This is a genomic window from Paraburkholderia ginsengiterrae (assembly GCF_001645125.1).
Classification (GTDB): Bacteria; Pseudomonadota; Gammaproteobacteria; order Burkholderiales; family Burkholderiaceae; genus Paraburkholderia; species Paraburkholderia ginsengiterrae.
The window spans coordinates 57,181-101,136 of record NZ_LXKA01000232.1; the positions used below are offsets into that span (position 1 = coordinate 57,181).

36 protein-coding genes (1 of these 36 only partly in view) are annotated in these 43,956 nt (G+C 64.2%); 24 read left to right on the forward strand and 12 right to left on the reverse strand.

The features are described from left to right. The 12 genes from A6V37_RS18595 to A6V37_RS18650 form a co-directional block, all read left to right on the forward strand. Window positions 1–224: the end of a sulfotransferase family protein gene (locus tag A6V37_RS18595; protein ID WP_064267847.1), read on the forward strand. 1,006 nt of this gene lie to the left of the window's left edge; the window shows 224 of its 1,230 coding nt (coding positions 1,007–1,230); its start codon lies off the left edge, out of view; its stop codon occupies window positions 222–224. A 64-nt stretch (window positions 225–288) separates the two neighbouring features. Further along, window positions 289–729 carry a nuclear transport factor 2 family protein gene (locus tag A6V37_RS18600; protein ID WP_064267848.1) on the forward strand — a complete coding sequence of 147 codons (441 nt, stop codon included), beginning with the start codon at window positions 289–291 and terminating at the stop codon, window positions 727–729. A gap of 1 nt (window position 730) precedes the next feature. After that, the gene (locus A6V37_RS18605) at window positions 731–1,522 is read left to right on the forward strand and encodes an SDR family oxidoreductase (RefSeq protein ID WP_064267849.1); all 792 of its coding nucleotides are present in this window, start codon (window positions 731–733) and stop codon (window positions 1,520–1,522) included. A 40-nt stretch (window positions 1,523–1,562) separates the two neighbouring features. Next, window positions 1,563–2,651 carry a DHH family phosphoesterase gene (locus A6V37_RS18610; RefSeq protein WP_242665796.1) on the forward strand — a complete coding sequence of 363 codons (1,089 nt, stop codon included), beginning with the start codon at window positions 1,563–1,565 and terminating at the stop codon, window positions 2,649–2,651. A gap of 205 nt (window positions 2,652–2,856) precedes the next feature. Continuing rightward, entirely contained in the window at window positions 2,857–3,606 is a 750-nt protein-coding gene (locus A6V37_RS18615; RefSeq protein ID WP_064267850.1) for a sulfite exporter TauE/SafE family protein, read from the forward strand. 301 nt (window positions 3,607–3,907) lie between these two features. Next, complete coding sequence (locus tag A6V37_RS18620) at window positions 3,908–4,117, forward strand: DUF3311 domain-containing protein (RefSeq protein ID WP_064267851.1); 210 nt, start codon at window positions 3,908–3,910, stop codon at window positions 4,115–4,117. An 18-nt stretch (window positions 4,118–4,135) separates the two neighbouring features. After that, on the forward strand, window positions 4,136–5,521 hold the full coding sequence (locus A6V37_RS18625) for a sodium:solute symporter family protein (RefSeq protein ID WP_064267852.1): 1,386 nt from the start codon (window positions 4,136–4,138) through the stop codon (window positions 5,519–5,521). Between the two features lie 51 nt (window positions 5,522–5,572). After that, window positions 5,573–7,228, forward strand: coding sequence for an amidohydrolase (locus A6V37_RS18630; RefSeq protein ID WP_064267853.1), 1,656 nt, complete (start codon window positions 5,573–5,575; stop codon window positions 7,226–7,228). Continuing rightward, window positions 7,225–8,184, forward strand: a complete 960-nt coding sequence (locus A6V37_RS18635; RefSeq protein ID WP_064286195.1) for a CobW family GTP-binding protein — start codon at window positions 7,225–7,227, stop codon at window positions 8,182–8,184. The genes A6V37_RS18630 and A6V37_RS18635 overlap by 4 nt, the downstream gene beginning before the upstream one ends. A gap of 213 nt (window positions 8,185–8,397) precedes the next feature. After that, window positions 8,398–8,802 (forward strand): nuclear transport factor 2 family protein, encoded by a 405-nt coding sequence (locus A6V37_RS18640; RefSeq protein ID WP_064267855.1) that lies wholly within the window; start codon window positions 8,398–8,400, stop codon window positions 8,800–8,802. 19 nt (window positions 8,803–8,821) lie between these two features. After that, complete coding sequence (locus A6V37_RS18645; protein WP_064267856.1) at window positions 8,822–10,237, forward strand: NAD(P)/FAD-dependent oxidoreductase; 1,416 nt, start codon at window positions 8,822–8,824, stop codon at window positions 10,235–10,237. 275 nt (window positions 10,238–10,512) lie between these two features. Further along, a complete protein-coding gene (locus A6V37_RS18650) occupies window positions 10,513–11,943 on the forward strand; it encodes an amino acid permease (protein ID WP_064267857.1) in 1,431 nt (476 codons plus the stop codon). A gap of 72 nt (window positions 11,944–12,015) precedes the next feature. On the opposite strand, the gene A6V37_RS18655 is transcribed toward A6V37_RS18650, so the two are convergent. After that, window positions 12,016–12,846 (reverse strand): IclR family transcriptional regulator, encoded by an 831-nt coding sequence (locus tag A6V37_RS18655; protein ID WP_064267858.1) that lies wholly within the window; start codon window positions 12,844–12,846, stop codon window positions 12,016–12,018. Window positions 12,847–13,086: 240 nt separating this feature from the next. On the opposite strand from A6V37_RS18655, the gene A6V37_RS18660 reads away from it, so the two are divergent. The 4 genes from A6V37_RS18660 to A6V37_RS18675 all read left to right on the forward strand — a co-directional run bounded on the left by A6V37_RS18660 (window position 13,087) and on the right by A6V37_RS18675 (window position 18,958). Next, on the forward strand, window positions 13,087–14,748 hold the full coding sequence (locus tag A6V37_RS18660; protein WP_064267859.1) for a GMC family oxidoreductase: 1,662 nt from the start codon (window positions 13,087–13,089) through the stop codon (window positions 14,746–14,748). Between the two features lie 133 nt (window positions 14,749–14,881). Continuing rightward, entirely contained in the window at window positions 14,882–16,186 is a 1,305-nt protein-coding gene (locus A6V37_RS18665; protein WP_064267860.1) for an MFS transporter, read from the forward strand. 37 nt (window positions 16,187–16,223) lie between these two features. Continuing rightward, on the forward strand, window positions 16,224–17,243 hold the full coding sequence (locus tag A6V37_RS18670) for an AAA family ATPase (protein WP_207547623.1): 1,020 nt from the start codon (window positions 16,224–16,226) through the stop codon (window positions 17,241–17,243). Further along, a complete protein-coding gene (locus A6V37_RS18675) occupies window positions 17,240–18,958 on the forward strand; it encodes a cobaltochelatase CobT-related protein (protein WP_064286196.1) in 1,719 nt (572 codons plus the stop codon). The genes A6V37_RS18670 and A6V37_RS18675 overlap by 4 nt, the downstream gene beginning before the upstream one ends. A 931-nt stretch (window positions 18,959–19,889) precedes the next feature. Here A6V37_RS18675 and A6V37_RS40810 read toward each other — a convergent pair. Further along, window positions 19,890–20,486, reverse strand: coding sequence for a hypothetical protein (locus A6V37_RS40810; protein ID WP_157447887.1), 597 nt, complete (start codon window positions 20,484–20,486; stop codon window positions 19,890–19,892). An 89-nt stretch (window positions 20,487–20,575) separates the two neighbouring features. On the opposite strand from A6V37_RS40810, the gene A6V37_RS18685 reads away from it, so the two are divergent. Beyond that, on the forward strand, window positions 20,576–21,118 hold the full coding sequence (locus tag A6V37_RS18685; protein WP_064267864.1) for a DUF1003 domain-containing protein: 543 nt from the start codon (window positions 20,576–20,578) through the stop codon (window positions 21,116–21,118). A gap of 192 nt (window positions 21,119–21,310) precedes the next feature. On the opposite strand, the gene pta is transcribed toward A6V37_RS18685, so the two are convergent. The 6 genes from pta to tauA all read right to left on the reverse strand — a co-directional run bounded on the left by pta (window position 21,311) and on the right by tauA (window position 29,074). Beyond that, entirely contained in the window at window positions 21,311–22,360 is a 1,050-nt protein-coding gene (gene pta / locus A6V37_RS18690; RefSeq protein ID WP_064267865.1) for a phosphate acetyltransferase, read from the reverse strand. A 147-nt stretch (window positions 22,361–22,507) separates the two neighbouring features. Then, entirely contained in the window at window positions 22,508–24,310 is a 1,803-nt protein-coding gene (gene xsc / locus A6V37_RS18695; protein WP_064286198.1) for a sulfoacetaldehyde acetyltransferase, read from the reverse strand. A gap of 181 nt (window positions 24,311–24,491) precedes the next feature. After that, window positions 24,492–25,961, reverse strand: coding sequence for a phosphonoacetaldehyde dehydrogenase (gene phnY, locus A6V37_RS18700; protein ID WP_064267867.1), 1,470 nt, complete (start codon window positions 25,959–25,961; stop codon window positions 24,492–24,494). A 293-nt stretch (window positions 25,962–26,254) separates the two neighbouring features. After that, on the reverse strand, window positions 26,255–27,175 hold the full coding sequence (locus A6V37_RS18705; RefSeq protein ID WP_064286199.1) for an ABC transporter permease subunit: 921 nt from the start codon (window positions 27,173–27,175) through the stop codon (window positions 26,255–26,257). Beyond that, entirely contained in the window at window positions 27,168–27,983 is an 816-nt protein-coding gene (locus A6V37_RS18710; protein WP_064267869.1) for a taurine ABC transporter ATP-binding protein, read from the reverse strand. Before A6V37_RS18710 ends, A6V37_RS18705 begins: the two co-directional genes overlap by 8 nt. Window positions 27,984–28,015: 32 nt before the next feature. Next, complete coding sequence (gene tauA, locus A6V37_RS18715) at window positions 28,016–29,074, reverse strand: taurine ABC transporter substrate-binding protein (RefSeq protein WP_064286200.1); 1,059 nt, start codon at window positions 29,072–29,074, stop codon at window positions 28,016–28,018. A 346-nt stretch (window positions 29,075–29,420) separates the two neighbouring features. On the opposite strand from tauA, the gene pdxR reads away from it, so the two are divergent. Further along, window positions 29,421–30,947 carry a MocR-like pyridoxine biosynthesis transcription factor PdxR gene (pdxR, locus tag A6V37_RS18720; protein WP_064286201.1) on the forward strand — a complete coding sequence of 509 codons (1,527 nt, stop codon included), beginning with the start codon at window positions 29,421–29,423 and terminating at the stop codon, window positions 30,945–30,947. Window positions 30,948–30,974: 27 nt separating this feature from the next. On the opposite strand, the gene A6V37_RS18725 is transcribed toward pdxR, so the two are convergent. Further along, complete coding sequence (locus A6V37_RS18725) at window positions 30,975–31,727, reverse strand: IclR family transcriptional regulator (RefSeq protein WP_064267872.1); 753 nt, start codon at window positions 31,725–31,727, stop codon at window positions 30,975–30,977. 150 nt (window positions 31,728–31,877) lie between these two features. Next, complete coding sequence (locus A6V37_RS18730; RefSeq protein WP_064267873.1) at window positions 31,878–32,684, reverse strand: IclR family transcriptional regulator; 807 nt, start codon at window positions 32,682–32,684, stop codon at window positions 31,878–31,880. A gap of 161 nt (window positions 32,685–32,845) precedes the next feature. Here A6V37_RS18730 and sauS point away from each other — a divergent pair, with 161 nt between their 5' ends. The 3 genes from sauS to A6V37_RS18745 all read left to right on the forward strand — a co-directional run bounded on the left by sauS (window position 32,846) and on the right by A6V37_RS18745 (window position 37,478). Continuing rightward, the gene (gene sauS, locus A6V37_RS18735) at window positions 32,846–34,300 is read left to right on the forward strand and encodes an acylating sulfoacetaldehyde dehydrogenase (RefSeq protein WP_064286202.1); all 1,455 of its coding nucleotides are present in this window, start codon (window positions 32,846–32,848) and stop codon (window positions 34,298–34,300) included. Further along, window positions 34,297–35,964: an AMP-binding protein gene (locus tag A6V37_RS18740; RefSeq protein WP_064286203.1), complete on the forward strand. Its 1,668-nt coding sequence runs from the start codon at window positions 34,297–34,299 to the stop codon at window positions 35,962–35,964. Before sauS ends, A6V37_RS18740 begins: the two co-directional genes overlap by 4 nt. A 131-nt stretch (window positions 35,965–36,095) precedes the next feature. Continuing rightward, window positions 36,096–37,478: an MFS transporter gene (locus A6V37_RS18745; RefSeq protein WP_064267876.1), complete on the forward strand. Its 1,383-nt coding sequence runs from the start codon at window positions 36,096–36,098 to the stop codon at window positions 37,476–37,478. Window positions 37,479–37,596: 118 nt separating this feature from the next. Here the strand turns inward: A6V37_RS18745 and A6V37_RS18750 are convergent, their stop codons facing one another. Continuing rightward, window positions 37,597–38,526 (reverse strand): NAD(P)-dependent oxidoreductase, encoded by a 930-nt coding sequence (locus A6V37_RS18750; RefSeq protein WP_064267890.1) that lies wholly within the window; start codon window positions 38,524–38,526, stop codon window positions 37,597–37,599. Window positions 38,527–38,772: 246 nt separating this feature from the next. Here A6V37_RS18750 and A6V37_RS18755 point away from each other — a divergent pair, with 246 nt between their 5' ends. From A6V37_RS18755 to A6V37_RS18765, 3 genes are read left to right on the forward strand one after another with little or no spacing between them, the layout of a single operon-like run. Next, window positions 38,773–41,697, forward strand: a complete 2,925-nt coding sequence (locus tag A6V37_RS18755; RefSeq protein ID WP_064267877.1) for a molybdopterin oxidoreductase family protein — start codon at window positions 38,773–38,775, stop codon at window positions 41,695–41,697. A 10-nt stretch (window positions 41,698–41,707) separates the two neighbouring features. Then, on the forward strand, window positions 41,708–42,520 hold the full coding sequence (locus A6V37_RS18760; protein WP_064267878.1) for a 4Fe-4S dicluster domain-containing protein: 813 nt from the start codon (window positions 41,708–41,710) through the stop codon (window positions 42,518–42,520). Beyond that, window positions 42,517–43,485 carry a dimethyl sulfoxide reductase anchor subunit family protein gene (locus tag A6V37_RS18765; protein ID WP_064267879.1) on the forward strand — a complete coding sequence of 323 codons (969 nt, stop codon included), beginning with the start codon at window positions 42,517–42,519 and terminating at the stop codon, window positions 43,483–43,485. Before A6V37_RS18760 ends, A6V37_RS18765 begins: the two co-directional genes overlap by 4 nt. A gap of 102 nt (window positions 43,486–43,587) precedes the next feature. On the opposite strand, the gene A6V37_RS41450 is transcribed toward A6V37_RS18765, so the two are convergent. Then, window positions 43,588–43,956 (reverse strand): alpha/beta hydrolase (locus tag A6V37_RS41450; protein WP_167361442.1); only part of this gene is annotated, 369 nt, incomplete at its 5' end.

Sequence of the window (43,956 nt, forward strand, 5' to 3'; positions counted from 1 at the left end):
ACCGCTTTGCCGGCCTGCCGTTGACCAACGAGGTACGCGAAGCGATGGCCGCATGGCTCGCCGGGAACAGCCGGGACAAACGTGCCGCACACGGCTACACGCTGGCCGAGTTCGGACTCAGCGTGGAGCAACTCAGGCAGGACTTCGCGCCATACCGTCAGCGCCACATTCTGCCCGCGGCGGACGCAGCGGACCCGGCTGACGTGGCACACGTGGCGCATTAGCCCATCGCTCGGCGCGACGCGCCTGCGTAGAACCCTCCATTCAACGTCAGTACAGAGGAAAGCCATGCCGCGCGATCTGCAGTACCTGCTCGATAAAACCGACATCTCCGATCTGCTGATCGACTACGGCACCGCGATTGATTCGCGCGATTTCGCCGCGCTGGATCGCATCTTCACCGCGGATGCCGTGATCGACTACCGCGCCACCGGCGGCCCGCGCTGCACGCTGGAAGAGGCCCGGCGGTTTCTGGCCGAGGCCTTGCCCCAGTTCCCGCGCAGCCAGCACATGATGGGCAACATCAGCATCAGGCTGCAAGGCGCGACGGCGACCGCCCGCACGCTGTGCCACAACCCGATGGTGATGCGCAAACCGGACGGCGGGGAGGAGGTGGTGTACTTCGGCATCTGGTATGCGGACGAACTGCTGCGGACTGGCGACGGCTGGCGCATCCGCAGCCGGTCGCTCGAATTCTGCTATTCGGACAACTATCAAAGGAGTCTTTGACATGCTCATGCGAAACAAGGTGGTCGTGGTGTCGGGTATCGGTCCGGGCCTCGGTGTCAAGCTGGCGATCGAAGCGGCGCGCGAGGGCGCGCACGCCGTGGTGATCGCCGCACGCACCGCGGCGAAACTCGACGAGGCGGAACAGCGGATCCGCGAACTGGAGGTGGACTGCCAGGTGCTGAAGGTGACGGCCGACATTACCGACAAGCAGCAGTGCAAGCATCTGGCCGAGCGCGCAATCGGCCAATTCGGCCGGATCGATGCGCTGGTGAACAGCGCTTTCGTGCACGGCAAATTTCCCGAACCGATCGAAGACGCCGATCTGGACGGCTGGCGCGAGGTGTTCGACACGAATGTGTTCGGCACCATGAACCTGACGCAGGAAATCGTGCCGCACATGAAAAAACGCGGCAGCGGCGCGATCGTTATGATCAACACGCAGGCCGCGCGCAAACCGTTTCCGGGCGAAGCCGGCTACGCGGCGTCCAAAGGCGCGCTGGCCGTAGCGGTCAAATATCTGGCGAGAGAACTCGGGCCGCACGGGATCCGGGCCAACAGCATCCACATGGGGTGGATGTGGGGCGCGCCGGTGCAGGGCTATGTCCGGCAGGCCGCGGCTCAGTACAATATCCCCGAGGAGCAGATCATCGAGCCCATTGCAGCGAACATCGCGCTCGGCCACATTCCGACCGATGACGACTGCGCGAGGGCTGCGTTATTTCTGGTGTCCGATTACGCGAAAGTCATTACCGGTGCGACACTCGACGCCAACGGCGGCGATTTCATGGCATGACCGGACCGATCGGAAGACACACACCGTGACCGAGAACAGTATGGCAGGCAAGCATCAACACACCGGCGAGCACACCGGCGAGTACACCGGCGAGTACACCCGCGCCGCCGGCGTGGACAACCCGGGCGGCACGCGCAACGCCGGCAATGCCGGCATTGCAACGGGGGCGGCCCACGTCTTCGCCTTCAACGGTGACGCGGACGGACTCTGCGCGCTACAACAATTGCGCCTCGCGGAGGCGCCGCAGGCGGCGCTCGTCACCGGCGTCAAGCGCGACATTCAGTTGTTGCGGCGAATCGAGGCCGGTTCCGGCGACCGGGTCACCGTGCTCGACGTCTCGCACGAACAGAATTGCGTGGATGTGCAGCGTCTGTTGGAGGCCGGTGTGCAGGTCCGCTATTTCGACCATCATTTCGCCGGCGATCTGTGCGCGCATCCTTGCTTCGACGCGCATATCAACACCGCGCCCGACGTGTGCACGAGTTCGCTCGTCAACGGCTACCTCGGCGGACGCTATGTGCGCTGGGCCATCGTGGCGGCGTTCGGCGACGAGCTGCCGCAGCTCGGCGAGGCGCTGGCGCGCGCGCACGGACTCGCGCCGCGGACCATCGCATCGTTCGCCGAGCTTGGGCGCCATCTGAACTACAACGCGTACGGCGAATGCGTCGACGACCTGCACTTCGACCCGGCCGCGCTGGCCGAGGCGATGCTGCCGTTCGCCGACCCGGTCGATTTCATGCAGGACACGAACGTGCTGGCGGCGCTGTGCGAAGGCTATCGCGAGGATATGGGCAAGGCGCGGGCGCTGTGTCCCGAGCGGGCGTGCAACGGCGCCACGCTGGTCACGCTGCCGCACGAGGCATGGGCGCGCCGCGCCACGGGCGTGCTTGCCAACGAACTGATGCAGAGCCGGCCGGACCACGCATTGGCGGTGCTGACGCCAAAATCCGGCGGCGGTTTTGTCGTGAGCGTGCGGGTGCCAACGGGCAGGCCGCTCGGCGCCGACGATTTTTGCCGCACCTTCGAGACCGGCGGCGGCAGAAAGCGGGCAGGGGGCATCAATCATCTGCCGGAGACGGAGGTCGAGCGGTTCGTCGCGCGTTTCGAAACGGCATTTGGCGTGGCGTGACAGGCGTGACGGGCGTATGCGGCCATTGCGCGACCTGACCCCGTAACGACGCGGGCGGCTGGCACCATCGAATGGTCGTGACTGGCACTACGCGCAGGCGCCCAAAGCTGCGACGATTCGGCCCCTCTCCTGAAGATGTCGTCGTGCGCATACGGTAGCAATCGATTTGACCTTCGATTCACCGTTTTCTGCGTACCCGCGACTCATGAACTTCGCCGACTTTGCCGATCTGACCGGCAATCCCGCCATCCTGGGATGTCTTGCCCTGATTACGATCGTCGCCGGCATGGCAAAGGGTCTTACCGGATTTGGTGGCGCGCTCGTCATGGCGCCGTTGTTCGGGCTGCTGATTCCCGCGCCTGAGGCCGGTGTGCTGATCGTGCTGATTCACTTTACGACCTCGCTGCAAGGCGTGCGAAGCTGGGCGGGCGCGGCGCGCTGGCGCAAGGTGATACCGCTGGCGCTCGTCGCCATGGGCTGCACCGCCGTGACGACGCACTGGATGGCCAGCGAGAGCGCCGCCGATATTCGCCGGCTTGTGGCGGTCGCGGTCCTCGCTTCCACCGTGATGCATATAAGAGGGTGGCGCTGGCTGCACGATAGCGGCTGGCGTCCCACCTTCACCGCCGGCGCGATGAGCGGCGCACTGACCGCGCTGGGCGGCATCGGCGGGCCGCCCGCCGTCTACTATCTCAACCGCATTGGCCAGGGCGCCGCGCTGCGGGCCAATCTGCTCGCGTATTTCGCGGTGCTCTATGTGGGCGTGGTGGCGCTGCTGGTCGGTGAGCATCAGGTTCATGCACCGCAGCTCTCGTCCACGGCGTTGCTCGTGCCGGTCTTCGCACTCGGCGTCGCCGCCGGCGAGCGGCTGGGCAAGCGCCTGCCGCTGCGCGGGCTGGAGCGCCTCGTGAGCGGCTTGCTGCTGTGTTCCGGGCTGGTCGCGCTGTTGACGTGACTTGTGCCGTGAAATCAGGCCGCCTGGCCATGTGGACCAGGCGATTCCTCCTGGCTGGTACTACACATGCTTAATTTCGGCCACCGATACTGAAAGCGTCTGCTGTGGCCCCCGTTCCTCGCCGCTATGGCCATGTGCATGGCTCACGCCACGGAAGACGCAGGCAGATACGCACATATCCATCACGCAGCGCGCTTTGCGTGGGACCAGAGTAAGGTGCTTTGCACCAACTCTGGTCGACCGCTTTGCATGGGACCAGAGTAAGGCGCTAAAGCGCCAACTCTGGTCGACAGGAGACATCATGCTCAAGCTCTTCATCGGAATTGGCATTCCCTACATCGGCGTGATTGGCCTGCTGCCCTGGGTCGCTTCAGTCGACCGGTACGTGTTCGGTGTGCCATTCATCTATGCGTGGATCTTCACGTGGTTCGTGCTGACCTCGGGTTGCCTGCTGCTCTGCTGGCGCCTGTTCGACCGCCATTTCGACGACGCTCACCCGCAAAACAACTGAAGCCGCAGGAGAACCCGGATGTCCACTGCCGTATTTCTCGGTTTGATTCTGTTCTCCCTGTATCTGGCGATACGCTCGAAGAAAGGACATGGCGCGCAGAGCGTGCACGATTTCTTCGTCGCGTCCCGGCAGTTCGGCGCTTATCTGGTCTTTTTTCTCGCCGCCGGCGAAATCTACAGCATCGGCACGATGGTCGGCTTTCCGGGCGGCATCTATGCCAAGGGGCCGACCTATGGCGTCTGGTTTCTCGGCTATATCCTGCTCGCGTATCCCGTCGGCTATTTCATCGGGCCCAAAATCTGGCAGGCGGGCAAGCGCTATAACGCCATTACGCTGCCGGACCTGTTCAAAGGTCACTTTGGCAGCCGCACGCTGGAACTCGTCGTGGCCGCCTCGGCAATCCTGTTTCTGCTGCCGTGGGGCGAGCTGCAGTTCACCGGTCTCGTCGCCGCGTTCAAAGGGCTCGGCTGGAATTTTCAGCCGCTGTATCTGATCCTCATCTCCGCGGTGATGGCGTTCACGTATATCGCCATCTCGGGGGTGCGTGCCTCGGCCTATATATCCATCCTCAAAGACGTGCTGATGGTCGTGGCGATCGTGATTACGGGGATCGCCGTCGCGTGGGAATCCGGTGTCACGGAGGTCTTTCACGCAGCCAGCCTGCACGTCAGCAACAGCATGAACTCCAGTCAGCTGACGTTCTCGATGAGCACCATGCTGTTCCAGTCGATGGGCTTCTACGTGATGCCGTTCGCGGTGCAGGTCTTTTTCACGGCCACGAGCCCGAATACGATCCGGCGCACCCAGATTGCCATGCCGCTGTACATGCTGATGTATCCGTTCCTCGTGATTGCGTCGTACTACGCGATCAGTCAGAACCTGCATCTGGCGTCGCCGAACGAAGCCTTCTTCGCGGCGGCGATCCGTCTGCTGCCGGGCTGGCTGCTGGGGTTGGTGGCGGCCGGCGCGTCGCTCTCGGGTTTGCTGGTCCTGACCGGCATCTGCCTTGCCATCGGCCCGATCGTCACGCGCAATCTGCTGCCGAGCATGCCTGAGAACCGGCAGAAAGCCAGCGCGAAAGTGGTGATCGTGGTCTATCTGCTGGCATCGATCGTAATGACATTGCTGACGCCGAATCTGATGCTCACGCTGATCAACACCGCGTACTATGGCGTGACTCAGTTCTTCCCGGGCGTGATGGTCATTCTGTTCTCGCTGCGCGTCAAGCCGTCTGCCGTTGCGGCGGGGATTCTGACCGGCCAGATACTGGCGATCATTCTCTACCTGCTGCATATCGATCTTGGTGGTTTCAATCTGGGGCTGTTTTGCCTCGCCATCAATATCGCGGTCACGGTGGTGCTGAACCTCGGCTCGAAGCGCAAGCCGGTGCATGCGTTGTCCTAAGTGTTTGGTGTCAAGCTTCAGGATCTGATCTCACTCTAACCGCGCCCATTCATGACTGTGCCTGAACGTAGTCCCGTGACCGTATTCGTCGCCAGAAAAATCCTGACGATGAATCCCGCCCAGCCGCACGCCACGCATGTCGCGGTTCGCGACGGACGGATTCTGTCCGTCGGCAGCCTCGACGACGTGAGCCAGTGGGGAAGCGTTGAAATCGTCGATACGTTCCGCGACAAGGTGCTGATGCCCGGCCTCGTGGAAGGGCATTGCCACCTGATGGAAGGCGCGATGTGGGACGCCGTGTATCTGGGCTACTACGACCGGCGCGGTCCTGACGGCAAGCTGTGGCCGGGCCTGAAAACGCTCGATGAAGTGATCGCCCGCCTGAGCGAAGCGCAACGCACCATGACGGATGCGGCCGCGCCGCTTCTCGCCTGGGGCTTCGATCCAATTTTCTTCGGCACGAGCCGTTTGTCGGTCAAGGAACTCGATACCGTGTCGTCGAGCCGGCCGATCGTGGTGCTGCATGCGAGCGTGCACCTGATGAACGTCAACAGCGCGATGCTTGCGCTCGCCGGTATCGACGAAGACACCGACATCGACGGTATCGACCGCGATCGGCACGGCCAGCCGAGCGGCGAGCTACAGGAATTCGCCGCCATGTTCCCGGTGTATCAGGTGATCGGCAGCCAACTTTCCATCGCGGCGAGCGAGAAGCCGGAGGCCATCTGGAACTTCGGCAGAGTGGCGCAGTTGGCCGGCGTCACGACTGCGACGGATCTGGTCAACGATCTGTCGGCGCTGGGCAATCGCAACCTGCGCGAAGTCACGGCCGACCCGCAGTATCCCGTGAGGATCGTGCCCGCGTTCGCGCCGCAGCGAAGCCCGGAAAACGGGGTCGAAAAAGTGCTGGCCGCGCTTCGCGACAGTACCGACAAACTCAGATTCGGCCCGGTCAAGTTTATCGTCGACGGCTCGATTCAGGGCTTTACGGCGCGCCTGAAATGGCCGGGCTATTTCAACGGGCAGCCTAACGGCTTGTGGCTCATTCCACCTGGCCAACTCGAAGAGGTGTTCACGCCGTTTCATCGCGCGGGGCTGCAACTGCACATCCACACCAATGGCGACGAAGCCACCGAGGTGGTGCTCGACGCGCTCGAGCGCATGCTCGACGCGTTTCCGCGCGGCGATCACCGGCATACCTTGCAGCATTGCCAGATGGCCGACGCGAGCCAGTTGGCGCGAGCCGCGAAACTGGGCCTGTGCATCAACTTTTTCTCCAACCATATCTACTACTGGGGCGACGCCCACTACACCCAGACCATGGGTCCCGACCGGGCGAACCGGATGGACGCGGCGGGCTCGGCGCGGCGGCTGGGGATTCCTTTTGCGTTTCATTCGGATGCGCCGATCACGCAGTTAAGCCCGCTCTTCACCGCATGGTGCGCGGTTCAGCGCAAGACGGCATCGGGCCGCGTGCTGGGCGCGAGCGAGTGCATTCCCGTGGCGGACGCGTTGCGCGCCATTACGCTCGGCGCCGCCTATACGCTGAAGATGGACCATCTGATCGGCAGCATCGAAGTGGGCAAATTCGCGGACTTCGCCGTGCTGGCGGACGACCCCAGCGAGATCGCGGCGGAGCGATTGAAAGACGTCGAAGTGTGGGGAACGGTGCTGGGCGGCCGTGTTTTTCAGTCGCCGGCAAAATGAACGACGCCGCGCCACCCATCGCGCTGGTGGTGCTCGGCGGCTATCTCGGCGCGGGCAAGACGACGCTGCTCAATCATGTGCTGCTCAACGCGGGGCAGCGCCGGGTGGCGGTGCTCGTCAATGATTTCGGCGATATCAATATCGACGCGTCGCTGATCCGCGAACGAACCGACGACGTCATCAATCTGGAAAACGGCTGCATCTGCTGCTCGGTCGGCGGGCGGCTCGTCGACGCATTAGTAAAAATCGGCGCCCGGCCCGAGCGTCCCGAGTTGTTGATTATCGAAGCGAGCGGGGTGTCCGATCCGGTGAAGATCGCGCAAATCGGTCTGCTCGACCGGGCGTTCAGATTGTGCGGGATCATCGTTGCCGTCGACGCCGAACGTATCGGGCAGACGTTGCAAGACCCGTACGTCGGCGATATCGTGCGTCGCCAGATCGCGGGCGCTACCGCGCTGGTGTTGAACAAAACGGACCTCGTCAGCGAGAACGAAAAGACGGCCGCGAAAGAAGCGGTGGCCGCGCAGGCGAGCACCGCCATCCTGCTCGAATCGAACAACGGCGCTATACCGCTGGAACTCATCTTCGACGCCAGCGTGGTGCCGCGTCAGCGCACTGGCGGCGCCGGCCTCACGAACGCTGCCGGTCAGTTGAGCAATCATTCTGGTATCACCAGCTTTTCCTATCGCTCGGACTTTCGCCTCGACAAAAAGAAGCTTAAAGACGCGTTCCGCAACATGTCCGTTGCGCTATTGAGAGCTAAGGGCATTGTCTGGCTGGATCAAACGGCCTCGCCTCAGGAACTCCACGTGGTGGGCGGCCGCATTCTGATTACACCGTTTACAGGCCATGCATCCGCTGAATCGACAATCGTCCTGATCGGACGTTTCACCGATGAAGACGAGCGTGCTGTGAAGCGCTGCCTCGACAACGCGCGTGCAGTGAACCAGCACTAACGCATCGCGCTATCCGCCCCGCACAGGCGGTGCGCTTCAATCCGCATTCCAATCCACATCCCTCCGTTGCCCTGCATTGGAGCAACGCTGCACCAGGCGAAAGCGCCGCACTGGCCCTACCGTCGATCGCACGTAAAACCTACACTTTTCTCGAAAGGTCGCCGCTTGGGCGGCGACACGGATCGAACCAAAATCACTGAGCAGGAGACATGCATGACCACAACAGAAACGTCCGCCCCCACGGTCACCGCGGACACGCTCGCGGCATTCTCAGACGCGTTCAACCGTCATGACGCAACCGCGCTGATGACCTTCATGACCGAGGACTGCGTGTTCGACGCAGCAGGCGGACCCGAGGTCCACGGTACGCGCTTCGTGGGGCGCGACGCGGTGCGCGCGGCGTTCGAAGCGGTCTTCAAGACCTTTCCGGATGCGCATTGGGGCAAGGGCCGTCACTACGTGATCGGTGAGCGTGGGGTGTCCGAATGGGTGTTCTCCGGCACGCACGCGGAAGGCTGGCGCATCGAGGCGGAAGGTTGCGATCTTTTCGAGTTTCGCGACGGCCTGATCGCCGTGAAGCGCGCGTTCCGCAAGGAACGTCCGAAGCAGAACGTTTGATGCCGACGAGGAGCGTCTCATGGTGCAAAGCGTAATCACACGGGTCGGCGAAGGGCTGTCGGGGGCACGGGACAGCGCCACGCAATACGACCCGACCTACGACCCGCTGGTGTCGCCAGGACCGGGGCAGGGCAAACAGTACGCACCGACCTACTGGGTCGCGACGGCCGGCACGCCGCCGCCCGACGACGGACCGATCACGAAAGACATCGACGTGGACGTCGCAATCATCGGCGCGGGATATACGGGACTCGCCACCGCGCTGTGTCTGGCGCGCGAGCACGGCATCAAGGCCGTGGTGCTCGAAGCCAACCGCACGAGCTGGGGTTGCAGCAGCCGCAATGGCGGGCAAGGCCAGAACGCGTCGGGACGTCTGTCGCGCTCGCAATGGGTCGAACGATGGGGCAAGGACGTCGCGCTGAAAATGCACGACGAGATTCAGGAAGGCTTCGACAATTTCAAGAAGCTGGTGGCCGAGATCGATTGCGATCCGCAGCCCGGCGGGCACTTTCTGATTGCGCATCGGCCGCGCCTGATGGCGAAACTCGCCGCCGAGTCAAAAGTCTGGAAAGACGTGTTCGGCTATCCGTCCGAACTCATCGACCAGGCCACGTTCCGCCGCGAATATGTGAACGATAGCGAGGCGGCCGGCGCGCTGCATGAGCCCGAGGGCATCGGCATCCACGCGCTGAAGCTCGCCTTCGGCTATCTGCGGCTCGCGCGCGAAGCAGGCGCGAAAGTGCATCCGGCGAGCCCGGTGATTGGCTGGGAGACCATCAACGGCATTCATCATCTGCGCACGCCGGGCGGCATCGTGCGGGCGCGGTCGGTGGGCATCGCGACGGGCGCTTACACGGCGCAAAATCTTCATCCGTCACTGACGAGCCGCGTGATGCCGATCCTGTCGAATTCGATGGTGACGCGCCCGCTGACATCGCAGGAAATTGCCGCGTGCAATTTCCGCACGACGCAGGTGCTCACCGACACGCGCACCTTGCGCTTCTACTATCGCTTCCTGCCGGACAACCGTCTGCAGATTGGCAGCCGCAGCGCGATCACCGGTGCCGATGCGCCGAACTCGAAGCATTTCGAACTGCTCGTCGAAGGCATGGGCCGCAAGTTTCCGGCGCTGCGCGGCGTCGCGATCGACTACTCGTGGTGGGGCTGGGTGGACGTGAGCCACGACATGATGCCGCGCGTCTGTCAGCCGGACCCGAAGCAACAGGTTTTTTACGCGCTCGGCTACGGCGGCAATGGCGTGTCGTATTCGCAGCAGGCGGGGCGGCGCCTCGCCGAACGGATCGCCGGCAAAGCTGAGAAGCAGACGCTGCCGATCTTTACGTCGCCGTTGCCGGGCCACCCGTTCGCACCGTTCCGCCGGATCGGGCAGCGGATGCTCTACCAGATGTACTTCCGACGCGACGAGAAGCCTTGAGCGCGGCCGCCGAGCCCATCCGGCTCGGGGCCTCGCGCGCCAATCGCGGTGCCGCATGCAACCCGCAGCGCACCGCGCCAAACCGCCTGCATAGAGTGGGCAAAATCAAGCGGACAAATCAGTGCGGTTAAGCTGCACGCCTGGTCCGCAACTTGAGTCGAAAGAACACAATATTCCGCGGCGAGGCGCGCAAGCGCCTTCGCTCGATCCGTCATAGACGGCGCCTGCGCGCAGCAGCGGAGCCGGCGCCGGAATAAACAGGATGTGGAGGTGACATGCAACCATCGATGAACAAGAGTGAATTGAAGACGGGTCTCAAGCAGCGCCACATGACCATGATCGCGCTGGGAGGCGTGATCGGCGCGGGCCTTTTTGTCGGCAGCGGCGTCGTGGTCCGGCAGGCCGGTCCCGCCGCGGTGCTGTCGTTTCTGATTACCGGGGGCCTGATCGTGCTGGTCATGCGCATGCTTGGCGAAATGGCGTGCGCGATGCCGGCGGTCGGCTCGTTTTATGAGTACGCGCGTCTGGCCTTTTCCGGCAAACGCGGCCCCGGCAAGCTGGCCGGCTTTCTGACCGGCTGGATGTACTGGTATTTCTGGGTGATCGTGGTGGCCGTGGAGGCAGTGGCCGGTGCGAAGCTCGTGCAGTTCTGGTTGCCGGATACCCCTGCATGGGCGATCAGTCTCGTGTTGCTGGTCGTGCTGACCGCGACCAATCTGATCTCGGTCGGCAGCTACGGGGAATTCGAGTTCTGGTTTGCATCCATCAAGGTCGCGGCGATCATCGTGTTTCTGTTCCTCGGCGGTTTGTATGTGCTGGGTTTGTGGCCCGCTTCGATGCACACCGCGTCCGTCATACCGACGCTGCTTTCGCACGGTGGCTTGATGCCGAAGGGGATCGGACCGGTTCTGAGCGGGGCGGTGGCGGCAACCGGTTTTTACTTCGGTGCGGAAATCGTCACCATCGCAGCCGCCGAAGCGCATGAACCGGTCAAGGCGGTCGCCAAGGCCACCAACTCGGTCATTACCCGCGTGCTGTTTTTCTATGTCGGCTCGATTCTGCTGGTGGTTGCGCTGGTGCCGTGGGATTCGCCGAAGATGGCCACGCCGTATGTCAGCGCGCTCGAAGCAATGGGTATTCCGGCCGCCGCCAACGTGATGAACGCGATCGTGCTGACCGCGGTGCTGTCGGCGCTCAATTCCGGCCTCTATGCCGCGTCGCGGATGATTTTTGCACTGACCCGCCATGGCGACGCACCCGCATCGCTCGCGAAGGTCAATCGCCGTGGCGTACCCGTTCGCGCGATCCTGATCGGCACCTTGTTCGGCTACGTATCGGTGGTTATGTCGTACGTATCGCCCGATACGGTGTTCGCCTTCCTCGTCAATTCGTATGGCACGGTGGCGATCTTCGTCTATGTGCTGATCGCGCTGTCGCAACTGAAGCTGCGTGCCCGGCTCGAACGGGAGTCGCCGCAAACGCTGCGCGTGCGGATGTGGTGCTACCCGTATCTGACGTGGTTCGCGATTGCCGGCATGGTCGGGATTCTGGTGGCGATGGCCTTCATACCGGATCAGCGCACGCCGCTGTGGCTCGGCGTGGTGAGCCTTGGCGTGCTGCTCGTCGCATATGCGTGGCGTGCGCGGAAGAGCCCGGCCAGCGCCGAAGAAGCGGAACTCGCAGAGTATCGCCCGCGCGTTCAATGAGGGTGGGGTAACGAACGTGCTTTGTGCAGCGCGGCGGTTCTCACGGAACGAATGAGAACCGCCGCATTCCTGCTACTTCGACGCCACCGATGCCGCAACGGCCGGATGCAATAAAGGCCCAATGCGCACGGCGGTTTCCTTCAGCTTCGGCACCGCCTTCAGCAGATCTTCGAGACTCGCGCGCGCGGTCGGTGCGTGAACCGCGAGCGCCGCGAGCACGCGATTGTCGTCGACGCTGCGCACCGGCACGGCGATCGCCACCATCCCGCGCACGAATTCTTCGTTGTCCACGCCAATGCCTCGCGCGGCGAGCCGGTCGAGTTCCGCTTCGAGCAGGTCCACATCGGTCAGGGTCCGGTAAGTCATCTGCTTGAGGTGCAGGCGGCGGATCGCGAGGCTGCGCTCGGCGGGCACCATCTGGGACAGAAAGAGCTTGCCGCTCGCGGTGCAGTGCAGCGGCACGCGCATGCCGGGTTGCATGTGCAGGCGCAACGGTTCGGTGGTTTCGACGCGTTCGACGTAGAGCACCGTATCGCCGTCGAGCACGGTGAGGTTGCAGGTCTCGCCGAGCGCATCCACGAGCGTGCGCAGCAGCGAACGGCAGGCGCGCGTGAAGGTGCTGTTTGCGAGCGTGCTCAACGCGAGCTGGGCGGCACGCGGGCCGAGTGCGATGCCGCGATCCGCGCCGCGCGAATCCGGCATGTGCGTGACGTAACCCCGCGCTTCGAGCGATTCGATCAGACGCATCAGCGTCGCCTTGGGAATCTGCAGACGCGAGGACAACTGCGACAGCGAAAACGGCTGTCCCGCAACCGCCAGCTGTTCGAGCACGTTGAGCGCGCGCAGGACGCGGGTGTCGTCGCCGGGTTCTTGAGGTGAGTTGGGACGCGTGGTGTCTGTCATTGACCTTCCCGAGGCGGAACAGCGTGAATGCGGCGCGGCCGGATCGGTGACAACCCGGATGAGCGCGTAAGTGCATCACTGAAAATGAAACAAAAAAGTCGGTTTTTGTACCGGTTTGCTCGATCGTAACCGGATTATCTTGAAGCGGAAATAGCGATCCAATAAATTTGAACGAAACCTACCGGTTTTTAGAAAGAAAGAAGCAGCGGCAACAACAGCAATAGCGCGGAGACATCATTCATGACACGGAGTTTCGACTACGTCGTCGTCGGCGCGGGATCGGCCGGCTGCGTACTGGCCAACCGTCTCTCGGAGAACGGCCGCTACTCGGTGTGCCTGCTCGAAGCCGGTCCGCCCGACCGCTTTCTGTGGATCCATATCCCGATCGGTTACGGCAAGACGATGTTTCATCCGGTCTACAACTGGGGCTTTTACACCGACCCCGATCCGAACATGCTCGACCGCAAGCTCTACTGGCCGCGCGGGCGTACGCTGGGCGGCAGCAGTTCGATCAATGGGCTCATCTATATTCGCGGCCAGAAAGAGGACTACGACCGCTGGGCAGCGCTCGGCAATCGCGGCTGGAGCTGGCAGGAGTGCCTGCCGTACTTCCGGAAGCTCGAACATAACGAACTGGGTGAGTCGCCGACACGCGGCGTCGACGGACCTTTGTGGGCTTCCACCATCAAGCAGCGCCACGAACTCGTGGATGCGTTCATTGCGGCGTCGAATCGCCTGGGGGTCCCAACAGTCGAGGATTTCAATCAGGGCGATCAGGAAGGCGTCGGCTACTATCAGCTGACCACCCGGCACGGCTGGCGCTGCTCGACCGCGGTGGCTTATCTGAAACCCGCGCGCCGCCGCCCGAATCTGCATATCGAAACCGATGCGCTGGCGTCGAAGATTCTCTTCGAAGGCACGCGCGCGGTGGGCATCCGTTACGTGCAGCATGGCCGGACGCATGAGGTGCGCGCGCAGCGCGAAGTCGTGCTGACGGCGGGCGCGCTGCAGTCGCCGCAATTGCTGCAGGTCTCCGGCGTCGGCCCGGCGGGGCTGCTTAATGAATTCGGCATTCCGGTGGTCGCCGACCGGGCCGGTGTCGGCGACAATCTGCAGGACCATTTGCAGGTGCGCCTGACCTACGAAGTGACCCGGCCGATCACGACCAACGACCTGCTGCATTCTTGGACCGGGCGCGCGAAGATGGGCCTGCAATGGGCCCTCTTTCGCGAAGGGCCGCTGTCGGTCGGCATCAATCAGGGCGGCATGTTTTGCCGCGCGCTGCCGGACGAAGCGGCAACGCCCGATATCCAGTTTCACTTCTCGACGCTCTCGGCCGACACCGCCGGCGGCGACGTCCATGGGTTTCCCGGCTGCACCTATTCGATCTGCCAGTTGCGCCCGGAGTCGCGCGGCACGGTGCGCATCCGCACGAACGATATGCGCGATGCGCCGTCCATCCAGCCGAACTATCTCGCGACCGATCTCGACCGCCGCACGACGGTGGCGGGCGTGCGCTTTGCGCGCCGGGTCGCCGCCGCCGAACCGATGGCTTCACTCATGAAGCGCGAAGTCCGCCCGGGTCCGCAGGCGCAAACCGACGACGAGCTGCTGCACTTTAGCCGCGAGTACGGTCAGACGATTTTTCATCCGTCCGGCACCGCGAAGATGGGCGTGGCGAGCGATTCGCGCGCGGTGGTCGATGAACGATTGCGCGTGTACGGCACGCACGGATTGCGTGTGGTCGATTGCTCGATCATGCCGACGCTGGTGTCGGGCAATACCAACGTGCCGATCGTGATGGTCGCGGAAAAAGCGTCCGCGATGATTCTCGAGGACGCCCGTGCCGAGGCGATGCAGGTCACAGAAGTCGAGCCGCTGAGCATGGCGGCCCATCACTGAGCAGGAAAAGTAAGAAGAGAAAAAGAGGCAGGCAGCGAAATTCGCGCCCCGGAGGAGACAAACAGGGGCTTCGGTACGTATGGCGCCGTGAGCATAGTGAGGTTTGGGCACGGCCATCATCGGAGGAGGCGTTATGGCAATCGATAAGCGGGTGGTGCGTCGGGTTGCGTTCGCGAGTGTGATTGGCGCTACCGTCGAGTGGTACGACTTTTTTCTGTATGGCGTCGTGGCGGGCATTGTATTCAACAAGCTGTATTTTCCGTCGCACGATGCGCTCGTTTCTACGATGCTGGCCTACGGCACGTTCGCGGTCGGCTTTATCACGCGGCCGCTTGGCGGCGTGATCTTCGGTCACTTCGGCGACCGGGTCGGGCGCAAGTCCGCGCTGATCTGCACGCTCGTCATCATGGGGATCTCGACGGCGGGCGTCGCCTTCGTGCCCACGTTCGAGCAGATCGGCATCTGGGCGCCGATTCTGCTGCTCTCGCTGCGCGTGCTGCAGGGTATCGGCCTTGGCGGCGAATGGGGCGGCGCGGTGCTGATGGCCTACGAATATGCGCCGCCCGAGCGGCGCGGCCTGTACGCGAGCCTGCCGCAGATCGGCCTGTCGATCGGTTTGTGCCTCGCGTCGGGCATTGTTGCGGGCATTTCGCGGCTGTTGCCGGAAGCGGCGTTCCTCGCGTGGGGCTGGCGGCTCGCGTTTGCCGGGTCGCTGCTGCTCGTGGTGCTGGGCCTGTACATCCGCCTCAAGGTCATGGAGACGCCCGAGTTTCTCGCGCTCAAGCGCAGCCGGCGCGACGTGAAGATCCCGTTTGTCGACATGATCACGCGCTATCGCGGCTCGGTGCTGCTGGGCATGGGTGCGCGCTGGATCGACGGCGTGTTCTTCAATATCTTCGCCGTGTTCATGATCGGCTACCTCACGCAGCGCCTGTCGATGAGTCGCACCGAAGCGCTCACCGGCGTCATGATTGCGGCGATGGTGATGTGTTTCTTCATACCGGTGTTCGGCCGGATGTCGGATGCGCTGGGACGCGCGCGCGTGTACCGCTGGGGCTCGCTGATCTGCGGCCTGTCGGTGCTGCCGGCGTTCTGGCTGATGGAGACCCAGGCGGGCAATACGATGGCGGTGTGGCTCGCTATCGTGATTCCGTTCGGGATCTTCTACGCAATGGTTTATGGCCCCGAAGCGGCGCTCTTCGCCGAACTCTTCGATGCCGAAGTGCGCTACACCGGCATCTCGTTCGTGTACCAGTTCTCGGGCATCTTCGCGAGCGGCCTCACGCCGATCATCGCGACGGCACTCCTGCGCGTCGACGGCGGCAAGCCGTGGTACGTGTGCGCGTACGTGGTGTTATCGGCGCTGCTGTCGGCGTGGGCGGCCTGGGCCATGGAGCGGCGCAGTAAAAACTTTGCGGCGGTGGCGGCCGTGCGTTGACGGCGCGCACCGAAAAGGCACTGGTAGTGGAGCAATGATGAGACGAGACGGAGAGGATGACAAAGTGACGGATATCGTGACTGGCAAACCCGACAGGATGGTCGCGGTACGCAGTGTTTTCGGCATTGACTCGAACCTGATGGTGCCGGCTTTCAGCGAGCGTGACGACCACGTGCCGGAGATCGACGAGGTCTACCGCTTCAATCCGGAGGTGACGCTCGCGATCCTGGCGGGCTTTAGCCGCGACCGCCGGGTGATGGTGCAAGGGATGCACGGCACCGGAAAGTCGACGCATATCGAGCAGGTCGCCGCGCGCCTGAACTGGCCGTGCGTGCGCGTCAATCTCGATGGCCATATCAGCCGTCTGGACCTGGTCGGCAAGGACGCGATCGTCGTGCGCGACGACCTGCAGGTGACCGAGTTTCAGGAGGGGATCGTGCCTTGGGCCTTGCAGCGCCCGGTCGCGTTGATCTTCGACGAATACGACGCGGGGCGGCCGGACGTGATGTTCGTGATCCAGCGCATTCTGGAGCGCGACGGCAAGTTCACGCTGCTCGACCAGAATCGCGTGATTCATCCGCATCCGTATTTCCGCATGTTCGCCACCACCAACACGGTGGGCCTCGGCAACCTGAACGGCCTGTATCACGGCACCCAGGTGCTGAATCACGCGCAGATGGACCGCTGGAACGTGGTGGCCACGCTCAATTATCTGCCGCGCGCGGAAGAGGCCGGCATCGTGCTCGCGCGCGTGCCCGAGCTGGCCGACGACGCGGGGCGCGCGCTGATCGAATCGATGGTGAGCGTGGCCGAACTCACGCGCAAGGGTTTCGCGAGCGGCGACCTGTCGACGCTGATGTCGCCGCGCACGGTGATCAACTGGGCGGAGAACTGCCAGATCTTCCGCGATCCCGCGATGGCGTTTCGTCTGACGTTCCTCAACAAGTGCGACGAAGCCGAGCGGTCGATCGTGGCGGAGTATTTTCAGCGCTGCTTTGGCCGCGAACTGGACGCTTCGGCGAGTGGCGCAGACCTCGCCACGGAATCGCTCCGATGAAGGCCGACCGCCAGGCCGCGCGCCGTGCCGAGCGGCGCGAGGCGCTGTGCGCCGCGGCCGTGCGCGCACTCACGGGCGACGCAGCGCTGCATTACCGTGACGGCCGCTTGTGCCGCGACACGCGGCCACTGCCGTTGCACGCGCCGCATCTGCGCACCCATCCGCAACTGGACGACTTCGCCTCGCTGCGTGGCGCAGCCGATGGCGCGGCCTTGCGCCTGCTGCACTCCGACGCGCAGCTGCATGGCCGCCTATGTCCGCTGGACCCGGTCGAGCGGATGGTGTTCGAACTGCTCGAGCAATTGCGTTGCGAAACGCAGCTGCCGCCCGGCATGCCGGGCCTCGCCCGGAATCTGCGCGGGCGTTTCGAGGGCTGGTCGCGGGCCGTCCATCGCACCGGGTTGACTGAGGATCATCTGGGCATTCTGCTCTACACGGTGGCGCAGATCGCATGGTCGCGTCTGACGGGTTGGCCCGTGCTGGAAGAGACCGAGGACCTGATCGAGGCGACCCGCGCGGCCATCGTGCCGGCGCTGGGTGTGTCACTGGCCGGCTTGCGCCGGCATCGTGCGGAGCAGGGCGCGTTCGCGGTGCATGCGCTTGAACTGGCGCGGTTGGTCGGCGACATGATCCGCACCGCCCGCGCGGAACAGGCGCAGGACGATCCGCAGGAATCGGAAGACGACAAGGCGCGCACGGCGTTCTCGCTCTGGTTCGATGTCGAGGACAACGAACCAGAGGACATGGCCGTGGCGCTGACCGGTGACAGCCGCGTGCTGGGTGCCTCGGACCAGGGCTATCGTGCCTACACCACACGCTACGACAGCGAAATCCATCCCGGCACGCGGGTCCGCAAGGCTTTGCTCGACGAATTTCGCACGCGTCTCGACGAGCGCATCGCCGCCCTGGGTGTGAACGTCGCGCGGCTCGCGCACGCGCTCAAGGTGGCGCTTGCGACAACTCAACGCGACGGCTGGTCATTCGGCGAAGAGCATGGCCGGATCGACGGGCGGCGCCTCGCGCAACTGGTCAGTTCGCCAGCCGAGCGGCGCCTGTTCCGGCTGGAGCGGTACACGCCGCTCGCGGATTGCGCGGTCAGTTTTCTGATCGACTGCTCGGGGTCGATGAAAGCGCATATCGAGCCGGTCGCCATCATGGTGGACATTCTCACGCGCGCGCTCGACCAGGCCGGCGTGGCCACCGAGGTATTGGGCTTTACCACGGGCGCGTGGAACGGCGGCCGTGCCCGGCTCGACTGGCTGGCGCAGGGAAAGCCGCGCCATCCGGGCCGGCTCAATGAAATCTCGCACCTGGTGTTCAAGGACGCGTCGACGAACTGGCGGCGCGCCCGCGCGGAGATTGCCGCGCTCTTCAAGGCCGATCTGTTTCGCGAAGGGGTGGACGGTGAAGCGGTCGACTGGGCCTGCGCGCGTCTTGCCGCCGGCGCGCAGGCAAGGCGGATCCTGATCGTGATCTCGGACGGCAGCCCGATGGACAGCGCGACCGGCCAGGCCAACGATGCCTACTATCTCGACAATCATCTGAAGGAAGTAGTGGCGCGGCACGAGGCCTTGCGCGACGTGGAGGTGCTGGGTCTTGGCGTTGGACTCGATCTCAGTCCGTATTACCGACGCTGCCTTGCCGTGGATCTGTCGGTGCCGCCCGATATGAAGCTGTTTGGTGAGATCGTGGGGTGGATTGGGGCGCGCAGGTAGGTGAGGGGGCAGCGGATTCTCATATGAGCGGCCATCGGCGTCTCGAGGAGCGTGGCCGCTGTATCAACGGACGTTCCACGTCGCGGCAGGTTTCGATGGACATTGCCGTCGGGCGGTCACACACTTAACCTTGTTGGCAACGCGTCGCGTGATTTCCCCGCGGCGCTTCGATTGCATTCTCTTCAATTTTTTCCGGTTTGACCCCCGCTTCCCTTGGCGCAGATCCGTGTTGGGTCGTACATGCCCATGCCGTATGCACCATCTCACAACTCAGTTGGGGGCCGCCCTGACAGGCACAGAGAATGCTGGTTATCCAACAGTTCTGGCAGTGTCTGTTACGAGCGTGTTCAAGACCCAAATCTCACGATAGAAAACCACGCAGAACGGTCACACGAAATCGCACGCCGACCGGTGCTTCACTTGCCAGGTGGTTCCGGCGGCTTCACACATTGGGTTCGGGATCCCGTCGCTTATTTCGATGAGCACTCCGCAAGGGGACAGCACATGAAAGTCGTGAATGGAAGGATGAGACGAAACGATCCGAAGCGTGTTTTAGTGTTCAGACAGGCTGAGCTTGCGCATTCGGGTGCAGGCAACCCCGATGCACGCATCAAGGCCGCATCGTCTGCAAGGGGCAGACACTTTGCGCTTTGGGCTGCGTCGGCAGGCGCATTGGCTGTCGGGGTCATGGGTCTCGTCGCGTATGGCGATCGGTTCGACTTTGATCAGGCGCTCGGGACCATCGGACACACGTCGCCGGCGCAACCCACGTCCTGGTCCGGTCATGTCGCGCCGCCACCGTCGCCTCCCGCTCGCGCAACGGCGGGTGCCAGTGCGGAGCTTGCCCCACCTGTGTCTTCCGCTCCGTCCGAGCACCGTACTGAACCTGCTCTGGATTCTGTTGCGCCGCAGTCGGTTGCACCGCAGTCGGTTACACCAGGGCCTGGTCAAGCAAGCCATGCCGCCACACAGAATCGCCACCATTCGGCACCGCACGTGAGGGCAGTCGCGCGGCATGAGCCCGGGATTTCCCAACCCACGTCGCCGACGCAACAGGCGCTTTCGTCCGGTGATGTCGCGCGATCATCGTCACCGCCTGCTCAGGAAACTGCAATTGACAGTGCTGAGCTGGCGTTGCCGGTGTCGTCCGCTTCGTCCGCTTCGTCCGATCACCGCGATGTACCTTCAGCGGATTCTGCTTCACTGCGAATGGCTCAAGGCCAAACTGCAGGCGTTCACGGCGGAGGTGGTTCGGGCGCGGGTGCAGGCGGTTCGGGCGCAGGAAGTTCGGGTGCGGGCGGTTCAGGCTCAGGTAGTTCGGGCGCGGGTGGTTCGAGCGCAGGCGGTCACGGCGCGGGCAGTTCAGGCGCAGGGGGTCACGGCGGAGGCGGGAACGGCGGGAACGGGTCACGATAATCGGCCGGGTTCGTTTCAGCCGCTCTTTCGTGCAAGAGACGAAGCTTATGGCGGCTACCCCACGGGCAATCACTATTTGCTCGGCACATGAAGCGTGCAATCCCTTGCGCATGTCCAATTCGAAGGAATATGCCGCGCGCTCGCGAACGCCATATCGCTCGTGTAAATTGGGGCGTTACCCACTGGAGCGAGTTCACCGCCATGACACCATTCGATCAAGCCAGAGCCAGCAAGTCGCCGTCCAGCCACGAGAACTGGCCTCATTTGCGGTTCCATCTGCCTTACAACCACGTGACGACAACCTTCGGCGATAACTGGTTCGCCCTCAAGGCTGAATCGTTCGCGCGCTTTTTCGGCACACCGACGTTTCTTATCGGCCAGACGCTGGTTGTCGCGATCTGGATCGTCGTCAACATGGCGGGTTGGACGAAATTCGACGTCTATCCTTTCATTCTGTTGAATCTCGCATTCAGTCTGCAGGCCGCGTACGCGGCGCCGTTGATCCTGCTGGCGCAAACGCGTCAGGCAGACCGCGACAAGGCACTCGCCGACGCGGACGCACGCCATCGCGAAGATATCGCGAAGTCCGCCGAACAGCGACAGCTGCAAATGGCCGAACACACCGCGCAGATGACCGCGCTGCTGCAGCAAAACACTGAGCTTACCGAAATGACGCGGCAACTGAGCGCGCGCATCGAAACACTGACTCTGGAGATGCATGCGAAGGTGCTGTCGGCGACGTGAACGCAGCGCGCGCCACGCGGCGGCTCGCACGGCCGCGCGTCATGACGGTTTCCGATTGAAGCGGGAGATTCGACGAGGCGTGGTCGGCAGCAGCCGGCCGGACTCCATGCTGCACAACGCTTGCGCACCCTCGCGCCACACGCTACGCACCATCAGGGTAACGGTCCACAAGGGTCGATTAATCGGCTATGCCTACGGCTGCACGGCCGTTTTTGTGGCTGCCGGTGCCTCGGCTTCTCGCTGCGTCGCGTTCAATGCCTGCACACACGTCACCGCGATCACGTAGTAAATATCGTCCGCGCTGCAGCCGCGGGAGAGATCGTTAGCCGGCTTGTTCAACCCCTGCAGCATGGGCCCAATCGCCTTTGCACCGCCGATCCGCTCGGCCAGCTTGTAGCCGATGTTGCCCGCTTCGAGGCTCGGGAAAATCAGCGTGTTCGCGTGTCCTTCCACCTGCGAGTGATGGACCTTGCGCATCGCGATCTCGGCGACGATCGCCGCATCGAGCTGCACGTCGCCGTCGATGCACAGATGCGGACGCGCCTCGCGCACGAGTTCGGTCGCGGCGATCACCTTGTCGACGGCCGCGTGATGCGCGCTGTGACTGGTCGAGAACGACAGCATCGCGACCTTGGGCTCCTGCATCAGGAGGCTCTGCGCGCTGTCCGCGGCCGCCATCGCGATCTCGGACAACTGCTGGGCGTCAGGTTCGACAACGAGCGCGCAATCGGAGAAGATCAAACCGCCTTTCATGGTATGGAAAGGCTCGCACAGCATCATCAGGAAGAAGCTCGATACCAGCTTGAACGACGGGTGCAGACCGATGATCTGGATCGCCGTGCGCACCACGTCGGCGGTGGTGTGCACCGCGCCGGCCACCGAGCCGTCAGCATGACCGAGCCGCACCATCAGATTGGCGAAACACAGAGGGTCGAGGATGGCCTGTTGCGCCTCGTCGCGCGTCATGCCTTTTTTGCTACGCAGAGCGAACAGTTCGTCCGCAAACGAGGCAGCGAGCGGCGAGGTGGCCGGGTCCACCAGTTCCATCCCGGACAGGTCGACTCCTTCACTGGCAGCGGCCTCGCGGATGCGCGCGGCCGAGCCCACCAGTACGATTCGCGCAATGCCTTCACGCGTGGCGCGCTGCGCCGCCTGCAACATGCGCGGCTCTTCTGCCTCACATAGCACGATGCGCCGCGGCGAGCTGCGTGCGTGTTCGATGATGCGATTGATTGCTTTCATGGGATAGGCGCGGCCAATGTTGCGGAGCTAAGAGAGCAAACAAAACAGGCCGGAGACGGGGCACCCCCCGGTGGGGCAATCCCGATTCCGGCCTGCCGGGTCCCAGCAGACTTCTTGCGGGACCCGGACCCTTGCACAACTCACGACTCAGACATAGTCCTTGTACTTGTCGAGCAGGCGCACCGGCTTGGCGAGCGCGTCGCGGCGGAACGGATCGCCGAGCTCACGGGTACACATGATCTCGATGATGGTCGTCTTGCCCTCGTTCATCTGCATGTCGATGGCACGCTTGAGCGCGGGGCCGACGTCCTCGAGGCGGTCCACCACGATGCCTTCCGCACCCATCGCGCGGGCGATCTGCGCGAAGCTCTGGTTGTCGAGCTCGCCGGCGACGAAGCGGCGGTTGTAGAAGTCCACCTGGTTCTTCTTCTCGGCGCCCCACTGGCGGTTATGGAAGACCACTGCGGTGACCGGAATGTTGTGCCGCACGCAGGTCATGGTTTCCATCAGGCTCATGCCCCAGGCGCCGTCGCCGGCGTAAGAGACGGCCGGACGGTGCGGTGCCGCGACCTTCGCGCCGACGATGGTGGGGAACGCGTAACCGCAGTTGCCCCAGCTCATCGCGGCGAAGAAGCTGCGCGGCTTGTTGAACCGCAGGTAGCTGTTGGCCACGGAGTTGATGTTGCCGATGTCGGTGGAGACCATCACGTCGTCCGGCATGGCCTTTTCCAGTTCGCGCAGCACCTGGCGCGGGTGCAGATAGGTGCCGCCGTTGAAGGTGCGCTCGTCCTTCTGCTCCTCGATCATGTCGAGGCTGTAGGCGTCGCGCTCGTGGGTCCAGCCGTCCAGCTCTTTCTCCCAGGCGGCCTTTTCAGCGGCGATCTCGCCGGCGCGTGCTTCGAGCGTGGCGTCGCAGGCGAGAGTGCGGCCGGCGAGGCGCTGGGTGAGGGCGATGGCGGCGGCCTTGGCGTCACCGCAGATGCCCACCGATATCTTCTTCACGAGCCCCAGCATCTTGTGATCGGCGTCGATCTGGATGATCTTCGCCTCCTTCGGCCAGTAGTCCATACCATGCTGCGGCAGCGTGCCGAACGGTCCCAGCCGCGAGCCAAGGGCGATCACGACGTCGGCGCGGGAGATCAGCTTCATCGCCGCCTTCGAGCCCTGGTAGCCGAGCGGGCCGCACCACAGCGGGTGGTTGGCGGGGAACGAGTCGTTGTGCAGGTAGCTGTTGACCACCGGTGCGCCGAGGCGCTCGGCGAGCGCCTTGCACTCCTCGATGGCGTCGCCCATGACCACGCCGCCGCCCGAGATGATGACGGGGAACTTGGCTTGCGCGAGCAGTTCGGCGGCTTCGTTCAGACGTTGGTCGCCGCCGGGGCCGCGGTCCAGACGCTGCGGCTGCGGAATCTCGGCCTTGATCTGGCCGTAGAAGTAATCGCGCGGGATGTTGAGCTGGGTGGGGCCCATTTCGGCGAGCGCGCGGTCGAAGCAGCGGCCGGTGAACTCGGCCATCCGCGCCGGATGGGTGACGTGGCCCTGGTACTTGGTGAACTCCTGGAACATGGGCAGCTGCTTCGCTTCCTGAAAGCCGCCGAGGCCAATGCCCATGGTGCCCGCTTCGGGCGTGATCATGACCACCGGGCTGTGCGCCCAGTAGGCCGCGGCGATGGCGGTCACGCAGTTGCTGATGCCAGGGCCGTTCTGGCCGATCACCACCCCATGGCGGCCGGATACGCGCGCATAGCCGTCGGCCATGTGACCGGCGCCTTGCTCGTGCACCACCGGGATGAGACGGATGCCGGCGGGCGCGAAGATGTCCATGGCGTCCATGAAGGCGGAGCCCATGATGCCGAACATGTCGGTCACGCCGTTGGCGGCGAGCGTCTCGACGAACGCTTCCGAGGGGGTCATGGCCTGCGGGCCGCTGATGGGGGTGTGGTCGCTCATGAGGTTGTCTCCGGGTTCTGATGAAAATGGAACAAAAAGTTCCGAAAAACAAATCTGTAAATGAAATTTAGACCAAGTCAGGCTCAGGGGTCAATAGGGGTAACAAAATAAACGGGATGATTTGTACATAAAAATGTCATTGCTCCGGCCGGGCCGCGCCAGGCCGCGACGGCGGGCGCCGTCAGGTCCACGGCAGCGAATACGTCTTCACATTGGTGAAGCTCTTCATCGCTTCCTGGACGCCTTCCTTGTAGCCAAGCCCCGAATCCTTGATGCCGCCGAACGGCGTCAGCTCGAGCCGGTAGCCCGGCACCTCGCGCACGTTCACGCTGCCCACCTCCAGTTCGGCGATAAAGCGCGTGATGTAGTCGAGGCGATTGGTGCAGACCGAGGACGACAGCCCGTAGTCGGTCGAATTCGAAATACGAATGGCGTCGTCGATATCGCGGAAGCGGATCACCGGCGAGACCGGCCCGAACGTCTCGTATTTGACGAGCGGCATGTCGGGGAGTACGTGGTCGAGCACGGTCGGCGAATACAGCGCGCCCTGACGGATATTCCCGTAGAGCAGCTTGGCGCCCCGGCTCACCGCGTCGTTCACCTGCGCCTCGAAGAACATCGCGGCGGCTTCGTCGATAACCGTGCCCATATCGGTCTGCGGATCGGCCGGGTCGCCGTAGCGGATCGCGCGGGTCTTTTCCACGAGCAGTTCGACGAAACGGTCGGCGACCGCCTGATGCACGAGAATCCGCTTGATCGCCGTGCAGCGCTGCCCCGAATTTTTATAGGATCCCGAAACGGCCAGCGTGCTCGCTTCGTCCAGGTCGGCGTCTTCCATCACGATGATCGGATCGTTGCCGCCGAGTTCGAGCACGGCGCGCCGGTAGCCCATTCTGGCGGCGATGTATTTGCCGATCGGCACGCCGCCCGTGAACGTGATCAGATCGACGTGCGGGTTGGTGATCAGTTCGTCGGCGATTTCTTTCGGGTCGCCGGTGATGACCTGCAGCATCTGCGGCGGCAGGCCGGCCTCGTAAAGAATGTCCGCGAGCAGGCAGGTCGAGAGCGGCACCTTCTCGGACGGCTTGACGACGATCCGGTTGTTGGTCGCGATCGAGGGCACGATCTTGTGCGCGACCTGATTCATCGGATGGTTGAACGGCGTGATCGCGGAGATGACCCCGAGCAACGGGTCGCGCTGCGTGTAGACGCGGCGTTGCTTGCCGTGCGGGGTGAGGTCGCAGGAAAACACCTGGCCGTCGTCTTTCAGCGCTTCGTTGGCGCCGAACGTCAGCACGTCGGCGACGCGGCCGGCTTCATACAGCGAGTCCTTTTTGCACAGCCCGGACTCGGCCGTGATCAGACTGGCAATTTCTTCCGTGCGTTCGCGGACGATGTCCGCGGCGCGCCGCAGAATCTGCGCGCGCTCGTAGCGCGTGAGCCGCGCACGATAGGCGTGGGCCCAGGCGAACGCGTATTGCACGTCGGCGAGCGTGGCTTTGGGCACCGTGCCGACCAGTTCGCCGTTGTACGGATTGAATACTTCGATGGTCTCCGCGCGCCGGATTTTTTCTCCGCCGATACGCAGCGATTCATGACGAACCTGATGACGAACCTGCGACGGCGGCTGCGTTTCCACGATGGCGTTCATGCTGACTCCAGCGATAACTGATGACTGAAGTATTGCCGGTGGAGGGGCGGGGGAGTAGTGCCAGCTTGAATCAATCGCTGAGTCCACGCGGGTCGGCGGGTGCTTGCCGGGCGTTCGGTACGCGTGGTTTAACAGTGGAAATTCAGCGGCGACGGTTCAGCGGCAGCAGATCAGCGGCGGTGACTCAGCTGCGAGGAATCAGTGGCGCAAGCGCGCGCCGTGCCGCAATGCCTCTGCCTCTATGGGCAGGACAGTGCGGCACGGCGGCTAAGGTGCGAACGAACGGTGAGCGCTTAGACTTTGCCCTTCCAGGGCACGAGCACGCGCTCCAGATGACGCATCAGCATGTCAAAGCAGAGGGCGAAGAAACCAATCACGATAATGCCCATGATCACCACATCGCTGGCGAGGAACTCGGCGGCATTGAGCACCATGAAACCAAGACCGCTCGTCGATGCCACCATTTCCGCGGCCACCAGCGTCGTCCAGCCGACACCGATGCCGATCCGCATGCCGGTGAAAATTTCCGGCAGCGCCGACTTCAATATCACGTAGAGCACCACCTGCGTGCGCGAGGCCCCCATCGAATAGGCCGCATGAATCTGCTCGATCGACACGGAGCGCACACCGGAGCGCGCGGCGATCGCCAGCGCCGCGAAGATGGCCAGATAGATCAGGAAGATCTTGGAAAACTCGCCGATGCCGAACCAGATAATGATGAGCGGCAAATACGCGAGCGGCGGCAGCGGCCGGTAGAACTCGATGGGCGGATCGAACACGCCGCGTGCGAAGCGCGAGACGCCCATCATGACCCCGATCGGAATCGCGGTCACACAGGCGAGCGCGAAGGCACCGAACACACGCAGCAAGCTGATGCCGGTATGCTGGGCGAGCGTCGAATTGGCGAAGCCTTCTGTCGCGACCAGAATGAACTTCGCATACACCGCCTGTGGCGAGGGCAGAAAGAGCGGCTTGATCCAGTGGAGGTTGGTCGCAGCAAACCACAAGCCGAGCAACGCGGCCACCGTAATCAGGCTGGTGACGGCGCTGCTGCCGTGGCCCGGCACACCGAACGTGTCGCCGGGTTTCGCGGGACGCTTGGCAAAAAGCCGTGGGCCGCGGCCCGGCGTGCGTGGCGGCTCGATCTGCGTATCGGATCCCAACTGCGCGTGATGGCCGTTGGCCAATGCGTGAGCCCGTTTTGAATTAAACATGCGTCACCTCGGCTTCGGCAGCGTGCATTTTCTCGTCGCCGTAAATAATGCTGAGCACGCGCTCGCGCATTTCGATGAAATCGGGACTCGACTTGATCGCACGCGCGTCGCGTGTTTCAAGAAAACGTCGATTGAAATCGAGTTCATAGGTGTGCGTAATGCGTCCGGGGCGGGGCGACATCACGATCAGGCGGCTCGCCAGAAAGAGCGCTTCCTCGACGCTGTGCGTGATGAAGAAGAACATCTTGTTGGTCTTGACCCAGACATCGAGCAACAGCTCCTGGATCGTCTCGCGGGTCAGCGCGTCGAGGGCGGCCATCGGTTCGTCCATCAGCAGCATGGCCGGGTCGCAGGTGAGCGCGCGGGCAATGCCCACCCGCTGCTGCATCCCGCCGGAGAGCTGATAGATCATGTGCTGATGGAAGTCCTGCAAGCCCACCAGCGCCAGATTGCGCACCGCGATCTCGCGGCGCTGCGCCTTCGGCACGCCCTGCAGTTTCAGGCCGAACTCGGCGTTGTCGATCACGTTGAGCCACGGCAGCAGCGCGTGCTTCTGGAACACCACGCCGCGGTCGGCGCCCGGTCCCGCGATCGGCGCGCCGCCCAGCAGCAGCTCGCCGCTGGTCGGCGCGATGAAGCCCGCCATCAGCGAGAGCAGTGTGGTCTTGCCGCAGCCCGAGGCGCCAAGGGCGACGACGAAGTCACCGGAATTGATCGTCAGATTGATGTTGTCGAGCGCGTGCACCGTCTGGCCCGCGCTGCGCCCGGGAAACACGACCTGCACATTCTTGACCCGCATGCTTTCCATACTGCCTCCTGATTCGACGGTACCGGCCTACGTCATTTGAGTTTCATGGCGGCTTCTGCATACGCCGGAGTCACGAATTTCGAGTAATCCGGCAGCACCGCGCTGATCTGTTTCTGGTCCTTCAGGAACATGGCCGTGTCCTTCAGCGCGAAGGTGGCGCGCCCGGCACTGCCGCCGCCCAGCCATTGCGAGGAGGCCTGCTCCTGGATCGTCGGGAACGCGTAGAGCGACAGCGATTCCGGGACATCGGCCGGGGTGCCGCCGATCATCTTCGCGATGGCCGCGGCTTGCGGCGAGCTCGCGCTCCACTGCGCGGTATTTTTGCGGTATTGGTCGTCGGCGTCGGAGATGGCCTTGACCAGTTTTGCCATGAAGTCCTTATGATCCTCGCCCCATTTGCGATCGACCGCAATCCCGTCAAACGTGGGCTTGCCGAGCTTCGACAGATCGCCGGAGGTGATCAGCACCTTGCCGCTTTTCTTCAGCTGGGCGAGCGCCGGATCCCACACGTAGGCGGCGTCGATGTCGCCGCGCTCCCACGCCGCCACCAGCTGATTGGGCTGCATGTTGAGGATCTTCACGTCGGACGGATTGATGCCCCAATGCTGCAGCGCGAACATCGTGTGATAGTGCGTGGTCGAGACGAACGGCACGCCGATCGTCTTGCCCTTCAGGTCCGCCGGCTTGGTGATGCCCGAGCCGTTGCGCACCACCATCGCTTCAGCCTGGTTGATGTTGTCGAGAATCCAGAAGAGCTGCAGATCGACGCCCTGGCTCACCGCCGCCGCGAGCGGGCTCGAACCGATCACGCCGACCTTCACGTCGCCTGAGGCCATCGCGGTGGCGACCTTCGCGCCGGACTCGAATTGCCGCCAGTTGATCTTGTAGCCGGTTTCTTTCTCGATCGAGCCGTTGGCGATCGCCACGACCCATGGGTCGACGATCTGCTGGTAGGCGATCGTGACTTCCTTGTCCTGCGCGTAGGAAGGCTGCGCCGCGAGGCAGGTGAGCGCGGCGAGCGCCGTGGCCGTGATACAACGCGTCAGACGGCCGAACCAGCGGGGCAAGGTCGAGGGTTTATCGCTTTTCATCGTAGGTCTCCAGAATCGCTGTAATGGACTACACGCTAACCTCGGGTACGCCGACGGGGGCTTGCCCCAATCGTCGGGAAAGGGTTGATGCGAGTATCGTCATTAAAAAATAGTGCAGGTTAGGGCCAGACGAAGCCGATCGTTGAGTCCACATCGGCAATTTTGAATCGGGCAGACTGGCCCCATCAGGCGGCGGCAGGCCCCAGAATGGTCCCGGTTGGTTCCGAGGGGTCCCGCCGCCGACGACGAGCCGTGTTGTGCGGGGTCCTCCTCATCTTGCGCGCCCATGCCCCCGGCGTGCGTCCTTGCGCGAAATGACGCCCGCCCTCATCAATAAGGAGAAAGCATGTCCAGTCGTACCTCGGTAGCTCTTTGGACCCAGCGGTTCCAGCGCTCACCCGAGTCGAACATGAGCCTGCAAGGCCAGATTCGCCAGATGTTGGTGGCCGCGATTCTCGACGGCCAGTTATTGCCGGACCACGCGTTGCCGTCGAGCCGCGAGCTGGCCGACCAGTTGAGCGTGGCGCGCAATACGGTCGTGCTGGCGTATCAGCAGCTGGTGGAAGAGGGGTATCTGATTTCGCGCGAGCGCAGCGGGCATTTCGTCAATCCCACCATCCTCGAAGGGCGGCACGCCTTCACGCCGCCGCAGGCGGGCGTGGACGAGGCGGCCAATGAAGCGCTCGAGCGGCCGGACTGGGGCCAGCGCCTGCGCCGGCGCCCCTCCGCGCAACGCAACATCGTCAAGCCGGGCAACTGGCTGAGCTACGAGTATCCGTTCATTTACGGGCAGTTCGATCAGTCGCTGTTTCCGACCAACGACTGGCGCGAATGCTGTATGAAGGCGCTGTCGGTCATGGAGATCCGCAACTGGGCGCCGGATCTGATCGAGCGCGACGACGATACGCTGATCCAGCAGATCCGCACGCGCGTGCTGCCGCGGCGCGGCGTGTTTGCGATGCCCGACGAGATCGTCGTGACGATTGGCTGCCAGCAAGCGCTGTACCTCGTGGCGGATCTGCTGGCGAGCGAGCGGACCACGATCGGCTTCGAGAATCCAGGTTATCCGGATGCCCGCAATATCTTCGAGAACCGCAATGCGCGGCTTCAGCCGTTGCCGGTGGATGGCGGCGGGGTGCGTCCGGTCGAGGACGCCGAGCTGCTCGCGCAATGCGACTACGTCTACGTGACGCCGAGCCACCAGTGCCCCACCACGGCGACCATGCCGATCGAGCGCCGCCATGCGTTGCTGGAGCTCGCGCAGAAGCACGACTTCGTGCTGATCGAAGACGACTACGAGAGCGAGAACAACTTCTCCGGCACGCCGCATCCGGCGCTCAAGAGCCTGGATACCGCCGACCGGGTGATCTATATCGGCAGCCTGTCGAAGACATTCGCGCCGGGCTTGCGCCTCGGCTATATCGTCGGGCCGCGCGAACTCGTGCGCGAACTGCGCGCGGCGCGGCGGCTGATGGTGCGCCACCCGGCAGCCTATATCCAGCGCGCCTTTGCCACCTTTCTGGCGCTCGGGCATCACGACGCGCTGCTGCGGCGGCTCGCTCTGGCGTACCGCGAGCGCGCGCAGGCGCTGATGACCGCGCTCGACACGCATCTGCCCGAAGCGCGCTATCTGCCGATGGCGGGCGGGGCGTCGTGCTGGGTCGAAGGGCCGCCCTGGCTCGACGCGACCCGCCTTGCCGCGGACGCGGAAGAGCACGGACTCCTGATCGAGCTGGGGCGGGTGTTTTTCATGACCGGCCTCGAGCAGAACCACTGCTTCCGCATGGGCTTTTCGGCCATCAAGCTCGAAAAGATCGACGCCGGTGTGCGTTTGCTCGCGCAACTGGTGCGCGAGCAGGCGCCCAAGGCCTAAGCGGGCAGCGCCTGCGGCGCTAGCGCGCTAGAACGTTCTGGCGAGTTCCCGCGCCGCTTCCTGCAGGCGCGGCACGAATTCGAGCGCGCGCGACAGCGGCGCGCGCGAAACCGGCGCATGCACGGCGATCGCCGCGATGCAGGTGTTGTTCGCATCCATGACCGGGGCGGCCACGCAGGCAATGCCGGCGACAAACTCCTCGTTATCGATCGCAATGCGCTTGTGCGCGGTGCGGTCGAGTTCGGCTTCGAGCAGTTCGGGGTCGGTAATCGTGTTTGGCGTGAAGCGTTCGAGCTTCAGCATGCGCACAAGCGGCGCGCGTTGCTCGCGCGGCAGCATGGCCAGCAGCAGCTTGCCGCTCGCGCTGCAATGCGCGGGCACGTGCGAGCCGGGCTTGAGATCGAGCCGCAGCGGCCACGGCGCTTCCATCCGGTCGAGATAGAGCACTTCCGTTTCGTGCAGCATGGTGAGATTGCAGGTCTCGCCGACGTCGGCAACGAGGTGCGAGAGGATGGCGTGCCGCAGTCGGCGCGCGCCGGAATGCATCATGACGCCCAGACCGAGTTGCGCGAGGCGCGGCCCGATCACGTACGCGTTTTTCTGGCCAGGCTCACGGATCACCAGACCCCCGGCCTCCAGCGACGCCAGCATGCGGTGCAGCGAGGCCTTCGGCAGATCAACGTCCTGCACGATGTCGGCGAGCGACACCGGACCTTCGGCGTTGACCAGGTGCTCGAGCAGCGCGAACGCGCGCAGGGTGGGAGTATCCGCTTTAGTCATGTCCGCCGTTCCGGAAAATGGATCGGCTTCATTGTACCGCGAGCCTTGCCGGAAGCGGGTTTTCGTGAGCGCGGCGTGGTTCGTGCACGCTATTTCCGGCTAAATCGTTCCGATTTCCGGAATGGGGCGTAACGCGCCCCGATAGCCTTGTTACGCGCGGAATGTCTTCGCGGTTTCCTCGGCGGCGAGCCGCAGATCGGGCAGGAAGGCCAGCAGGTCGTCGAGCACGACCCGTCCGACCGGCGCCTGCACGGCGATGGCCGCGCACGCGCGATTGCGGTCCAGCATGACCGGCACGGCAATCGCGATCAGGCCTTGCAGATGCTCCTGATTGTTGATCGCCAGCTGGCGCCGCCGCGTGGTGATCAATTCCTTGCGCAGCGCCTCGCGGTCGGTGATCGTTCGTTCCGAATAGGCGCGCAGCGGCAGCGTTTCGATCACCCGGTCGCGCCGTTCCTTCGGCAGAAAGCTGAGCAACAGCTTGCCGCTCGCCGAGCAGTGCAGCGGCACATGCGAGCCCGGTTGCAGATGCATGCGCAGCGGCCACTCGGTTTCCACCCGGTCCACGTAGACCACGTCGTTGCCGGAGAGCATCGTCAGATTGCAGGTCTCGCCGATTTTCGCCACCAGCTGTTCGAGCAGCACGTGGCGCGCGGCGGCCGGCCCCGCATGCATCAGCACGTTGACGGCCAGCATGCGCACGCGCGGCGAGCATTCGTAGAGACGGTCGCCCGCGCTGCGCGTTACGAGCCACGCATCCATCAATTGCACGAGGATCCGGTGCACGGTCTGCTTCGGCAGTGCGAGCGCGTGCACGAGATCCGTCATTGAGAGCGGAGCGCCAGCCGCAGCCAGTGTTTCGAGTACGCGAAACGCACGCACTGCCGCCGCGTTCGATTGATTCGAAGTCGACACGCCGTTTTCCTTGCCGTCGTATGAACAGGTTTGATTGTGCATCGGCCGGATCGATTTTCGGGACTATGGAAAGTCCCGAAATTTGCAGTTTTCGATGCTGGCGAACGCGGCGCTCGGGATAGTTCGAAAAACGGGACTCCGGAACGGGCAGGGCTCAGTAGATTGGTACTACTGCCAATCTGCTACCACCCGGAGTGAATCGTATGAACGTCAGGGCTACAGAAGCCGAAGCCGCGCGCGAGCGCCCCGATAGCGACGCCGGCGACGCCGGACGCAGCGTCGCGGCACTGATCGCACGTGCCCGCGCCGCGCAGCGCGTGTTCGAATTCGCGGGACAGGACGCGCTAGACACCGCCGCGGCCGCCGCCGCGTGGGCCGTCATGGAGCCCGCGCGCAACCGGCAGCTTGCCGAACTGTCGGTGCGCGACACCGGCCTCGGCAACGCGGACGACAAATTTCGCAAGAACTTTCGCAAGACGCTCGGGCTGCTGCGCGATCTGCACGGACAGAAGACCTGTGGCGTGATCGCACGCGATGCGGCAACCGGCATCGTCGAGATCGCGCGGGCGGTCGGCGTGGTCGCCGCCGTCACGCCATCCACGAATCCGGCGGCGACGCCGCTCAACAAGATCGTCAACGCCCTCAAATGCGGCAATGCGGTCATCGTCGCGCCGTCGCCCAAGGGATTTTCGTCCTGTGCGCTGCTGATCGAGTTCATTCACGAGCAGTTCGCCAAGGCCGGCGTGCCCAGGGACCTCGTGCAGATGCTGCCGGCGCCGATCAGCAAGGCCGCCACGGCCGAGCTGATGCGCCAGGCCGATCTGGTCGTGGCGACCGGCTCGCAGGCCAACGTCCGCATGGCTTACGCCAGCGGCACGCCCGCGTTCGGCGTGGGGGCGGGCAACGTCGCCTCGATCGTCACGGCTAGCGCGGATCTTCACGATGCGGCGCACAAGATCGCCCGCTCGAAGACCTTCGACAATGCGACGAGCTGCTCGTCCGAGAACAGCGTCGTGATCGAAGATGCGGTGTACACACCCATGCTGGCCGAACTGGCCGCTTGCGGCGGCGTGCTGCTCGACGCCGCGCAAAAAGCGCGGTTACAGGCCGCGATGTGGGTGAACGGCAAGCTCTCCGATGCGTGCACCGCGAAATCCGCCGCGGCGATTGCGCGGGTAGCGGGCCTCGACGAGATTGCCGCGCGCGAGCCGGCCTTTCTGATGGTGGAGGAGTCGGGCTTCGGTTCCGACTACCCGTTCTCCGGCGAGAAGCTCGCGCCGGTGCTGACCGTGTATCGGGCGGCCAGCTTCGACGCCGCCTGCGACCTCGTGCGCGGTGTGTACGCGTACATGGGCGCGGGGCACTCGGTGGGCCTGCATTCGACCGATCCCGACCAGGCGGTGCTGGCGGGCTCGACGCTGCCGGTGGCGCGCGTGATCGTGAATCAGGCGCATTGCCTTGCGACCGGAGGCAACTTCGACAACGGCTTGCCGTTCTCGCTCTCGATGGGCTGCGGCACCTGGGGCCGCAACAACTTCTCCGGCAACCTCAACTTTCATCAATACCTGAATATCACGCGCGTCGCCTATCCGGTTGAAGAGCGCGTCCCCGAACTCGACGACGTGCTGGGCGATTTCTTCAGGAGATACGGTCGATGAACGCGCCTCTGACAATTCGTGTGCTCATCGACGAGCGCGCCGGGCAGTATCCGGACAAGCCGTTCCTGCTGGCGGCGCCTGAAGACGCTGACGATGTTGCCGTCGCGGCACACGGCGGCATGCTGACTTTCGCCGGACTGCGCGACGACTGCCGGGCATTCGAAACGTACTTTCACGAAGCGGGTCTGCGGCCCGGCGATGTCGTCTCGGTGTATATGGGCAACGGCATCCACACCGCGCGGCTGTTGCTCGCGGCGATGTACAGCGGGCTCGTCGCCAATCCGCTCAACCTGTTGTGCCAGCCGTCGCAGTTGCGCTATATCGTCGAGCATTCGGACACGCGCATGATCTTCGTCTGCGGCGAGACGCACGCGGCCATGTCGAGCGCGCTGGCTGGCCTGCGCGAGCAGGGCGTGACGCGCGATATCGCGCTGGTGTGCACCGAGCCCGATGCCGCCCTCGTGGTGGTGCCGGCGCCGCTCGAGCATGCGTGTGTTGAAACCGTGGGCGCCGGCGCCGTGCAGCCGGCGTCCGCAACACGCGCGGCCGCGTGGGATGGCGAGGTGGCCGGGAGTGGCAGCGCGGGCCCGGACAACATCGCGCTGCTGATGTACACCTCCGGCACGACGGGCGCGCCGAAGGGCGTGCTGCTGAGCGGGCGCAACCTGCTCGCCAACGGGCGCAACATCACCCGCGAGCACCGGCTTGGACCTGAAGACCGGGTGCTGGCCGCGCTGCCGCTTTATCACATCAATGGCCTCGTCGTGACGCTGCTCGCGCCGCTCTTTCATGGCGGCTCGGTGGTGATGGCGTCGCGTTTTTCCACGCGGACCTTCTGGCGCGACGTCGCGCGCCATGGCTGCACGTGGATCAACGTGGTGCCGACCATCGTCGCCTATCTGCTCAACAACGCGGAACCGTGCGCGTTCGATCTGTCGGCGCTGAAGTTTTGCCGCAGCGCGTCGGCGGCGCTGCCAGCCGATCATCATCGTGCTTTCGAGGCGCGTTTTGGTATCGGCATTATCGAAACGATGGGGATGACCGAAACGGCCGCGCCAGTGTTCAGTAATCCGTATGACTCGTCGTGCAGAAAGATCGGCAGCATCGGCCTGCCTTCGGGCGGCGAAGCGAAGGTCATCAACCGGGACGGCGGCGAGTGCGGGGCCAACGAGTGCGGCGAGCTCGTGTTGCGCGGCGAACAGGTGATGGGCGGCTACTACAAGCGGCCCGAGGAAACCCGCGCGGCCTTCACCGACGACGGTTGGCTGCGCACCGGCGACCTCGGTTATCGCGACGAGGACGGTTACTTCTACATCAACGGCCGCGCGAAGGAACTGATCATCAAGGGCGGCGAAAACATCGCGCCGCGCGAAATCGACGAAGCGCTGCTCAGACACCCCGGCGTGCTGGATGCGGCGGTGGTCGGTGTGCCGGATGCGGCCTATGGCCAGGAGATCGTCGCGTTCATCGTGCCGCGCGTCGCGCAGGGCGCCGACGGAGTTTGTGCGGCGGACGGGCAGGGCACGCCTGACGTTGCCGATCTGCGCGAACACTGCCTGCGCGAACTGGGCCGCTATAAGACGCCGAAGGAGTTCCGTTTCGTCACCGAATTGCCGCGCGGACCGTCGGGCAAGGTGCAGCGCCTGAAGCTCGTACCAGGGTGAGCGGGCTGAATCGAGGCCAATCGCCGCCGTGCTCACGCTGACGCGGATGCGGACGCGCCAGACCCGCCCAACAGTACAGATCGACCTATCGCGGACGTCGCAGACGTCCTATAAGAGAGACAGGAGACAACATGCAAACGCACAAGCGGCGCGTGAAGACGCGCCACATCATCCTTGCCGTCATGTGCCTGATGTATTTCATCTCGTACATCGATCGTGTGAACATTGCCGTGGCCGGCCCGATGATTCGCCACGAAATGGGGCTGTCGACGGTCCAGCTCGGCCTCGTGTTCTCGGCGTTCGCGTATCCGTATGCGTTCATGCAGGTACTCGGCGGATGGCTGGCGGACAAGTACGGGCCGAAGCTCGTGCTGGCGGTGCTGTCGCTGATCTGGGGTGTCGCGACGCTAGCCACCGGCTTCGCCGGCAGCGTGGCGATGCTCGTCGCGCTGAGGTTCGCGCTGGGGATCGGTGAAGGCGGGGCCTTCCCGACCGCCACGCGGGCGTTCACCTACTGGATGCCGGTGGCCGAGCGCGGTTTCGCGCAAGGCATCACGCATAGCTTCGCGCGGCTGGGCGGCGCGGTCACGCCGCCGCTGGTGCTGGCGGTGGTCGTGGCGGGCGGCTGGCGCGACGCGTTCATCCTGCTCGGCGTGGCCAGCCTCGCATGGACCGTGCTGTATCTGTGCGTGTTCACGAATTCGCCGGAACAGAACCGGCGCGTGACGCCCGAGGAAACCGCGGAGATCGGCTATCGCGCGGGCGATTGCGATCGCGCGAAACATGCGGCGACGCCGTGGCGCAAGCTGATCCGGCGCATGTGGCTCGTCACGTTCGTCGACTTCTGCTACGGCTGGCTGCTGTGGGTCTATCTGACCTGGCTGCCTTCGTATCTGAAGGAGTCGCGCGGCTTCGATCTCAAGCAGTTGGCGCTCTTTACCGCGCTGCCGCTGCTCGCGGGGGTGATCGGCGACACGTTGGGCGGGGTGGTGTCGGACCGGCTTTACAAGGCTACCGGACGGCTGCGCTTCGCGCGTTGCGCCGTGCTGGTGACAGGCATGGGCGGCTCGCTTGCGTTCCTGCTGCCGATGGTCTCCGCCACCAATCCGCTGATGGCGGTGCTGTTCCTGTCGGCGTCGTTCTTTTTCCTCGAGATCACGAATCCCGTGCTGTGGACCTTGCCGCTCGACATCGCCGGCAAATACGCGGGGACCGCGGGCGGCATGATGAATACCGGCTTCGGCGTGGCGGGCATGGTCTCGCCGGTGGTGTTCGGCTACCTGATCGAGACGACCGGCAGCTACAACGTGCCGTTCACGATTTCCGCGTGCCTGCTGGCGGTGGGGATTGTCGCGGCGCTGTTCATCGACACGTCCAAGACGGTCGAGGCCGACGAGGAGCGCGAGCGGCGCGAGGAGGGCCAGCTGGGCGGCTTGCCGGCGTTTGCTCACGCGGGTTCGACGGTGCGGCTGGAGCGGCATCATCTGCGCCGGCCGTTGCGGTGGTGGAAATGAGCCGCAGATGAGGTGCTAATGAGCCGCGGCCGAGGTGATGAGGCGAAGCGCGGCTCATGGCCTGCTCATATCCGGACGAGCCAGGCCACGCGCACAGCCGGCAAGCGCCGGCCAAACGTCAGCGGCCCGCCTTGAGCTGGCGCAATCGCCAGATGAGACTGGACGTGTCGTAACGGTTGCCGCCCAGGGCCTGAACGTCGCCATAGAACTGGTCGACGAGGGCGGTGACCGGCAGCGACGCGCCATTGCGCTTCGCTTCCTCGAGGCAGATGCCGAGGTCCTTGCGCATCCAGTCGACCGCGAAGCCGTAGTCGAACTTGCCGTCGATCATCGTCTTGCCGCGGTTTTCCATCTGCCAGCTGGCGGCCGCGCCTTTGCCGATCACCTCCAGCACGAGCCGCATGTCGAGCCCGGCCTGTTCGCCGAAATTGATGGCTTCGGCGAGTCCCTGCACCATGCCGGCAACGCAGATCTGATTGACCATTTTCGCCAACTGCCCGGCGCCTGCCGCGCCGATCCGCGTGACGGCCGCCGCGTAGTGCTCGAGCGTGAGCGCGGCGCGTTCGAACGCGGCAGCCTCGCCGCCGCACATGATCGTCAGCGCTCCTTTCTGCGCGCCGGCCTCGCCGCCGGACACCGGCGCGTCGATGAACTGGATGCCCTGCGTGTCGGCGAGCGCCGCCAGTTCGCGGGCGACATTGGCCGAGGCCGTCGTGTGGTCGACGAACACCGCGCCGCGCGCCATGCCCGCGAACGCGCCGTGTTCGCCCAGCGCGATGCTGCGCAGGTCGTCGTCGTTGCCCACGCAGGCCATGACCAGATCGGCGCCGCCAGCGGCCTCGCGCGGCGTGCGGGCGGCGCGGCCGCCGTATTCGGCCACCCATTGTTCGGCCTTGGGCGAGGAACGGTTGTACACCGTCACCTCGAGGCCGGCTTTCGCCAGATGCCCGGCCATGGGATAACCCATGACGCCGAGGCCTAGAAAGGCGACGCGACGTACGGCGTCACTCGAAGACGGGGCGGTTGAATTGCTGACTGCGTCATTCACTGCGCTGTTCACTGCGGCTCCTTCGCAAGGGCGGGATGGTTGGAATCGGCGGAAATCCATTATGTCAGCGATACGGCTCAGGCGTGAACCGGACCCCGGGCGGCCACCGGCGCGGCTAACTATCGGCGCACGCGATGTTTTCGATACGAAATAGCGATTTTTCTTTTGCGAGCATCACTCTTACGATGCCATAAGCGGCCGCCCGGCTCCGGCGCGGCCGCCGCGGAGCTCTCAAGGGAGGCAAACATGGAACACCACGCGCGCACGCAGAACGAAAAGCTCGAGGTGAAAACAACGACGTGTTACATGTGCGCGTGCCGCTGCGGCATTCGCGTGCATCTGCGCGACGGCGAAGTGCGCTACATCGACGGTAACCCGGAGCATCCGCTGAATCAGGGGGTGATCTGCGCGAAGGGGTCGTCGGGGATCATGAAGCAGTACTCGCCGGCGCGGCTGACCCAGCCGCTCATGCGCAAAGCGGGCGCGGAGCGCGGCACCGCCCAGTTCGAACCGGTGTCGTGGGAAGTCGCGTTCGCCACGCTCGAAAAGCGCCTCGCCCACCTGCGCGCGACCGACCCGAAGAAGTTCGCGCTCTTCACCGGGCGCGACCAGATGCAGGCCTTGACGGGCCTGTTCGCCAAGCAGTTCGGCACGCCGAACTACGCGGCGCACGGCGGGTTCTGTTCGGCCAATATGGCGGCCGGCATGATCTACACGATGGGCGGTTCGTTCTGGGAGTTCGGCGGTCCGGACCTCGACAGCGCGAAGCTGTTCTTCATGATCGGCACCGCGGAGGATCACCATTCGAATCCGCTGAAAATCGCGCTGTCGAAGTTCAAGCGCGCCGGCGGCCGCTTCATTGCGATCAATCCGATCCGCACCGGCTACGCCGCGATCGCCGACGAATGGGTGCCGATCCGTCCGGGCACCGACGGAGCGCTTTTCATGGCGCTGATCCGCGAGCTGATCGAAAGCGGCGCCTACGACCATGAGTTTGTCGCGCGCTATACGAATGCCGGCGAGCTGCTCGACATGAACGCGGAGGCCGATACGTTCGGCCTGTTCGTGCGCGACCCCGATGCGCCCGAAGCCAATCCGCTGTTTCCGCAAGACCACCTGTGGTGGGACCAGAACACGCAACGCCCGGTGCTGCATCACACACCGGGCGCGGAGCCGGCCCTCTCCGGACGATACACACTCGACAACGGCACACCGGTCGCGCCGTCGTTCGCGCTGCTGCGCGAGCGCGTGGCCGAGTGCACGCCGCAGTGGGCGTCAGAGATCACCGGCATTCCCGCCGACACGATCCAACGGCTCGCGCGCGAGATGGCGCAGACCGCGCGCGATCACAAGATCACGTTGCCGATCTCATGGACCGACGCATGGGGCCAGCAGCACGACTCCGTCACCGGCAGCCCGATTGCCTTTCACGCCATGCGCGGACTGGCCGCGCATTCGAACGGCTTCCAGTCGATCCGCGCGCTGGCCGTGCTGATGTCGCTGATGGGCACGATCGACACGCCGGGCGGCTTCCGGCACAAAGCGCCGTATCCGCGCGCCGTGCCGCCGTCGGCCAAACCGCCTAACAGCCCCGATGCAGTCAAGCCGAACACGCCGCTCGCGACCGGGCCGCTCGGCTGGCCGGCCGCGCCCGAGGACCTCTTTATCGACGCCGCCGGCGAGCCGGTGCGCATCGACAAGGCCTTCTCGTGGGAATACCCGCTCGCCGTGCATGGCCTGATGCACAGCGTGATTACCAATGCCTGGCGCGGCGACCCGTACCCGATCGACACGCTGCTGATTTTCATGGCCAACATGGCGTGGAATTCGTCGATGAATACGGTCGAAGTCCGCAAGATGCTCGTCGACAAGCAGGACAACGGCGAGTACAAGATTCCGTTCCTGGTGGTGTGCGACGCGTTCCAGTCGGAGATGACCGCGTTCGCCGATCTGATCCTGCCCGACACGACCTACCTCGAGCGGCATGACGCGATGTCGGTGCTCGACCGGCCCATTTCGGAGTTCGACGGTCCGGTGGATTCGGTGCGCGTGCCGGTCGTGCCGCCCACCGGCGAATGCAAGCCGTTCCAGGAGGTGCTGATCGAACTGGCGAGCCGTCTGAAGCTGCCGGCGTTCACGACCGCCGAGGGCACGCGCAAGTATCGCGACTATCCGGATTTCATTGTCAATTTCCAGACCGCGCCGAATTCGGGCGTGGGCTTCCTGATCGGCTGGCGCGGCGAGAACGGCGACAAGGCGCTGGTGGGCGAGCCGAATCCGAAGCAGTGGGAGCAGTACGCGAACAACAACTGCGTGTTCCACTACACGCTGCCCGAGACGCTGCAATACATGCGCGGCGTCAATGGCCCCTATCTGAAATGGGCGGTGGAGAACGGCTTCCGCAAGTTCGACACGCCGATCCTGATCCAGCTCTACTCGGACGTGATGCAGAAGTTCCGCCTCGCGGCGCAGGGCAAGACGGCGGGCCGCCAGCCGCCCGACCACCTGCGCGCGCGCGTCGAACGCTATTTCGATCCGCTGCCGTTCTGGTATGCGCCGCTCGAACTCGGCGCCACCGATCTCGAGCGCTACCCGCTTGCCGCCGTCACGCAACGGCCGATGGCGATGTATCACTCGTGGGACTCGCAGAACGCGTGGCTGCGGCAGATTCACGGCGAGAACTACCTGTTCATGAATCCGCTGATGGCGCGCGCCAACGGCATCGAAGACGGCGGGTGGATCTACGTCGAATCGCAGTGGGGCAAGGTGCGCTGCATGGCACGCTATAGCGAGGCGGTGGAACCGGGCACCGTGTGGACGTGGAATGCGATCGGCAAGGCGGCCGGCGCCTGGAACCTCGGCCCCGACGCCAACGAATCGCAACGCGGCTTCCTGCTCAACCACCTGATCACCGACGAGCTGCCGGCCACCGCGCAGCACGCGGCACGGACCTCGAATTCCGATCCGATCACCGGGCAGGCGGCATGGTACGACGTGCGCGTGCGGATCTATCCGGCTGAGGCCGACGCCGACCACACGCTGCCGCAGTTCGCGCCGATGCAGCCGCTGCCCGGCTCGACCGGCGTGCTGCAGCGCGTCGTGCAGACCTATTTTGCCGGCAGCGGCGAGTTCGCCGCACGCCTGCGCGGCACCCTGAAGCGCAACGGATAAGGGGCATGTCATGACCCAGATGGCACTCGTAATCGATCTGAACGTCTGCGTGGGATGCCATGCGTGCGTGACAAGCTGCAAGGAATGGAATACGTCCGGCGAGGCGGGCAGCCTCTCGGATATCCGGCCGTACGACGCCGATCCGTCGGGCACGTTTTTCAACCGCGTGCAGACCTACGAAGCCGGCGAGTTTCCGCTCACCGACACGATTCACTTTCCGAAATCGTGTCTGCACTGCGAGGATCCGCCGTGCGTGCCGGTGTGTCCGACCGGCGCGAGCTTCAAGCGCAAGGAAGACGGTCTGGTGCTGGTGGACTACGACAAGTGCATCGGCTGCAAGTACTGCTCGTGGGCGTGTCCTTACGGCGCGCGCGAACTCGACGAAGAACGCAAGGAGATGACCAAGTGCACGCTATGCGCCGACCGCATCCATAACGAAGCGCTGCCCGAACGTGACCGCAAACCGGCCTGCGTGCTGGCGTGCCCGACTTCCGCGCGCCTGTTCGGCGACATTCACGACCCGGAGTCTGTCGTATCGCAGGCGATTCGCGAGCGCGGCGGCTATCAGCTCATGCCGGAGTGGGGCACGAAGCCGTCCAATCACTATTTGCCGCGTCAGAAGACGGGTTCGTGTGGCGGCGAGTCGTGTTCGTGCAAATCGGGCAATGCGGAGGCTGAAGTCGCAGGCGAGCCGGCGGCCGCTGTTTCGGTCTCTGCCGGTAGCGCGCGCGAACAAGGTCAGTTGCACGCGGAAAAACCGCGCGCGGAGCCGGGCATGATGACGCGCATGTTCAATATTCTGGGGCTCGGGAGGCAGGCATGAATCCGGCATTTTCGGTGGTGTTCCTGACCACGCTGAGCGGCGCTGCGCAGGGTCTGTTGATCGCGCTGTTCGGTGTCGAGCTTGCAGAGCGTCTTGGGCTGGTTGCGGCAAGCTCGGCACCGTCGCCGATGTTCTTTGTAGTGGGTGCGGCGGTGGCTGTCGTGCTCGGCGGATTGGGCTTGCTGGCTTCGTTCTTCCATCTCGGCCATCCGGAGCGCGCGTGGCGTGCCATCGCGATGTGGCGTACGTCCTGGCTGTCGCGCGAGTGTCTGGCGCTTCCCGTGTTCCTTGCCTGCGCATTTGCCTTTGGCGTTGCACATTGGCTGGGTTCCCCGTGGTCGCTGGCTATCGGCGCGTTGGGCGCGCTCGCGAGCGTCGCGCTGTTCGTGTGTACCGCAATGATTTACGCGTGCATCCGTTTTCTGCAGGAATGGGCCACGCCGCTCACCATGGCGAACTTCATGCTGCTCGGCTGCGCGTCGGGCTTCACGCTCGCCACCACTTGCGCGGCGTGGCTCGCGCCGTCGCTGGTGGGTGCGCTGGCGGTGTGTGCCTGTGTGCTGACGCTCGGCGGTGCGGCGACGCGGGTCGCGTCGCTCGTGCGCAATGCGCGCTTGCGGCCGAAATCGACGGTGCAAAGCGCAACGGGCATCAAGTCGCCGAAGCTCGTGCAGAAATCGCGGGGCTTCACGGCGGGCGCATTCAATCTGCGCGAGTTTTTCCACGGGCAGACGGCCGGCACGCTGAGAAACGTCAAGTGGGCCTTTCTGGTTGCCGCATTCGCCGTGCCGTTCGTGCTCGTTGCGCTGGTTGCTCTGGGTGGAGGCCTCGCCTCGGTAGCGGCGTCGGTCTGGTTGCTGTGCGCCGCTTGCACTATTCAGTATGCGGGGCTCGTGGCAGAGCGCTGGTTCTTTTTCGCGGAGGCCCGGCATCCGCAGAATCTGTATTACCAGCAGATTGCTTGAGTGTCAGATGAGTGGCCGGCCTGCGCGACAGCTTGCGTAGCGCAGGCCGGCGTTGCGGCGATGGCCGGCAGTCGTCGGGGCCCGATCGGTATCGCGGGTCCGCTATTGTCCGTTGATGGCAGTTTGAGTGGCCGCTTCGTCAATGAATGCGGCGACTTCGGCAGGCTTCGATGCCAGCGACGCATGGCTTGCCGCAAGCGTGATCACCTTCCTCGCGTTGAGCCGCGCCGACATCTTCTGCTGGTTTTCCGGCGCGATCATCCGGTCCTCGCTCGAGATCTGATACCAGGACGGTTTCTTCTCCCAGGCGGGCGCCGTAATGGTGTCGCTAAACGTCGTGGCGAGGGGGGCCTTTTGCGTGACGGCCATCACTAGCGCTTCGTCCGCTGTCAGGTCCTGGCAGAAGCCTTCGTGGAATTTGTCGCCCTTGAGCCACCGGTAACCGTCACTGTCGGGCCCCAGACTGGGGTC

What these genes read in the sequence shown, in the direction of transcription:
- A6V37_RS18665 (WP_064267860.1), top strand. Translation starts at nt 14,882, where the DNA reads ATGGCAATCGATAAGCGGGTGGTGCGTCGGGTTGCGTTCGCGAGTGTG.
- tauA (WP_064286200.1), bottom strand. Translation starts at nt 29,074, where the DNA reads ATGAAAAGCGATAAACCCTCGACCTTGCCCCGCTGGTTCGGCCGTCTG.
- A6V37_RS18650 (WP_064267857.1), top strand. Translation starts at nt 10,513, where the DNA reads ATGCAACCATCGATGAACAAGAGTGAATTGAAGACGGGTCTCAAGCAG.
- A6V37_RS18685 (WP_064267864.1), top strand. Translation starts at nt 20,576, where the DNA reads ATGACACCATTCGATCAAGCCAGAGCCAGCAAGTCGCCGTCCAGCCAC.
- A6V37_RS18670 (WP_207547623.1), top strand. Translation starts at nt 16,224, where the DNA reads ATGAGACGAGACGGAGAGGATGACAAAGTGACGGATATCGTGACTGGC.
- A6V37_RS18605 (WP_064267849.1), top strand. Translation starts at nt 731, where the DNA reads ATGCTCATGCGAAACAAGGTGGTCGTGGTGTCGGGTATCGGTCCGGGC.
- A6V37_RS18710 (WP_064267869.1), bottom strand. Translation starts at nt 27,983, where the DNA reads ATGGAAAGCATGCGGGTCAAGAATGTGCAGGTCGTGTTTCCCGGGCGC.
- A6V37_RS18705 (WP_064286199.1), bottom strand. Translation starts at nt 27,175, where the DNA reads ATGTTTAATTCAAAACGGGCTCACGCATTGGCCAACGGCCATCACGCG.
- xsc (WP_064286198.1), bottom strand. Translation starts at nt 24,310, where the DNA reads ATGAGCGACCACACCCCCATCAGCGGCCCGCAGGCCATGACCCCCTCG.
- A6V37_RS18620 (WP_064267851.1), top strand. Translation starts at nt 3,908, where the DNA reads ATGCTCAAGCTCTTCATCGGAATTGGCATTCCCTACATCGGCGTGATT.
- A6V37_RS18645 (WP_064267856.1), top strand. Translation starts at nt 8,822, where the DNA reads ATGGTGCAAAGCGTAATCACACGGGTCGGCGAAGGGCTGTCGGGGGCA.
- A6V37_RS40810 (WP_157447887.1), bottom strand. Translation starts at nt 20,486, where the DNA reads ATGCGCAAGGGATTGCACGCTTCATGTGCCGAGCAAATAGTGATTGCC.
- pta (WP_064267865.1), bottom strand. Translation starts at nt 22,360, where the DNA reads ATGAAAGCAATCAATCGCATCATCGAACACGCACGCAGCTCGCCGCGG.
- A6V37_RS18655 (WP_064267858.1), bottom strand. Translation starts at nt 12,846, where the DNA reads ATGACAGACACCACGCGTCCCAACTCACCTCAAGAACCCGGCGACGAC.
- A6V37_RS18610 (WP_242665796.1), top strand. Translation starts at nt 1,563, where the DNA reads ATGGCAGGCAAGCATCAACACACCGGCGAGCACACCGGCGAGTACACC.
- A6V37_RS18725 (WP_064267872.1), bottom strand. Translation starts at nt 31,727, where the DNA reads ATGACTAAAGCGGATACTCCCACCCTGCGCGCGTTCGCGCTGCTCGAG.
- A6V37_RS18640 (WP_064267855.1), top strand. Translation starts at nt 8,398, where the DNA reads ATGACCACAACAGAAACGTCCGCCCCCACGGTCACCGCGGACACGCTC.
- A6V37_RS18660 (WP_064267859.1), top strand. Translation starts at nt 13,087, where the DNA reads ATGACACGGAGTTTCGACTACGTCGTCGTCGGCGCGGGATCGGCCGGC.
- phnY (WP_064267867.1), bottom strand. Translation starts at nt 25,961, where the DNA reads ATGAACGCCATCGTGGAAACGCAGCCGCCGTCGCAGGTTCGTCATCAG.
- A6V37_RS18730 (WP_064267873.1), bottom strand. Translation starts at nt 32,684, where the DNA reads ATGCACAATCAAACCTGTTCATACGACGGCAAGGAAAACGGCGTGTCG.
- A6V37_RS18615 (WP_064267850.1), top strand. Translation starts at nt 2,857, where the DNA reads ATGAACTTCGCCGACTTTGCCGATCTGACCGGCAATCCCGCCATCCTG.
- sauS (WP_064286202.1), top strand. Translation starts at nt 32,846, where the DNA reads ATGAACGTCAGGGCTACAGAAGCCGAAGCCGCGCGCGAGCGCCCCGAT.
- A6V37_RS18740 (WP_064286203.1), top strand. Translation starts at nt 34,297, where the DNA reads ATGAACGCGCCTCTGACAATTCGTGTGCTCATCGACGAGCGCGCCGGG.
- A6V37_RS18600 (WP_064267848.1), top strand. Translation starts at nt 289, where the DNA reads ATGCCGCGCGATCTGCAGTACCTGCTCGATAAAACCGACATCTCCGAT.
- A6V37_RS18635 (WP_064286195.1), top strand. Translation starts at nt 7,225, where the DNA reads ATGAACGACGCCGCGCCACCCATCGCGCTGGTGGTGCTCGGCGGCTAT.
- A6V37_RS18755 (WP_064267877.1), top strand. Translation starts at nt 38,773, where the DNA reads ATGGAACACCACGCGCGCACGCAGAACGAAAAGCTCGAGGTGAAAACA.
- A6V37_RS18625 (WP_064267852.1), top strand. Translation starts at nt 4,136, where the DNA reads ATGTCCACTGCCGTATTTCTCGGTTTGATTCTGTTCTCCCTGTATCTG.
- A6V37_RS18745 (WP_064267876.1), top strand. Translation starts at nt 36,096, where the DNA reads ATGCAAACGCACAAGCGGCGCGTGAAGACGCGCCACATCATCCTTGCC.
- A6V37_RS18630 (WP_064267853.1), top strand. Translation starts at nt 5,573, where the DNA reads ATGACTGTGCCTGAACGTAGTCCCGTGACCGTATTCGTCGCCAGAAAA.
- A6V37_RS18765 (WP_064267879.1), top strand. Translation starts at nt 42,517, where the DNA reads ATGAATCCGGCATTTTCGGTGGTGTTCCTGACCACGCTGAGCGGCGCT.
- pdxR (WP_064286201.1), top strand. Translation starts at nt 29,421, where the DNA reads ATGTCCAGTCGTACCTCGGTAGCTCTTTGGACCCAGCGGTTCCAGCGC.
- A6V37_RS18760 (WP_064267878.1), top strand. Translation starts at nt 41,708, where the DNA reads ATGACCCAGATGGCACTCGTAATCGATCTGAACGTCTGCGTGGGATGC.
- A6V37_RS18675 (WP_064286196.1), top strand. Translation starts at nt 17,240, where the DNA reads ATGAAGGCCGACCGCCAGGCCGCGCGCCGTGCCGAGCGGCGCGAGGCG.